A 57,671-nucleotide genomic window follows, 5' to 3' on the forward strand; every position below is an offset into this window, starting at 1 on the left:
TTGTGGAGGCCTTAGCAGGTGTGATAGTTGTGGATTCGGATGCGGTGGTGGATTCAGCAGCTGCGGATGTGGTGGTCGTGGTTGTAGTAGTTGTGGTTGCGGCGGCTGGGGAGGCGGCGGTTGTGGCTGGGGTGTTGAACTCGGATTTGGTTTCATCTTCGGAATTACATTAGCTGCATTATTTTTCATTTAACATAGTAAAGAGTTGGCTACCTTTAGCCAACTCTTTTTCTTTATTTTTCACATATAAAAATACGATGCCCTAAAATGTGTTGGTACATAAGCCGTATATTTTCATGCTGTACCCACGCCTCATATAACTCATTCGGAATATGTGAGGATACATTCCATTCTGGCTCTTCTACATAGCCAGAGATCGTTTCTGCAATCGTGCCACCGCCAGCAATTGTAATTCTTTTAAAATTTGCTTTCTGAAATAATTGTACCCACTCATTCTCCGTTAATAATTCTTTCATACCATATAATTGGGCGATTTTTTCTTCCTCACCCTTATCAATGTGCCTATCAATAATCATTTCAATGACAACAAGCTTACCGTCCTGCTGTAATACACGATAACACTCCGAGATAACCCTTTCTTTGTCTGTAAAAGCGATGATTGATTCTCCAAGTACGAACTCAAATGAGTTATTCAAACACGGTAAATGCTCCACATTTCCTTCAATTAATTGTATAGCTAACCCTTCAAACAACCATCTATCTTTTGCCTTTTGAATCATAATTTCATTCTTTTCAACCGTTGTTACTTTATAACCAAATTCCCTTGTCATATATGCCGCTGTTTTCCCCGTACCGCAACCTATCTCAAGGACATTCGCTCCATATTTAAAAGGCAGTTGTGCTAACAATTGTTTTGTTAACGTAAAGCCACCAGGATGAGCGCTTCCTATTCCGTAATAAGCTAGGAAATCGATGTATGTGTTTCGCTTCATGGGATTCTCCCTTTTTTATTTTATATATTCGAGCAAGGAAGAAAAGTGCATAGAAAAAAGGGCGTATTGTACGCCCCTCATCTTACTTATCCTCTGTAATATATGCCCATTTATAGCTGTAGTCTCCACCAACTGGATGGTGAACAATACCTTTTACTTTAGGTCTTTGAACGATAGCATCACCACGTTGATATAATGGTGCAATTGCTGCATCTTCCAATAACATTTTCTCCGCTTTCAGTAAGCTATCCCAACGCTCTTTCGTTTTCGTTAATAGCTCACCTTTACCTTTTTGTACAATCTCATCATATTTAGGATTTGAATATCCTGTTTGGTTATGAGGGCCATTTGTAACAAACATATCAATGAATGTCATTGGATCTAAGTAGTCAGGCCCCCAACCAGCGTAAGATAAATCATAATCTAGATCTGATTCTAATTTTAACTTTTGTTTAAATGGCTGGTTTTTCAAATTCACCGTTAAACCTGGTAGGTTTTTCTCAAGTTCTCCTTTTAAGAATTCTCCTACTTTTTTCGCACCATCACCATCATAGTTTAATAGTTCTACTGTAATTGCATCTTTTCCAAGCTCTTTTTTCGCTTTTTCCCAATGCTCTTTTGCTTTTTTCACATCTGTTTTTAAAATATCTCCATTTTCTTTACGGAAGTCTTTTCCATCTGGGCTCTTAGCAAATTCTTTTGGCACTAAATAATCTGCAGGTGTAGAACCATCATTTAAAATTACATTCGTTAAGCCTTTTTTATCGTACGCTTTTGCAATCGCTAAACGTAGATCTTTGCTCTTTAACACTGTATCTTGCCCACCACGTTTTTGGTTTAAGCGTAAGAAATATGTTGACGGTGTTTTTTGTGTAAAGAAGTCGGGGTTTGATTTATATTTGTCAACAAATTCAGATGTAAGTCCTGAACGATCGATTTGTCCACTTTCATATAAGTTAACACGTGTACCGCTATCTTTTACTACGTCAAAGTTGATTTCATCTAACTTAACTGTTTTATTATCCCAATATTGTGCATTTTTCTTTAACTTCCAACCTTCTTCATGTTTCCAGTCTGTTAATGTAAACGGTCCGTTGTATAACGTCGTATCTGATTCTAAACCGTACTTTTCTCCTTTTTCTTTTACAAATTTCTCGTTTAATGGATAAAATGTTCCAAATGAAGTTAATTCTACAAAGTAAGGAACTGGATTTTCTAATTCTACTTCTAACGTATAGTCATCTACAGCTTTTACTCCTAACGTATCTAGTTCAGCTTTTCCTTCATTAATCGCTTGTGCATTTTTCAAATCAAACATAATGTATGCATATTCTGCTGCTGTATTTTTATCTACCGCACGTTTCCAAGCAAACACGAAATCCTTCGCTGTTACAGGCTCTCCATTTGACCATTTTGCATTTTTATTTAATGTAAATGTGTATTTTTTACCATCATCACTCTTTTTATATGATTCAGCAACTCCTGGTGTTGCTTTATTATCTTTATCAAGTCGATATAAACCTTCCATTACGTTGTTTAAAGCTAGAAACGATACTTGGTCTGTCGCTTTAGCAGAGTCCATAGATGGAATCTCTTGAGACTCTGTTAAATTAAGCACTTGCTTCGCCGCTAGCTTTCCGCCTTCTTTTTCACCGCTTTTTGGTGTTGTGCTTGCCTTCTCTTTATCTCCTGATCCAGAGCAAGCTGTTAATGCCATACTCATTACTAAAACTGGTGCTACGACCGCTGTCAATTTTTTCATCTTTTTTCTCTTCATTTTTTTGTACCCTCCCCAATTATATGTACGATATTAACATTTAGAAATTCTCTACTAACTTTCGTTATCAGAAAATTCTTATTAATTAATATTCTACTGTTTTTTTAAATTTTGTAAAGTATTTTTGTAAATTTTCTAAATATTTATTTTTTTATTATAGTATCTTGTTGTTTTAACTACTATATGAATTATCCCCCGTCTACTATATGTAAACATCCCTTCTCTTATTCCACTCTATTACTACATTCTATATTTTTCTTATTAGCATGAGGTCTCTTACTATCATTCATCTTTCTTACCACTTACTGACCTCTCTAATTTCCTCAGATAGAACCTTCCTAATTACCTATCCGATTCTCAATAGGCTAAAGAGATTTATTCCCTTATACATACTAAAAAGCATCTCAAAAGCAGCTCAGCCACTTTTGAAATGCTTTCACTTTATTTTTTTCCGCCATCCTCAGTTACATACGCCCACTTAAAGCTATATTCTGGACTGATGTTATGTTTCACAATTCCTTTTACATTCGGTTTCATTACGTACGATCTTCCTGTTTGATATAAAGGAACTAACCCTGCATCTTCTTCAAGGAATAATTTTTCAGCTTTCCCTAACGTTTCCCAACGTTTTTTCGCATCACTCATTAATTCATTACCTGCTTTTCCTACCATTTCATCGTATTTTGGATTTGAATAACTCATTTGGTTGTACGGGCTCTTCGATTCAAACATATCAATAAATGTCATTGGATCCGCATAGTCTGGACTCCAACCTGCATAAGAAATTTCATAATCTTGCGCAGTTTCTAATTTTAATTTTTGTTTGAATGGCTGAATTTTCGTATTAATCGTTACACCTTTTAAATTTTTCTCAATTTGATCTTTTACATAGTCAGCAATCTTTTTCGCAGTTCCATCATCATAACTTAGTAATTCAATTGTCACTTGATCTTTTCCAAGTTCTTTTTTCGCCGCTTCCCAAGCTGCTGCTCCTTTTTTCGGATTATATTTCAGACCATTTTTAAATGTATCTTGATAATCTTTACCATCTGGCCCTGTCGCAAGTCCTTTTGGAACCAATTGATCTGTTGCTTTTGATCCATTATTTAAAATTACATTTGCCAATCCTTTTTTATCAACTGATAATGCAATTGCTTCACGTAGTTTTTTGCTCTTTAAAGGTGTATCTTGTCCGTTACGTTTTTGATTTAAACGTAAGAAGAATGTACTTGATTCCGCATACTCACCATATTCTTCTTTGTTCGATTTATATTTATCTACAAACTCTCCTGATAGTAATGTAAAATCAATTGATCCTGTATCATATAAGTTTACTTTCGTTGCAACCTCTTTTACTACACTATAGTTAATTTCTTCTAATTTCACAGTCTTTTTATCCCAGTACTTATCATTTTTCTTCAGCTGCCAACCTTGTTCATGTTTCCATGAAGACATAACGAATGGACCGTTATACACAGTTGTATCTGCTTCTAAACCGTACTTATCACCTTTTTCTTTTACGAATTTTTCATTTAATGGATAGTATGATGGGAATGCTAATAAATTTAAGAAATACGGTACCGGTTTTTCTAATTCTACTTCTAGCGTGTAATCATCTACCGCCTTCGCTCCTAATTCAGTTACAGGTTTTTCCCCTTTATTAATCGCTTCTGCATTTTTAATATAGTAAGCAATAAATGCATATTCTGCCGCAGTATTCTTATCAAGTAAGCGCTGCCATCCAAAAACGAAATCTTTCGCTGTTACAGGATCACCATTTGACCATTTTGCATCTTTTCGCAGTTTAAACGTATACTTTTTACCATCTTCACTTTTCGTACTAGACTCTGCCGCAGCAGGAATTGGCTTATTATCTTTATCAAGGCGATATAGGCCTTCCATCGTGTTCCCTAAAATTTGCGCACCTAATGTATCAGTAGATTTAGAAGTATCCATCGTCGGAATTTCTTGGTTTTCCGTACGATTTAATACTTGTTTCGCTGCATATTTAATATCTGATTTTTTTTCTTCCCCACTATTTGATGTAGTAGTCGTTTTCTTTTCCCCACCTGACCCAGAACATGCTGTCAATGCAACACTCATCGCTAAAACTGGTACCACAACTGCCGTTAACTTTTTCATCTTTTTTCTCTTCATTTTTGTACCCTCCCTAATTATATGTACATTACCAACCCTTGAGAGACCCCTTAATAAAGATTCGTTTTTCAGAAAATTACAACTAATGTTATTCTACTCTTTTTTTCACATTTGTAAATAGTTTAATTTTAAATATTCTGACTTTTTTATTTTAGTAGGATTTATCCCCCATCTACTATATGTACATACTATACACCTTATTCTCCTCTATTTAACCATACTAAAAATTAGTATTTTAAGTTCACAAAAAAAGCATTTCAAAGTAGCTTAGCTACTTTGAAATGCTTTTTTAACTCTATTATTTTTCAGTTACATATGCCCATTTAAAGCTATATTCCGGACTGATATTATGTTTTACAATACCTTTAATATTTTGTTTTAGAACATATGCATCACCACGTTGGTATAAAGGTACAAGTGCTACATCTTTCTCAAGAAGTAATTTCTCAGCTTTTCCTAGCTCTTCCCAACGTTTCTTCGCGTCACCCATTAATTCAGTGCCAGCTTTTTTAATCATATCATCATACTTAGAATCAGCGAAGCTCATTTGGTTATGAGAATGATTAGACTGGAACATATCTAAGAATGTCATTGGGTCAGCATAGTCAGGTCCCCAACCAGCATATGATAAATCATAATCTTGCTCTGTTTCTAGTTTTAGTTTTTGTTTGAATGGCTGAAGTTTAATATTAACTGTTACACCTTTTAAATTTTTCTCAATTTGGTCTTTTACATATTCCCCTACTTTTTTCGCATTACCAGTATCATAGTTTAATAACTCAATTGTAACTTGGTCTTTACCAAGTTCTTTTTTCGCTTCTTCCCAGGCCGCAGCAGCTTTTTTCGCATCTGGTTTGATACCATTTTTAAATGTTTCTTGGAAGTCTTTTCCGTCTGGTCCAGTCGCTAACCCTTTCGGTACTAAGAAGTCTGCTGGTTTAGATCCGTCATTTAAAATAACGTTTGCTAAGTTTTTCTTATCGATAGAAAGCGCGATTGCTTCACGTAATTTCTGACTCTTTAATGGTGTATCTTGTCCACCACGTTTTTGATTCATACGTAAGAAGAATGTACTTACTTGTGAGTATGTGCCAAACTCCTCTTTGTTATTTCTATATTTGTCAACGAATTCACCTGATAGAAGTGCGAAATCAATTGCACCTGTATCAAATAAGTTAACCCTTGTATTTATTTCTTTTACTACACTATAGTTGATTTCATCTAATTTTACAGTCTTTTTATCCCAATATTGATCATTTTTCTTTAGTTTCCAGCCTTGCTCATGCTTCCAATCAGTAAGAACGAATGGTCCGTTATATACTGTTGTATCAGACTCTAAACCGTATTTATCACCTTTTTCTTTTACGAACTTCTCATTTAATGGATAGTACGATGGGAACGCTACTAAGTTTAAGAAGTATGGTACCGCTTGTTCTAATTCAACTTCTAATGTATAGTCATCTACCGCCTTAACTCCTAGTTCAGTTACTGGTTTTTCACCTTTATTAATCGCCTCTGCATTTTTAATTGGGAATGCGATAAACGCATATTCTGCAGTTGTTTTTGGATCTAATAATCGTTGCCATGCATAAGCAAAGTCTTTTGCTGTTACAGGATCACCATTTGACCATTTTGCATCTTTACGTAGTTTAAATGTATATTTTTTACCATCTTCACTTTTCGTACTAGATTCTGCTGCAGCTGGGATTGGTTTATTATCTTTATCTAATCGATATAACCCTTCCATTGTGTTCCCTAAAATTTGAGAACCTAATGTATCTGTATTTTTTGAAGTATCCATTGTTGGGATCTCATTTGTTTCTGTACGATTTAACACTTGTTTTGCTGCTAATTTTTCCCCTGATTTACTATCTCCACTAGAGCTAGAATTTGTGCTTGTCTTCTTATCTCCACCTGATGTAGAACATGCTGTTAACGCCATGCTCATTGCTAAAACCGGTGCTACAACTGCTGTTAGTTTTTTCATTTGTTTCTTTTTCATTTTGTACCCTCCCTAATTCTTAACGATAGCTATTAAAGAATTTTCTGATAATTCTGTTTTTCTCTATATATTTATCAGACGATTCTTACTAATTCTTATTCTACTAATTTTTTAATTTTTGTAAAGTATTATTATTGAAAATTTTTAAAAAATTATTTTTTTACAGTAATATTCATAAAAATGCCATATTTTGTTCAAACCTTATTTCGCATTCATACACATTCGTTGTTTTAATCACTTTTATCTCTTTTACCACTTGAATACTTGTTAATTATTGCTAATAAATAATGCATATATCTAAAAACATCTTTTCTACAAAAATAAAAAAGTCAGCAAAGCTGACTTTTTACCCGACCATTTTTTCTCTTTTCATTTCCTCTACTACTCTCGTATACTTCTCATCATCAAATTCATTTTCACTTTTCGCAACAACTACAGTTGCAATACCGTTACCAATTAAATTAACGATAGCACGTGCTTCTGACATGAAACGATCTACACCAAGTAATAACGCTAAACCTTCTAATGGGATAACATTCATTGCAGATAGAGTAGATGCTAGTACAATGAATCCCCCGCCGGTTACTGCTGCTGCTCCTTTAGATGTAACTAACAAAATAGCTATTATAGTTAATTGTTGACCTAGTGAAAGATCGACGTGAAAAACTTGAGCTAAAAATATAGTTGCCATTGATAAATAAATCGTTGTTCCATCTAAGTTAAAAGAATAGCCTGTTGGAATGACTAAACCTACTACCGGTTTCGAACACCCAAATCCTTCCATCTTTGTCATCATTCGCGGCAGTACTGATTCTGACGATGATGTCCCGAGAACAATAAGTAATTCTTCTTTAATATACGCTAAATATTTCCACAAACTAAATTTATACAATTTACAAATAAAATTTAAAACAATAAAAACAAATAATGCCATTGTCGCATATACACAAATCATTAATTTACCAAGTGGTATGAGCGTGCTTAAACCATACTTCCCAATTGTAAATGTCATCCCACCGAATGCTCCAACTGGTGCTAATTTCATTACAATTGATAAAATGTTAAAAAATACTTTCGATAATCTTTCAAAAAAGTCAATAACCGGTTGTCCATTTTTTCCTAACATCGTTAACCCTGCTCCGAATAAAATGGAGAAGAACAGAACTTGTAAAATATCACCTTTGGCAAATGCTTCAAACATGTTAGACGGCACGATATGTAAAAAGAAATCCATCCATTTCATTTCTTGCCCACTTTGTACATATTGTGAAACATCTCCGCCTTTTAGTTTTGAGGGATCTAATCCATCTCCTGGACGTACAACATTCGCTACGATGATACCAATAATTAAAGCCGCTGTTGTAACAATTTCAAAATATAATAGTGCCTTCCCACCAACACGGCCTACCTTTTTCATACTTCCCATACTTGCAATACCGAGCACAATTGTTAAAAAAATAATCGGTGCAATAACCATTTTAATCATATTGATGAATGTTTCACCAATTGGCTTCATTTGTTGTCCAACACTCGGCCAAATTGCCCCTACTGCAATACCACAAATAATGGCCACAATAACTTGGAATGTTAAATTCTTTACGATTCTCATTTTTGATACTCCCCTGTTTCTTTCATTTCTCCCATACTATTTCAATAATTGCTAATGATATATTCTATGTAATAGCCCCCCTGTTATTTAACTTGAACTATAACTTTATGTTACACTATTATCTTAAAATTGGAAATAGTATATAATATTTACGAATAAAAGACATACTATTTAACATAATAAAAAAGCAGACATTACATCTGCTTTAATTCTCCTCAATCTGTTTTTCACTTAATCCTAGATGTGTTCTAAGAGTATTACTCAAACTCTGTAGATCTTTTTTATTAGGATTATAATAATATACACGTTGCCCGTTTGGGCCATTAGGTAAGTATAAATCATCACCAGCTAATTGTATTTTTTCAACTGAACCGTTTAAACCGTATTTATAAAAAGATAAAATATCATCCATTACTAAATTTGTTTTAAATTCACCATCAACCGCCTCAACTATTTTTTCTAGCTTCGTAACCGATCCTACACTTTTTAATTTACTTAAAATCGCTTCAATAACAAGTTGTTGGCGCTGTCCTCTCATTGCATCACTATCAATATGGCGCGTTCTTGCTAGTGCAAGTGCTTCTTCCCCATTTAATTTTTGTAATCCTTTTTTCAAATGAATCGCATCAGGTTCATCTTTACTATTTTGCTCCGTAAATTCAACTGGGACATCCACTTCAATACCATCTAACCCATCAACAATTTTAGTAAAGGAACCAAAATTAAATTTCACAAAATAATCAACAGGCACCTGTAACAATTTTTCTACCGCTTCCACAGAAGCTTGCGGTCCTCCATCTTTACCATTTTTAACGAAACCACTTCCATATGCATGGGTTATTTTATCTTTTTTCTTTTCAACTGGAACATATGTATATGTATCACGTGGTATGCTCGTTAATTTCACTGTTTTATCGTCTTTATTAAAAGTCGCTAACAATAATGCATCTGTATGAAATGCACCATTATATTCCTTTTGGCGTTCTTGATTTTCATCAATTCCCATAATTAAAAGTGAAACATGATTTGCAATTGGCTTTACAGATTTCTCACGTAAATTGGATTTTTCACCTCGTGCTAAATTCAAATTAGATTTTTGTACAAGACTAGAAGTTTTCATATATACATAGGCTCCATAGCCAATTCCACCAAATAGTAATACCGCCAATAGTAAACTTATTATCTTTTTCTTTTTATATTTTTGCTTATTTTTCTCTTCTCTTAAAGATGAATGATTCCCCATTTACTCTCCTCCTGTTTCTATTCATCCAATATGTTTTTCATTTTTTCATATTTAGCGCTATCCTTTTGAAACATACTTTCTTTCAATCCCTTATCTATTTGTATCCATTCAGTCGTAACTGAATATTGAATCAAGCCTTCTTGAAAACTAAGAAATTTCAACATAATCCCTGTATTTTTCTCCACAACCATTTCGAATTTCCCTCTTAAATCTTCAGGGGTGCTAACAGGCATCTCTATGTTTATAACTCCTTCAATTTTGTAGCAATCTAATCCAAGATATTTCGTTTCTTTATAATTCCAATCTTTATATCGAATTAATAAATCTGCGAATTCTGATTGAATACTATATTTAGCTAGCCCTACATATTCATCATCATATCTCTTTTTCTCATCTGATTTTCTCACTAACCTTTCCGTAGGATTTAATTTTAATAGTTCATTGTTTCTTTCTTTCGGGTTCCATTTTGTCTCTTTATAGGTATACTTCTCATCATCAAACTCTTTTTTCTTGCCCTCGTTATATATAATTGTTCGTTTTTTGGCTAGTTTATCTTCTTTCGAAGAGATACCTCTTTGTTTCTCCGTATCAATCGCATACTTATATGTTGTAGCAATTCTTGATGAGCTAGAATATTCCTCAAATTGTCCTGAAATATTTTTAAAATAATCAATAGAATCTAGCATTTTTTGATGAATCTTTTCTTTATCTGGATAATGTACATTCGATTTTATTTCTTCTTCATTTTCATAATCAGAAAACGCTTTTTTCTTTACATATTCAAATACTCCACCATTTTGCGCAAAACTTTGTATAGAAAACTCAGACATAGATACCACCGAAAGTATACAAACCGCTGCACTAATTATCATCATATGAATTTTGTAACTCTTCTTTTTTACCTTAAGATTATGTAGCGTGCCATTAATCTTTTCATTTAACTCTGGAGGTACTATAACATTTTCATCTTTTATTCTCTTTTTTAATTTCTCATCAAATAATTTTTCATTATCCATCCTTTACACCCCCTATTCCATCTTTAATCGTTTTTGTAGTTGTTCCCTCGCACGTGATAATCTTGATTTCACTGTTCCTTTCGGTATTTCTAACAGCTTTGCTATACTCTCTTGATTCATGTCTTCATAGTAATAAAGCACCGTAACAGCTCTTAATTCTTCATGTAACGATTGAATCGCATTACACAAATCTATATCTTCATACTGATCACACGCACTCATAATGTAATCATTCTCTTCTGTTACAATTACATTTTTATACGCTCTAATAATATTGTTACACTCATTTATTAGTATTCGAATTAACCAAGTTTGAAAAAATTCTTCTTTTTTTAATTTTTTTATATTTTCATAGGCTTTTAAAATTGTTGTCTGTATCGCATCCTCTATATTTGTCTCATCACGTAACATCGCCTTTGCTATTCGATACATCTTCGCTTTTTCTGTATGTATAAGCGCTATAAAGGCTTCATGATCACCTTTTTTCGCTAAAGAAACATCCGTTTCTTCTTTTACAATCATTTTATATAAAGGGATTACTTTCACAATTGCTCCTCCTGTTTCATCCTCACTTCATCACTTCCAATTTAACTTTACATATATTAGACGTATGAACCTAGAAAAAGGTTCACTTTTTTGAATATTTTTGTAACTGAAAAGATAAATATCCTTTATAAGGATGCAATAAACATACTAGTTTAAATTTACAAATAAAAAAAGCCCACTTTCTCAGTGGACTTTCTACTCTATAACGGTAAATCCCTCTTCCTAAATACTACAATCGCTACGATAAAAATACAAAGCGCTACAGTAGTTAAACCTATACTTACCGGCCATATATTATATGATCCTTCAGCAATTTCTTTCGGACGAAACAGCGTGAATAATGATAGGTTTTTCATCCATTCTAACTTATCACTTAACTTCCCTACCATATCCAATACGAAAAATAAGATAGTTAAACTCGCTGAATAACTTAGTGCTTTTCTTTCGTCATTACATATACAAGAAAAGAAAAATGAATACGCACTAATGACTAAAAATATGAGCCCTCCGACTACATTTATCTTCAAAAATAATTCTTTATTTAAGTTATTATCTTGTAAAAACCATTCTGCACCTACTAACCCAGCTACATACGTAACAGATACAATAATTAGAAGTCCCAATATGAGAACAGCAGCTTGTGTAATCGCAATTTGCACTCTAGATACAGGTGTTGCTAGCAAGTATGCCATTGCTCCTTTATCTACATGACGAGCAATTAAATGTGTCGCAACTGTTACGCAAAAAATTGTTAAAATGATAATAAATAATAGACTATAGTATTCGCCCGCTAGAAAATCCATTACGTTTTGAATCGGACTTTCCATACCAACGATTTTTTTCACGCTATCAGGCATGGCAGCTATTAATTCATTTAGCCCTTTCGCTGATACCATTGACGGGAATATCCAAATTAATAACCACAGATATAAAGCTGCACCAGACGCATAACTCAAAATATTTTTTTGTGTTTCTTTCAAACTTGCTAAAAATAGTTGCTTATTCATGCGTTACCCCTTCTTTCTTATCGTAATAATGCATAAATAAATGTTCTAAATCCATCGCTCTCGTTTGAAGTGCCGTTACATTATAGTTTGAAAGTGTTTGTAAAACAGTTTGATAGTTTCCTTGTACAATGATAGATGCCTCTCTGCCTTTTACCGCTTCAAATTGCAAATTACACTTTGTAAGGGACTCAATCTCTTCTTGTGATGATACTGTTACATCTATCACCTGTCTTCTCATACTTTGTAAATCGTGAATATTTTCAACCGTTACGAGTCGACCATCTTTAATAATAGCTACTCTATCACAAGTTCTCTCAATTTCAGTAAAAATATGTGATGACATTAGGATTGTTTTTCCTCTTTGCTTTTCCTCTAATATTAAATCTATAAATACTTGCTGCATAAGTGGATCAAGTCCAGATGTTGGTTCATCTAAAATTAACACCTCTGGATCGTGCATAAATGCAGCGACTATCCCTACTTTTTGCTTCATTCCTTTAGACATTTTGCGAATCGGTGTTTTCACATCAAATTGCAGACGCTCTATCAGTTCATCTCGTCTTTTCGTATCCTTTAATCCTCGCATTCCTTGCATTAATTTTAAAAACTCTAATCCGTTCATTCCTTCAATAAAAGAAATTTCACCTGGCAAGTAACCAACTTCCCTTTGAATTTTCGCCGCTTCATTCCAACAATCTAATCCAAAAATTGTCGCTTTACCAGTCGTCGGTTTTATAAATCCCATTAAATTACGAATCGTCGTTGATTTCCCGGCACCATTCGGTCCTAAATAACCAAATACTTCTCCCTCTTTTACATCAAATGTAATATGAAACAAACCTTTTCCGTTCGAAAACTGTTTTGTGACATCTTGAACTGAAATCATAATTCCACCTCATTTTTTGAAATATTTAATGTGTGATATTTCAAAATTATTGTACTCCTCATCTTCCATATTCGCAACAACTTTTTGAAATATTTATTAGTCCATATTTCAAAATTATTGTTTTCCATTATTTTTTCTTGTATATTTTAAGTGAGGTGATTGCATTGAACGGCTTTGAAAGAGTAAAAGAAAAGAAAAAGCGTGCCATTAAAGAAGCAGCATTCGTATTATTTTCAGAACGTGGATTTAATGAAGTGAAAATAGAACATATCGCAAAAGAAGCAAACGTTTCTCAAGTTACAATTTATAATCATTTCGGAAGTAAAGATGCGTTATTTAGGGAGCTTATACAAGAATTTATCATATCTGAATTTCAATATTATAAAGAGCTTGCAGAAGAAAAATTACCTTTTCATGATATGATGCAAAAAATGATTGTAAGAAAAATGAATACTGGCGGATTATTTCAACCTGATATGTTACTACAAATGATGCAAAGGGACGAAGAACTCCGTAAGTTTATTTATAGTTATCAAAATGAAAAAATCCTACCCTGGTATTTAGAAATATTAGAACGAGCTCAGCGCAAAAACGAAATTAATCCACACCTTACTAAAGAAATGATGTTACTTTACATTCAAATGTTTACAAAATTAGGTGATGAATTTGGAGCACAACTTCTTGAAGGAGATCGAGAAAAACATATAAAAGATATCGTTACGATGTTCTTCTATGGTCTTTCTGTTCCACAAAAATAAAAAGACACGAATTTCGTGTCTTTTTATTTTATAGAAATGACTCTACCCTTTTCACTACTTTCAATCGCTAATTGAATCAGTTTAATAACATCTAAACCTTCTTTTGCTGTTACAGGTAGTTCCTCACCATTTAATATACTATCTCGTACACCTTTATAATAATTGTCATAACAACCGACTTCTGTTGGAATACGCTCTAAGCTTTCTTCTGTTTCTAAAGTAGCAAAATTCTCTTCATCGTCTACTCCATAACCGTTATCACCTGGCTTCATTCCATTTTTTAATTGCTCTTCCTGCGAATCCATACCGTACTTCACGATAGAACCTTTCTCTCCATGCACTATAAAATGCGGTCCAGCTTTTTTCACATAACTGCTACTACGTAAAATGACACGTTTAACTCCGTAATGAAGTACTATGTGGAAATAATCATCCACCTCTGCACCTGGTCGTTGTTTTATTACATCTGCACTTATCGCATCTGGTTTCCCGAATATTGATAACGCTTGGTCAATTAAATGCGATCCTAAATCATATAATATACCGGAGCCTGGTAGATTTTTTTCTCTCCATCGATCACGTACATGTGGACGGAAACGATCAAAATTCGATTCATATGCGTATACATTCCCTACTCTGTTTTCTCCTAACAATTTCTTAATTGTTAAGAAATCATTATCAAAACGACGATTATGATATACGCTTAACATTACATTATGCTGCTCTGCTAATGAAATAAGCTCTTCGCCTTCTTCAATTGAGACAACAAATGGTTTTTCTACAACAACATGCTTACCTTTTAAAATTGCTTCTTTTACATATGGAAAATGAGTTGTATTAGGTGATGTAATAACAACTAAGTCAACATCAGCTCGCTTCACCAATTCATCAATTGTACTAACAACATTAGCGTTTGGTAATGTGTCTTTTACTACCTCTTCTTTTGAGGATAATACAGCACGAATATCATATTCTTCTATTGTTTGTAATAGTGGGATATGAAATGTCGTACTAGAAAAACCAAATCCTACAATCCCTACACCTATTTTTTTCATGTTGCCCCTCCATTTGTCCCGCTTTAACGGGCAGTAAGATTCCTAACTCAAAATTCAGTGAAGCTAAGGAATTAGGTGAGGAATCAACTGCTTGTTAAAGCCCGATTGGTTCAACTAATAATCAGTGAGGATGAAGAAACTCCCCATTGATTAAAGTTTCACTTTATGAGAACGATTTCATTCAGTTATTATAACAAGATTATTATTATTTACATAATAAATTGCCTAGAAAAAAGCATCTTGCTACTATTCATAGCAAGATGCCCTCTTTATTCTGGTCTTTTCTTCGTCCACGTTTCTACTACTTCACCAGTATCATTAACATCTAGCACAAGGCTACCATTACTATACCGGTCTTTATTTCGATACGCTTTCGGATCAATCTCTTCTACAATGTTTTTCTCTGTCTTCATGTAAACTAATTCATCGTCCCGAACAATTTCAATACCGACAATGCGGTACGGATTACGTTTTAATTCTTTGAAAATAACAAGACCGCGTTTCGCCCTCGTTGACTTTTCAATTTCTGATGCTTTTAGACGTTTTACAGCACCGCGCTGTGTTACGAGAATAAGTTGATCTTTGTCACCATTTAACGGTTTACCAGAAGCGACATAGTCATCTTCTTTTAAATTAATTGCTTTAACACCAGCAGCTCTTACACCGACTGGACTTACTTCATCTTCATGGAAAATAAGTGCATATGCACCGTGTGTAGCAAGAACAATATCACTCGTTCCATCTGTCGCAAATATATCGACAACTTCATCATCTTTTTTCAAGTTTACAGCAACGAATGCCCTTGAATAACGCTGAACTTTATATTGATTTAATTCTGTTTTCTTTATCATACCATTTCGTGTTACAAATACGATAAATCGTTTTTCTTCCTCAAAGTTCGGTACAACCGTCGCCCAAATGATTGTTTCATCCCGGTCGAGTGAAACGATATTAGCAACGTGCTGACCTAAATCTTTCCAACGAATATCTGGCATTTCGTATACTGGCAGATATATATAGTTTCCTTTATTCGTAAATAAGAGGACTGTCTCTGTCGTATTCGTATCGAATCGTTCAAGTAAGATGTCACCCTCTTTCATACCGAAGTCTTTGCCGTTTGAGGCATTATGTGAGCGCCATCCAGTACGTTTCACATATCCTTCTTTCGTTACAGTAACGATGACATCTTCTTGTGGGATCATCACTTCTACATCGATTTTAATTTCCTCGATTTGATCTTCAATAATCGCGCGTCGATCATCACTATATGTTTTCTTAACTCTCTTTAAATCTGTTTTAATTACTTGAAGTAATCTTTTTTCACTTTGTAAAATTGCCTGTAGCTCAATAATTTTCTTATTAAGCTCATCTGCTTCTTCTTGTAACGCCGTAATGTCTGTATTCGTTAAGCGATATAATTGCAAGGAAACAATTGCTTCTGCCTGTGCTTCTGTAAAGCCAAATTTTGCACTTAAATTATCTTTCGCGTTACGTTTATCTTTTGAAGCTCGAATTGTCTCAATTACTTGGTCTAAAATCGATAATGCTTTCTTTAAACCTTCTACAATATGTTGACGATTTTCTGCTTTTCTTAATTCATATTGCGAACGTCTCGTAATAACCTCTTTTTGATGTCCAATATAAGCATCTAAAATTTTCGGTAATGTCATAAGTGTTGGACGACGATTATTGATCGCTACCATATTAAAGTTATATGGAATTTGCAAATCTGTATTTTTATATAAATAATTTAAAATACCTTCGGAGTTTGCTTCTTTCTTTAATTCAACAACAATTCGTAAACCAGTACGATCTGTCTCATCACGCACTTCAGCAATACCATCTAACTTTTTATCTAGACGTAATTCATCCATTTTCTTTACAAGGTTTGCCTTATTCACTTCGTAAGGAATTTCAGTGATTACAATTTGTTGTTTCCCACCGCGCACTGTTTCAACTTCTGCTTTTCCGCGAATAATAATTTTACCTTTACCTGTTTCATACGCCTTTTTAATACCATCAATCCCCTGAATAATACCGCCTGTTGGGAAATCTGGTCCTTTCATAACTGTTAATAAATCGTCAACAGTACTATTTGGCTTATCGATACGCATCATTGTAGCATCAATAACTTCTCCAAGATGATGCGGAGGAATTTCTGTTGCATAACCAGCGGAAATCCCTGTAGATCCGTTCACTAATAAATTCGGGAACGCTGCTGGTAATACAACTGGTTCTTCACTCGTATCATCAAAGTTTGACACGAATTCAACTGTTTCTTTATCAAGATCACGTAATAATTCAGATGCGATTGGTGATAAACGAGCTTCCGTATAACGCATCGCTGCCGCTGGGTCCCCATCAACACTACCGTTATTACCATGCATTTCAACTAAAACATTACGTACTTTCCAAGTTTGGCTTAAGCGTACCATTGCTTCATATACAGAGGAATCTCCATGTGGATGATAATTACCGATAACATTACCTACTGTTTTAGCTGATTTACGAAACGCTTTATCATGTACATTACCTTCTACATACATAGAATATAAAATACGTCTTTGTACTGGCTTTAAGCCATCACGTGCATCTGGAAGTGCACGATCTTGAATAATATATTTACTATAACGTGCAAAGCGATCACCTAACACGTCTTCAAGCGGGAGGTCATGAAACTTCTCTGCTTGCATGTTATTCCACCTCCGTCTCCATAATCATTTCATTTTCTAAAATATTTCCTTCTTCTTGCATACCAAACTGCACATTACGTTCAATCCATTTACGGCGCGGTTCTACTTTATCGCCCATTAATGTTGTAACGCGACGCTCTGCTCTTGCTGCATCATCAATTTTCACGCGAATTAATGTACGCGTTTCAGGATTCATTGTTGTTTCCCATAATTGATCCGCATTCATTTCACCAAGTCCTTTATAACGTTGTAACATATAGCCTTTTCCAACTTTTTTCGTTACACCGTCTAATTCCTCATCTGACCAAGCGTATTCAATTACCTCACTCTTACCTTTTCCTTTACTTACTTTGTATAAAGGAGGAAGTGCGATAAATACTTTACCAGCTTCGATAAGTGGCTTCATATATCTGTAGAAGAACGTTAATAACAATACTTGAATATGAGCCCCATCCGTATCGGCATCGGTCATAATTACAACTTTATCGTAGTTAATATCTTCAACATCAAATTCATTTCCTACACCGCCGCCAATCGCATAAATGATTGTATTAATCTCTTCATTTTTAAAGATATCAGCAAGCTTTGCTTTTTCTGTATTAATTACTTTACCACGTAACGGTAATACGGCCTGGAAACGTCGGTCTCGTCCTTGTTTCGCAGAACCACCGGCAGAGTCACCCTCTACTAGGTACAGTTCATTTTTTTGCGGGTTACGTGATTGTGCAGGTGTTAATTTCCCGCTTAACGTACCTTCTGATTTTTTCTTTTTCTTACCACTACGCGCTTCTTCTCTTGCTTTACGGGCTGCTTCACGGGCTTGTGCTGCTTTAATTGCTTTTCTCACAAGAAGTGTAGCTACATCAGGGTTTTCTTCTAAAAAGTATGCTAAATGCTCAGATACAATGGCATCAATTGAAGAACGCGCTTCACTTGTACCTAGTTTGCCCTTCGTTTGCCCTTCAAACTGAAGCACTTCTTCTGGTACACGTACCGAAACGATAGCCGCTACACCTTCACGAATATCTGTACCTTCTAAGTTTTTATCTTTTTCTTTTAATAGTGCTACTTTACGAGCATACTCGTTAAACACACGCGTCATCGCTGTTTTGAATCCAGCTTCGTGTGTTCCACCATCTTTTGTACGTACGTTATTTACAAACGAAAGAATATTTTCTGAGTAACCATCATTAAACTGGAATGCTAGTTCTGCTTCAATCCCGTTTTGTTCACCAGTGAAATATACAACCGGGTGAATTGAATCTTTTTCTTCGTTTAAATATGAAACGAAAGCTTCGATTCCTGTTTCATAATGAAATATATCTTCTAAATCATTACGTTCGTCTTTTATCGAGATTTTCATTCCTTTTAATAAGAATGCAGATTCACGTAATCTCTCACATAATGTTTCATAATTGTAATTTGTCGTGCTGAAAATCGTTGTATCTGGTTTGAAGTGCATTGTCGTACCAGACTCTTTTGTTTTCCCGATTTTCTCTAACGTTGTTGCAGGAACGCCACCATTTTCAAAACGTTGTTCATAAATGTTACCATCACGCTTAATTGTTACTACTAACCATTCTGACAAAGCGTTTACAACTGATGCCCCAACACCGTGTAAACCACCACTCGTTTTATAGCCACCTTGACCAAACTTACCACCTGCATGAAGTACAGTTAAAATAACTTCAGGTGTAGGTTTCCCAAGTTTATGCATTCCCGTAGGCATTCCTCGCCCTTTATCTATAACGCTAATACTATTATCTTTATGTATTACGACTGAAATTTCGTCGCCAAATCCCGCTAACGCTTCGTCAACGGAGTTATCTACTATTTCATATACTAAATGATGCAATCCACGGCTATCCGTACTCCCGATATACATACCCGGGCGTTTTCGAACGGCTTCAAGTCCTTCTAACACTTGAATCGCATCTTCATTATATTGGAACTGATGCTTCGCCAAACTCCTTGCCCCTTTCCTAATCCAAAATCAGAACATATGTTTCTATTATAGAATAACGCCTCGACTATAGTTTTGGCAAGTTATCTTATCTCTTTTATATACCATCTTCAATAGAAAAATCCTTGTTTTCTCACAAGGATTCCTCTAGGCTACTATTTCAGAAAAATAATCGTTTGTCAACGAGAAATGGATATGTATTCCAAGATTACACATTCCAAACCTTTATTATGATCCAAATGATCAAGATCCAAAATGGGATTACAAATAACAATCCCCAAAAACAGCCTTTAAAAAATCTCATGATGAACACCTCGTTCATCGGCCCTACTTATCTATAATGAGGGCTGAATCAATCTTTCTACTTTTAAATCTATACTATTTTGTCATCGCATGTTCTACTTTAATACAACGATCCATTATTACAGTATAGTCTTTTTCTTTTAAAAGTTTATATGTATCCTCATCTTGTACTCCTAATTGTGCCCAAAAAACATCTGCATCAATCTCTACAAATTCTTTTGCAACATCCATTAAAAACTCTGAGCGACGAAATACATTTACAATGTCAACGTGTTCCTTAATATCCTTTAGTGAAGAAACTGCCTTTTCTCCGAGCACCTCATCTACTGTTGGATTAACTGGAATAATGCGGTATCCAGCATCTTGCATTGCTTTTGAAACCATATACGATGTACGTTCTGGCTTATCTGATAATCCAACAACCGCAATTGTTTTGCTTTTCTTTAACACTTCACCAATTTCCGTACGAGTTGGGTTTTCAATTGTCATAATTAATCCCTCCTATTCCTTTAGTATAGCCGATAAAGAAAGTCTCTTTCAATATGAAAGAGACTTTCTTTTATTTCGATTATTGATTCTTTGTAGCTGAATTATCTGCTAAAGTAGCCGATTTCGTCATTTTTTGACCGTTACGGTAGAATGTAACTTCTACTTTCTCGCCTACTTTTTTCTTTTCATATAAATATTTGCGGAATTGAAGAGCATTCTCTACTTTTTGATTATCTAATGCTACTACAATATCATATTGCTCTAAACCAGCTTTTTCAGCTGGTGATATTGGGTAAATTTTACCTAATACAACGCCGTTTGTTACGTCTTTCGGTACTTTCAATTGATTGACTGCATAAGCTTGCACATCTTCTAGTGAAACAACACCTACTCCAAGAGCTGGACGTTTTACTACTCCATCTTTTTCAAGAGATTCAATAACTGGTTTTGCGATGTTAATTGGAATAGCAAATCCAATTCCTTCAACTTCTTGTTGTGCAATTTTACTTGAATTAATCCCAATTATTTCACCATTTTGGTTAAATAATGCACCACCACTATTACCTGGATTAATCGCTGCATCCGTTTGAATAACTTGTGCTTGCCAATCTGGTCGTTTATCCCCATCAATATCAACCGGAATTTCGCGTTCTTTACTACTGATTATACCTTCCGTTACACTTCCATCAAATCCAAGTGGATTACCGATTGCAATTGCTTTTTCACCCGCACGAAGTTTACTTGAATCACCTAAAGTGGCAACTTTATTTACATTAGATCCATCAATTTCAACAACTGCTAAGTCTAACCAAGGGTCCTTACCAACTAATTTCGCATCAACTTGCTTTCCGTCGCTCAGCTTCACAGCAAGTTTATTTGCTCCATCTACTACGTGGTTGTTTGTTACAATATATGCTTTATTCCCTGCTTTTTTATAAATAACACCTGATCCTGAACCGGCTTGTTGTTCTTGACCTGTCGGTTGCATTGCAAATGGATCAACACTTTGTTGCATATTAATAACACCTACAACAACATCTTTCGCCCCTTCAATCATACCAGGTAAATCAGTTTCATTTTTCGCTTTATTTACAACAGGAACTACAGTACCTTCTACTTTTGAATCCGAACTAAATGATGATACTGGCGCTCCATTATTTTGAGCCCATGGCATATATGGTGCTGCAAAACTAATCGAAACCGCTCCGACTACAGCTCCCACTAAACCTGTGAAGAAATAGCCTTTTTTACTACCTGATTTTCTCACTTCTCTCGTTTCACTATGCTCTTCATTTAAATTTGGTCCGTCGTAATATCCCATGTTTTATTTCCCCTCTCTGGTGAATTCGTATTTTCAGTATAGTCACGTTTTGTGTCCTTCTTGTGAACTCATCGTGAAATCCAATTAAAAAAATACACTTATCTAACATTGTAGACAAAAAAAGTATTTTTTGTACATTTTACCTTCAAAAGAGAGTATAAAATTACCATTTCCCTAGGCTAAATTACACAAATCGTTCTAGATTATTCTTCAAATTTATAACCAACTCGAATAACAGTACCGATATGCTTCGCTTTATCTCCTAGCTTATTTCGAAGTTTTTTAATATGGGTATCAACCGTTCGGTCATCACCGTAATAGTCATATCCCCATAACTGGTCTAATAAATGTTGACGTGATAACACAATTCCTTTGTTCTCCATTAAATACACAAGAAGTTCAAATTCTTTATGTGTCAATATAATTTCTTCTCCATCTACTAAAACAGTTCTAGATAGACGATTCACTTCTATTCCAGCTAAAGACATAGCATTTTCTTCCGCTACTCCTACCGCACCATCCGCACGTTTCAATAACGTCTTTGCGCGAGCTACTAATACTTTCGGGCTAAATGGTTTCGTTACATACTCGTCTGCACCTAATTCGAAACCTAGCAATGTATCATCCTCATCCGAACGTGCTGTCAACATAATAATTGGTACTGCTGATTCTTTTCTAATTCTTCTACAAACAGACCATCCATCTATTTCCGGTAACATAATATCTAACATAATTAAATCAATTTCATGCTCTGCAAATAACTCTAACGCTTTTTTTCCATCTTCTGCTTCGATTACTTCAAAGCCTTCATTACGAAAATAATCACTAACAATTTCACGTAATCTTCTTTCATCTTCAACAAGCAATACTGTTTTATTCATATAATCTATCCCGCCTTTTTACTCTTTCAATCGAATAATACGTTGATTGGAGCTTCCGCGAAATGGAAGTGTTAAATCTTTTTCCTCAATTTCAAACCTTCCATCGACTAAAACATCCCCATAATGTAACAACTCTATCATATCATTATTTTGAGAACTCTGTATCTCTTCTAACGTATAACCTGTATACATCCATAGGTTTTTTTTCAAATCTTTCACGATTTTTGCTACCATTTTCACTTCAGCAGCTTGAAAAAATGGATCTCCACCTGAAAATGTTACATCAGTTAATGGATTACTTGCAATCTCTTTCACAATTTCTTCTACTGTCATTTCCGTTCCGTTGCAAATATTCCACGATTTCGGATTGTGGCAACCAACGCAACGATGCGGACAGCCCGCAAAAAACACGACTGTCCGCAACCCTTCTCCATCTACTACACTATCATGAATAATATTCATCACTTTCATTTATGTTTCACCCGATCTATCTCTTCACTACGTTTCGCACTATTCCACTTCGACATATCTCCTACAAGATAGCCTGTTATACGGCGAATTCTTTCTATATTAGCCTCATCTTCATTCCCGCAACTTGGACATTCATTCCCAATAACCCCGTGATAACTACAGCACTTACAACGGTCAACAGGATGATTAATTGAACCGTATCCAACGCCATGTTCTGCCATGGCTTGTACAATTTGTTTTAATGCCTTTTTGTTATGCATTGCTGCTCCGTCTAGTTCAATATACGTAATGTGTCCTCCATTACAGAGAGCATGGAACGGGCCTTCTAAACGGATTTTATTTATCGCTTGAATGTTATAATAAACTGGAATATGGAATGAATTCGTATAGTAATTATGGTTCGTTATACCGCTAATCACGCCAAATTCTTCTCTATCTTTTTTCACAAACTTCCCTGATAATCCTTCTGCTGGAGTTGCAATTACTGAGAAATTCAGTTGATGTTCTTCTGTCGCTTTATCCATTCTATCTCTCATAAAGGAAATAATTTCATACCCAAGTTTCCATGATTCTTCATCTTCCCCATGATGCTTTCCTGTTAAAGCTACTAAACATTCCGCAAGACCGATAAAACCAATACTTAACGTCCCTTGTTTTAAAATCGAGGCTACGGAGTCTTCAGGCTGCAACGTTTCTCCACCACGCCATACACCTTGTGAATATAAAAACTGAAAATCTCTTGCTCGCTTCGTACATTGATACGCATATCTTTCTAATAGCTGCTTAATTCCTAAATCTAAATAATAGTTTAGCGCTTCAAAAAACGCTTCTTTTGAACCACTAATTAACGCTAATTTCACTAAATTAATAGACGTAAATGATAAATTCCCTCTACCAATCGCTGTTTCTTCTCCATGTATATTAGACATAACACGGGTACGACATCCCATGTAACATACTTCACTTTCTGGTCTTCCATCATAATGCACTGCATTAAACGGAGCATCTAAAAATGAAAAGTTAGGGAATAATCGCTCTGCGGTTGTCTCTAATGCTAATTCAAATAAATCGTAGTTCGGATCACTTTCTTCAAAATTCACACCTTTTTTCATCTTGAAAATTTGAATCGGAAAAATCGGTGTCTCTCCTTTACCAAGTCCAGCTTGTGTCGCTTTTAATAGTTGTTTAATTAACATTCTTCCTTCTTTTGATGTATCTGTTCCATAATTAATAGAAATAAACGGTACTTGTCCTCCGCCCCTACTATGCATACTATTCGAATTATGAACGAAAGCCTCACACGCTTGATACGTATCATTTTCCGTTTCTTTCCATGCAAATTCTTCTATTTGTTCTTTCGTAAGCGGATATGATTGTAATCGTTTTTTATGTCTCTCAATTGTTTTTCGTACATAAGGTGCTAAATCAATATCAAAGAGTGCAAACGATTGACCACCATGCTGCATATTTTGATTCGCTTGAAAAATAATAGACGAAAGAGCCAATGCACTTTTAATGTCTTGCGGTTGTCTCATATGTCCATGTCCAGTATGAAAACCATTAGCAAGCATTTGCGCTAACGGAATTTGTGAACAAGTCGTCGTTCCTGTTGCATAAAAATCTAAATCATGTGGATATAATATATTTTCATTTATCGCTTTTTTCACTTGATCTGACAATAAATTCTCAACAGCATAATATTTTGCACTCTCAGATGCGAACGTTCCCATTACGCCCATTGGAGAGCGGCCGTCTACATTTGCATTTTCTTGCATCAAATCTTGTTCATTGCCGTGGACTATTGTCTCAAACACTTTCATTAATTCTTCTTCTCCACGTGTATTATTTTGTAACATTTATAACCCTCCACCAATATGTTGTTATCTTTTGATTAAAATGTTACTACATATAGTCTTACTGTTTCTGTGAGAAATGTAACATTACTGTGAAATTTTTTTCACGAAATAATGAATTTTTCATTTACAAAAAAGAAATGTGCTCTTTACAAATGTATGGTACAATATACGGGAAAAACTCTTTTTACCCTTTATCAACACATTTGAATAAAGGAGACTGAACTTATGGTTACTACATATCTTTTATTTATCGTTGCCTACTTACTTGGCTCGATTCCATTTGCACTAGTTGTTGGAAAAATCGGCTACGGAATCGATATTCGTGAGCACGGGAGCGGTAATCTAGGCGGAACAAACACATTCCGCACATTAGGGAAAAAAGCAGGTTTTACCGTTACAATTGCTGACATTTTAAAAGGGACATTAGCAACAAGTCTACCAATGATTTTCGGATTAGATATTCATCCACTATGGTTCGGGTTAGCGGCTGTTCTTGGACATGTCTATCCAGTCTTCGCGAAATTCCGCGGTGGTAAAGCAGTTGCAACTTCTGCTGGGGTGCTATTATGCTATTCACCAGTTGTTTTTGCAATATTGGCTGTTGTATTTTTCACCCTTTTATTTACAACAAGATACGTATCACTTTCTTCTATGGTAACAGCAGTTGTTGCTGTTATTGCATCCATTGTTAGCGGGGATAAAATCTTCATTATTGCGATGTGTTTATTAGCAGGTATGGTTATTTATAAACACCGTGCAAATATCGGACGAATTATAAATAAAACTGAACCAAAAGCAAACTTTTCAAAAAAGCAAAAATAAGATCGTAACCCACATAACGCAAAAAGAAAACGTGAAGCATATTAATAGCGTCTTTTTGCGTTATTTTTTATACTAAAGAAAAAGCAACATAATTTGGAGGAACTATACATGAATCTTTCCGTAACAAAAGAAGCAGCACAATGGTATAAAACTGAATTAAACTTACAATCAAATGAAACACTACGCTTTTTCGTACAATACGGTGGTTGCAGTACTGTGCAAAAAGGACTTTCTTTAGGTATTCGTAAAGATGATCCTGCACATCCTGCTGTTCAAATTCAAGAAGAAGGTATTAATTTCTTTATTGAAGGCGATGATGAATGGTTCTTCGATGGACATAATTTATCTGTTACACTTAACGAAGGTGACGACTTCCCACAATTTAATTATGAAAAATAAAAAAACGTGGCTTCTGCCACGCTTTTTTATTTTTTCTTAATTTCCTCATATTTCGCATACCACTCAGGATATAACTTTTTAAATGATACAGGGCGGAACCCTTCTTTTTTCGCACAAATATTCGTTGTGCTTGCAGTAATACACAGTTCACCATCCCCATTATATATTTCATATCCATATACAACGCGAAGTGGGCTCACAGTATCTACCCATGTTTTTACGATTGCTTTTTCTCCGTAACGCATCGCTTTACGGTATGAAATTTGTAAATCTAACACAGGAGAAATAATTCCTTCTTTCTCCATTTCAACATATGAAAAACCTAAATCTTGTATAAGTTTCGTGCGACCTAGCTCAAGCCACACTAAGTAGTTTGAATGGTAAACAACACCCATTTGATCTGTTTCTGCATAACGGATTTCAACTTCATGTTCTGCTACAAACATATGTATTCGCCGTTGCCATAAACTTATAAAAATCTATAAATTTTGTTTATTTCCCTGTTCTACGTGTCCGATTTCACAGAAGCTACTTTCGTTTGATGTAACACTCCGAGGGCGTAAATTCGGATACAACGAATCCTACATATTAGCCGTAACTTTTTTAGATGTTAACTGGCTAATTCATACCGTGACAAATTGATAGCCGCATTTAAATCCCTATCCATTTCGTGACCACAAGTGCATTTGTATACACGGTCAGAAAGTTTTAGTTCTTTGTTAATGCTTCCACAACTGGAACACATTTTTGAAGAAGGATACCATGTATCAGCTTCTACAAATTCAATACCATATTTTTCACACTTGTATTGAATTTGTCTTTTGAACTCATATAAACACTGCTTCGCAATCGCTTTAGCTAGATATCTATTCTTCATCAGACCTTTCATATGCAACGTCTCCATCACAATGCGAAATGGCTTGGTTTTCACAATTTCGCTCGTGGATTGATGAAGATGATTCTTTCTGATATTTGATAACCGTCTATGTAGTTGTCGTATCTCTTTCTCGATTTTTATAATGTTGCTTGTTTTGACAAAACGGTTTCCCTCCTTATTCATTTCATATTTACGAGAAACTTGACGTTGCAACCTACGAAGGCGTTTCTCTACCTGTCTTACCATTTTTGTTTTGTTGATATTGTTCTTCCTCTGCCCATCAGAACAATATGCTAATTCTTTGATTCCAATATCTATTCCTAACGAAACAGCCGTTAACTTCTCTTTTGTAAACTCCTGTTCAATACCGACAGACAAATACCAATACTTACCGTCAAAGCTAACGCGTGGATTAGAGTACTTAACCCCTACAGGTAACTTTTCGGATGTTTTTACCCAACCAACTTTCTCAATCAAAACTTGTTTTTCTTTTACTTTTAACTTGACATTATCATTGTAAAAAGAGAGTTTTGCTTTCCTTCTGCTTTTGAATCGTGGTTTATCAGCCAGTCCCTTGAAAAATCGCTTATATGCTTCACAAGCATCTTTAATCGCTTGTTTGGCTATATTATTTGAAACATCGTACAACCAAGCATATTCTTCAGTCTGCTTTAATACAGTTAATTCTTTCCGTAAAAAAACGTCTGATATGAACTTTCCGCCATTCTTGTAATTCTCTTCTTGCTTCGCCAGTGTCCAATTATAAGCCCATCTTGCCGTACCAACAGATTTCCAAAGTTGCAATTCTTGTCCTTTATTCGGCTTGATTCTCACTTTCTTCGCAAGCATCATTTTCCAGCAACCCCTTAACCATCTTCTTAGCTTATTTTCCCTTGAAGATGGCAACTAGTTTGTTCTATCCTACCTGCCTTTTTTTGCAAAATCACCAATTGAATATACTTTCATATTTTTCATCCCATGAAACTACTTTACTCCGGCGACAATTTTTCATCTACAAATATTTTATCACTAATTATATATTTTTGTAGATATACACTAACTGTTTCTTCCCTTCTTTCACTTCTGCTACCTTGCATACATTTAATCATAATACAGTGACATCAAAAATAAAATAAAAATAGTGAATCTTTTCCCGAAAGGAGCCAGCATATGATTCAAATTGTAACGGTTCGTAGTGGTGATAGCGTATATAGCTTGGCATCAAAATATGGATCAACACCTGACGAAATAGTAAAAGACAATGGATTAAATCCAGCTGAAACGCTCGTTGTTGGTCAGGCACTTATCGTTAATACGAAAGGGAATAATTATTATGTACAGCCTGGTGACAGCCTATATCGAATTTCTCAAACATATAATGTCCCCCTCGCTAGTTTAGCTAAAGTTAATAATTTATCTTTAAAATCTATTCTCCATGTCGGACAACAATTATATGTACCAAAAGGTACAAAACGGGCTGTAGAATCCATTGCTTATTTACAGCCTTCAACTATACCGATTAAAGAGAGTTTAGTTAATGCTACACGTGCCATCAATCCATTTTTAACATACTTAGCTTATTTTAGTTTTGAGGCAAAAAGAGATGGCACATTAAAAGAACCTACTGAAACAGCTAAAATCGCTAATATTGCAACGCAAGGTAAAACAATCCCTATGCTCGTTATTACAAATATTGAAAATGGTAATTTCAGTGCCGATCTAACATCGGTTATTTTACGCGACGCAACGATTCAAAACAAATTTATTACAAACATTTTGCAAACAGCTGAGAAATATGGCATGCGAGACATTCATTTCGATTTCGAGAGTGTAGCACCTGAAGACCGCGAAGCGTATAATCGTTTTTTACGAAATGTAAAAACACGCTTACCTAGCGGGTACACATTGAGCACAACTCTCGTACCGAAAACAAGTTCAAATCAAAAGGGAAAATTTTTCGAAGCTCACGATTATAAAGCGCAAGGGCAAATTGTTGATTTCGTCGTCATTATGACATATGACTGGGGATGGCAGGGCGGGCCACCGATGGCGATTTCTCCTATCGGTCCGGTGAAAGAAGTACTTCAATATGCAAAATCTCAAATGCCTCCCCAAAAAATTATGATGGGGCAAAATTTATACGGGTTTGATTGGAAGCTTCCATTTAAACAAGGAAATCCACCCGCAAAAGCAATTAGCTCTGTCGCAGCTGTTGCACTAGCTCGTAAATATAATGTCCCTATTCGTTATGATTTCACAGCCCAAGCTCCTCATTTTAATTATTTTGATGAAAACGGCGTGCAACACGAAGTTTGGTTTGAAGATTCACGGTCTGTTCAAAGTAAATTCAATTTAATGAAAGAACAAGGTATAGGTGGTATTAGTTACTGGAAAATCGGTTTACCATTCCCACAAAATTGGCGTTTACTTGTTGAAAACTTTACGATTACGAAAAAGGGCTGACAAAAGTCAGCCCTTTTTGTACATTTTGTTAAGATTCATCTTTGATTTCACTTTTTAATGAGTCAATACTTTCTAAACGTCTTTGATTTTTTGCTTCAATAGCAGCACGATCTTTTTCATTAGAAAGTTCCGCTGTTTCTTTTGCTTCATTAAAGTTATCAACTGTATTTTGCACCATTTCTTGTAACTTTTCAGCGTTGTCACTTCGATTATCTGGATTTGGCATGTACTTCCCTCCTAATATTGTATATACACACCATCTTAAATTACCTATCTTTCCTCAAATTTATACATAAAAAAGGAGAATGTAATATTCTCCTTTTCTTTAACCATTATCAACAATCGGTTGTTTACCTGTTTGATCTTGCATTTGCTTTCCTTTATTTCCACCAGCTTTTTTTGATTGTGTTCCAATATGATTCGGTGCAAAGTCTTTTGAATTTTTTTTCGGATTACCCATTACTATCGCCTCCTTAACACTAGTATCGTACTAGTGTTAAGAATTATTCAGCTTGCTTAAAAAGTTTCATTTCATAACGTTTTTCAATGCGCTCTTCAATGCGATCAATTGCCTCACGATCGCTTAATAATTGTTGTTTATTTTCATTTACAAGTTCTTCAAACGATTTACGGCGACTTCTTCTCATGTTGTTCACCCTCTCTCCTTCGCTTTCTTATTACATAGTATGAGCAAACAAAAAACTCTTTAATCAGATTTGCAAGAAAATTTTATGTTTTAGTACTCCTAAAAAAACTCCGTGTACAATATATTGCACACGGAGTTTTTCATACCATAATATTTAAATACTCTTTCAACTTTTCATCTGCATTCATTTCATTTTCTTTATAATCATGAAGCGCCTGTAATACAAAATCATACTGTTCTAAAATATAACTTTCTAATCTCATAACATCCTCTAAGCTATTAAGCATAATTCTCGTATTACCAACTTCACTTTTTAACGCTGGTTCACATTTTAAGCTTGTACATATTTCTTTCACATCTTCTTCTAATATCTCTGTTAATACATATTTCTTTCGCCCTTTTACCTTTACTCTCATAACTGGATAAAAAGCTTTTATATCTAAATAACTTCCTACGTTCATACAACGTAGCCATTCTACATTCCGTTTATTACATGCAAGTATTTCTTTCACCGCTTCATATACCGCAGTTTCATCAAGCATAGCCTTATTTACTTTTCGTTTCCCTTCTTCTTCAATAGCTACACACTTTTGATAAACAGCAGCACACGTAATGCAATCGTCAAATGCATTATGAGAGCTTAAACGAATTCCAAGCATTCGTTTTAACGTTTCAAGTTTATGATTAGGCGCATGCTTCATGTATTTCTTCGCTAAAAATACAGTATCAATTACTTTATTTTTAGGTTCAGGCAACCCAAGCATATTTACATTACTTTTCAAAAAGCGCATATCAAAAGAAGCATTATGGGCCACAATAACATTTGTATGTAAAAATGCTAAAAATAAAGGTAACACTTCTTCAATCGTCGGTGCATCTGAAACGCGATAATTAGTAATACCTGTTAAACTCGTTATTCGGTCCGGAATTGGCCGCTCTGGATTCACGTATGAAACAAATTGATCTACTAATTCATGATTACGATATTTCACTGCTGCAACTTGAATAATTTTATCATTATAAGGGTTAAATCCTGTTGTTTCAAAATCAATTACAACATAATCTAACGGTAAGGATACATTCCCCACTCCATACACTCCTTTATCTCTAAACGGTTATATTTCTTACATCATATCATGAAGTGATTACTACTTGAAAAAGAAAAGGCAGAAATGGGAACTCTCCACCTCTACCTTTTCACCATTATTTTAATTTAGCAACTCTTTTCTCCATCTCTTTTTGTGTCATCGGCCCAATAAACTTATCTTGAATGACACCTTTTGTATCTATAAAATACGAAGTTGGAATCGTAATTACTTTATACGCTGTTGTCACATCAATGTTCTTGTCCAATAAAACAGGAAAAGTAATTCCTTTTTCTTTAATAAAATTGCTTACCTTCTCTTCCCCCCCACCTTTTTCTGAAGGCGTATAATTGACCGCTAAAATTTCTACGTTCTCTTTATGTTCTTTATAGAAAGCCTCCATATCAGGCATTTCTTGTTGGCAAGGTCCACACCACGTTGCCCAAAAGTTTAAAATCACTTTCTTTCCTTTTAAATCTGATAGCTTTACATTCGTTCCATCTAACTTCGTTAATTCGAAGTCTGGCGCACTCTTCCCTATTTCAATACCATTCCTTGCGATAATCTCTTTCATCGCAGCTTCACTTTTTTCTTGCTTCACTTTTACCGCCTGCTCTTTATTACCAAACTGTTCATAAGCTGCATATCCCGCTAAACAAAGTAACACTACAATAATCGTAAGCTTCCGCCACATTTTATATCACCCTAACGTATTATCTTCTTTTAACACATTCATCAAAATACTATATACCTTATTTTAGCTTATACGGACAAGCTTGGAAATATTCAGAGTCGAAATAATTAGAATATTCTCATTTGAAGTGTAATCTTTTCCTTTTTATCATATAATTAGAAAAACAGATGAAGTGTTGTTTATCTTCTTATGGGCCCATTCACCTTTTTACTTTCGTAGTTATATAAACTTCAACAAAAGGGGGATTTTTTATGAATTCATTCGAAAAAATAACATTATATATTCTTAGTTTTCTTTTATACCCAATCGGTATTATTACATGGATCATTTCACTCTTTAGTAACGATCTTGAAAAAAAGAAAGTAGGGCGTATTTGTCTTTACATCTCTCTAATCTCATTCGTCCTTTTCTTAATCCTTGGAATTGCAACTTTCCTTATGACTGCTACTTTTAACGTAGATCTAAATCATTCAGAATCTATCCAATATCAAATAAATGATGTTGAATAAAGATAAGGGCACTGCTCTTATCTTTATTCACATCTCTTTCAAAATGAATGACTATTTATTAATTTTTCAGGACTTCCACATGCAACAATACTTCCTTCTCTCATTATGACAACACGATCCGCTAGTATCACTTTCTCTACATCATGTGTTGCCACAATTCTCGTTACATCTATTCCCAGTCCTTCAATCATATTCCAAACAGTTTCTTGATTACTCGGATCTAACCCCGCAGTCGGTTCATCTAAAATAATAAGATTCGGATTTGAACCAATTGCTCGTAATAATGCAAGACGTTTTCTTTCGCCTCCTGAAAACTCTTCACCGCTTTTATGTAGCACAGTTTGACTCCCTTCAGGTAACCCTCTAATAATCGGCGTTACATTTATAAGTTCACTATTTTTTTCTAACTGATTTTCTAAACACTCTTCCCCGAAATACATATTCTCTGTTACCGTCGTTCGGAAAAAACGTGGTTCTTGCCAAACTGTAGTCATACGAGCTTCATTACCATAATAAGCAATGCTACCGTTAGATGGTTTATACAAGCCCGTTATTAACTTTAAAAGCGTTGTTTTTCCTGCACCGCTTTCTCCCGCAATAATAACGAGTTCACCAGGACGAATTTGCAAATCAATATTATGAATTCTGCATTTCTCTTCGTCATTCTCCTGAAATGAAACATTTGTTATCCTGATACCCATCGCTCTTTCTACATTGTTATCTGCTGCTCGTTTATTTAAAAAGCAAAAAGTTCTATTTGCCGAAGCGACTGCAACTTGTGTCATTATTAATAAATCGCCCACATAACGGACAGGGAAAAAGAGCATCTCAATTGTCGCTAACACTGCAATGAGTGAACCAACTTCTATTTCTCCCCTCATTATTTTTTGTGCACCTATAATGAGAACAAGGATATATGCTCCTGTTTCAATCACCGTTCCAACTACTCCAATACAATGTTGCATCATCGTCTTCTTTACTTCCGATTTATACGATTGTGCCGTTACTCTTTTAAATAAGCGAATTGCCCATTTTTCTTTTTGTAAACTCCGCAAATCTTGTATCCCCTTTACAAACTGTGACACCATCTCTACAACACTTGAGTGATTTTTTTGAGCAACGCTTGCAATATCTCTTACCTTTTCTCCCATCAGTATTGGAACAATTGTACTTAAAAATAAAAACGGAGTTACCCACAATATAAACTGTATATCTATATGTTGTAGTGCTATGAAAGCTCCAATAAATTGGGCAATAGCATGTATATATTCTATTAATATAGAGCCATATAATCTGACCCAGTTCGGAATATCAGACACGACCAAAGTTTCTAACTCTCCTTGCTTAATCTTCTCACTCTCTTCAAACGGTAATGAGAAATAGTGACGCAATAATTCTATACGTTTCGTTTGTAATATACGTTGACTCGCTTTTGAACTTATATAATCAAATAAAAGATTGTTCGCCCACATTAAAAAGCGACTACCCGCAAACAAAGCTATATATAAATACGCACCTTTTAGCTCTCTTTGAATAAGATTGTCTACAATTAATCCCATGAAAATTGGGCGTGATAAGTTTAAAATGGCAGCAATTATCCCACTACATACAGCTGCTATTACTAATATTTTCTCTTGTCGTAACGGCAACAATATTCTTTTATACTCTGTCATGACGTTTCCTCCATTTTTATAGTAAAAAGAAAGGGATGAAACCAAATGGTTTCATCCCTTTCCATAAAATAAGGAAGCTAACTATTGTTAGCTTCCTTATTGTTCATTTCAATTATTTAGTTCGACACTTTTGATTCTTCAATTTTCTCACGAAGAACCATTTGCAGAATACCACCGTGACGGTAGTAATCAATTTCAACTTCACTATCGAAACGAGCTACTACTTCAAATTGTTTTTCGTTGCCATCTAAATCAGTTGCAACTACTTTTACAAGATCACGTGGTCTAACTGATTTGTCGATTTGAATTTCAAATGACTCGTTACCAACAAGACCTAACGTTTCAGCACTTTCGCCATCTTTAAATTGAAGTGGTAATACACCCATTAACACTAAGTTACTGCGGTGAATACGTTCGAAGCTTTCTGCGATTACTGCTTTAATACCTAATAAGTTAGTACCTTTCGCAGCCCAGTCACGAGAACTTCCCATACCATAATCTTTACCAGCAACAACTAGAAGACCTGTGCCATCTTCTTTATATTTCATAGCAGCATCATAGATTGATGTTACTTCACCAGTCGGCCAGTATGTTGTATATCCGCCTTCTGTTCCTGGTGCAATTTGGTTTTTAATACGGATGTTCGCGAATGTACCACGCATCATAACTTCATGGTTACCACGACGAGAACCGTAAGAGTTAAAGTCAACTGGTTGTACGCCGTTTTCTAATAAGTAACGTCCAGCTGGTGTGTGCTTACCGATTGAACCTGCTGGTGAAATGTGGTCTGTCGTTACAGAGTCACCAAATTTACCAACTACACGTAAGCCTGATAACGTTTCAACTTCACCTGGTTCTTTAGATAAACCTTCAAAGAATGGTGGGTTTTGAATGTATGTTGAATCATTATCCCAAGTATATAAAGCTTCGTTTGAAGTTTGGATTTCATTCCAACGCTCATTGCTGTTAAATACTTGTGCATATTCTTTCTTGAACAGTTCAGATGTAACAACGCTTTGAACTACATCTTCAATTTCTTTAGCTGATGGCCAAATATCGTTGAAGTAAACAGCATTGCCATTTGCATCTTTACCGATTTCATCATTTTTCAGGTCAATATCAACAGTACCTGCAAGTGCATATGCCACAACAAGTGGTGGTGATGCTAAGTAGTTTGCTTTTACAAGTGGATGAATACGACCTTCAAAGTTACGGTTACCAGATAAAACAGATGTTACTAGTAAGTCGTTTGCTGCGATTGCTTCTTCTAATTCTGGCGCTAATGGACCAGAGTTACCGATACAAGTCGTACAGCCGTAACCAACTGTTTGGAAACCTAATTGATCTAAATATGTTGTTAAACCAGACTTATCTAAGTACTCTGTAACAACTTTAGATCCTGGTGCTAATGATGTTTTTACATACTCAGGTACTACAAGTCCTTTTTCAATTGCTTTCTTCGCAACTAGACCTGCTCCAATTAATACGTATGGGTTTGATGTATTTGTACAGCTTGTAATTGCTGCGATTGCAATTGCACCTGTTTTCATCGTTACTTCTTTATCTTCTAATGTAACCTTCACTTCTTTATCGAACTCTTGCTCATTAAATCCAAGTCCTTGTGTTCCAACTGGTGCTACAACAGCTTTGTGGAACGCATCTTTCATATCTGAAAGTGGAATTAAATCTTGTGGGCGTTTCGGTCCAGAAAGGTTAGATTCAATTGTATTTAAATCAATTTCAACAAGATCAGTATAGATTGGATCTTTACTGTCTGCTGTATAGAATAAACCGTTCGCTTTACAGTATTCTTCAACAACGCGAATTTGTTCTTCATCTCTACCTGTTAAACGTAAGTATTCTAATGAAATATCATCGATTGGGAAGAATCCACAAGTTGCGCCGTATTCTGGTGCCATATTTGAAATTGTTGCACGGTCAGCTAAAGGCATGCTCTTTAGTCCATTACCGAAGAACTCAACAAATTTACCAACTACACCTTTTTGACGTAATACTTGTGTTACTTTTAATGCAACGTCTGTCGCTGTAGTACCACTTGGAAGTGTACCAGTTAATTTCACACCGATTACTTCAGGTACTGGGAAGTATGAAGGCTGTCCAAGCATTCCTGCTTCTGCTTCAATACCACCAACGCCCCATCCAAGAACGCCGATACCGTTAATCATTGTTGTATGTGAGTCTGTTCCAACTAATGAATCTGGGTATGCAACTAAGTCACCTTCAGCATTTTTCACAGCATGAACAACTGGTGCTAAATATTCAAGGTTTACTTGGTGTACAATACCTGTAGCTGGTGGAACCGCACGGTAGTTATCAAATGATTTTTGTGCCCAGCTTAAAAATTTATAACGTTCTTCATTACGTTTAAACTCTAAGTCCATGTTGAATGCAAGCGCGTCTGCCGTACCCGCTCTATCAACCTGTACAGAGTGGTCAATTACAAGGTCTACAGTAATTTCAGGATTAATTTTGTCAGGATCTCCGCCCATGTCTGCCATTGCTTTACGAAGCGAAGCCAAATCAACAACAGCTGGAACACCAGTGAAATCTTGTAAAATTACACGAGATGGTTTAAATGGAACATCGATATCTTGAACATCTTTCGTTCCCCATTTCGCTAAATTTGTAACATGCTCTTCTGTGATTACACGTCCGTCTACTTGACGAAGTACTGATTCAAGTAAAACTTTCACGGAATATGGTAATTGAGATACGTTGCCAACCCCTGCATTTTCAAGCGCTTTCAAATCATAATAATGATACGTTTTTCCATCTACTTCAAAAGTTGCACGTGATTGAAATGGATTATGTTTGACCATTATGTTTCCCCCCTGTTAAACGTGACTAAGTTGTCTGAATATAAAATGTAGACAAACTTTTCAATACCTTACGATAATATCTTATTACAACTTTCTAAATAAGTAAATAATAAGAAACTTATAGATTATCATAAGTTTTCTTTATGTTTCTAAATTTGAATAGCTTTCATACTCCTTATGAATACTATTATCATAAAGTAAAGTGCTCTATCAGCGGTTTACTTACAGTTCATACATACTATGAACTGCTCATCATTCAACATACAAAAAATGTTATAGAGGTGAAATAAAATGGGTAAAAGAAAAGCAAATCATACTATTTCAGGAATGAATGCTGCATCTGCACAAGGACAAGGAACTGGTTACAATGAAGAATTTGCAAACGAGCCTTTAACTCCAGCAGAGCGACAAAATAATAAGAAACGTAAAAAGAACCAGTAAAGAAAAATCCCAAAAGGTCTATTTTCCTTTTGGGATTTTTTCTAATGTTTATAACGTAGTAATTCCGAAACCGTTACAAATCGATAGCCCTGCTTTTTCAGCTCAGGTAAAATTTTTGCTAGTGCCGCTACCGTTTGACTACGATCATTTCCTCCATCATGTAACAATACAATATCGCCACTTTTAGCATTTTTCACTACATGATTTACAATGGATTCAACCCCTGGATTTGCCCAATCACGTGGATCTTGATGCCACGACCATAGAACAGTTTGATAACCAGCTTCTTTCGCTGTTTTAAATACAGCGTCGTTAATATATCCGCCAGGAGGACGGAATAACAAAGGTTCTTTCACCCATTTTTCAAAAAATTTCTTTCCATCTAAAATATCATTTTCTAATTTTTCATCTGATGAATTACTCGCATACAAATGATTCATCGTATGATTTCCAATTTCATGTCCCTCTTTTAACACTTGTTTCACTAAATATGGATTGCGCTGAACTCGAAATCCAATCATAAAAAATGTCGCTTCAGCCTTATATTGACGTAATAAATCTAAAACTTGTGGTGTATACGTTGGATCTGGTCCATCATCAAATGTAATTGCAATAATTTTTTCATTATTAGGTACTTCCCATGTTACATAACCAGTTGGTTCTAACTCTTTTCTAAGCAACATTTTCGCTTCCACTTTTTCCACTTGAAATATATGTACTGCACATAGCAAAGAAAAAACTAATAGAAAAATTTTCTGTTTTAGCATAACGTTTACTAAAGCAGCAAGGTTGTCGAATAAACAACAACCTCATTTACTTTTCTAATCGATCTACATTTCGCATTATATTTTGGAGATTATTTTCATATTGCTCAAGTTGTGGACGTTGTGTTTCTGAAGCTACCTCTAGTGCATTTTGAATTTGTTCATACGCTTCCTGAACCTCTTGGCGTAATTCTTTTAAATCATGACCGTAGTTTGGATCATTTTTTACAATGTTGTTAAATGCATTTTCTGCTTGTGTAACACCTTGCTGAGCTGCTTGAAACGCTTGTTGTTTATCTTTATGATATGGCATTATATAATCCCCTTTCCATAATAGTTAGTCCCATTTATCTTTACCTTTTTTTCTAAAAACATTCTCGTATAAATTTGCAAACTTCTCTCATTCTAAAGAGGAAGAGGAGGTGTCACATACAATGGGAAAAAACAATCGTGAAGCGAAAGAAAAAAAAGGACAACCTGAACCATTAAGCGGATCTCATAAAGTAAAAAACCGTAACCATTCACGCCAAAAACATCATGCGCATCATGATATGTAAAACAAAAAGTGCACACTAGCTATCTTTTCCACATACAATGTTTATATTTTTCCATTTATTCTTCACCCCTAATTCATTCATGCATAACATAGTATGAATTGAGATTTTACGGAGGGTGTCTTACATGGGCAAGAAAAAGAAGGATTGTCTTTTTCATGTTGATGGTTTCGAAGAATGGATGGATCAATTTTGTTCTGACTCTTGTAGTAACTTTAGTTTCCCAAATCAAATTCATATTGATCTTTGCGAAACGGAACAAGAATACATTTTGGAAACAGATGTACCAAATGTAACTGAACAAAATGTAGTCATTAAAAAGATGAAGACAGGCCTAACCATTTGCATACTTCATAATAATATTTCTTTACAGCGGATCATTCCTTTACCCGATAATATTATTTATAAGAAGATGCTAGCCTGCTTAGAAAATGGATATTTAGCCATTCATATTTCCAAAAATGAAGTTGCTGATAAGCATGAAAAGAAAGTTCTTTTTTCAAATTAAGAGTTAATATAATACACACTAAGCCCCAGTTGGTTACTGGGGCTTATGTTATTTCGCATGCATTTCTATATTAGAATTTCTATCATATCTTTTTTTCGATAAACCTTTTGTAACTAAAAGCACAGGAAATGCCACAGTTGAAAATATAGCTAGTGCTGAAAATACTGCAAACCCATTTTGGTACCCGTAGTAATCGAGAAGTACTCCTCCAAACCACGGACCTATTACTGCTCCAATTCCCGAGAAACCCATCGCACCGAAGTATGTTCCTTTTAGATGCGCAACAGCAATATCATCAATAAATACATCCGTCATCGAAAACATTAAGACTTCTCCAATTGTAAAAATAATTGTACAAACGGCAGCACCTAGCATAGATTCTACTATTCCAAAGCCAAATAATCCCCCGCTCACAAATAAAGTCCCAACCATAATGGATGTTAACGGTGTATACTTTTTGCACATTTGAATAACAGGGTATTGGATAATCACTACAACAATTGCATTTAAAGCGAGCATATATGAGAATAGCTTCACCCCATCCTCAAATATATGTGCATTTGCAAAATATTGAGATACTGTCGTCGTTAAATGTGAAAAACCGCAATTACTCAAAATAATACCGACTAAAGCAACTAAAAATACTATATCTTTTCGCAATATACGCATTGCATTTAACATTGTAACAGGTTTTTCTGTACTCACTTTCTTTTTTTCCATTGGATACTTCTTAAATTGGAACGCTAATATAGCTGTATATAGAATATATACCCCAGCTGCTACTAAAAAAGGAATTGTTGATTTTGCACTTCCAATCTGTAATCCAACAATTGGTCCAATAGCAACTCCAACATTTATTGCACCGTATCGTAAGTTATAGACGAGTAACCGATACTCAGGCTTTGTTAAATCTGATAATAATGCTCTTGATGTTGGCTCAAAAAACGACCTACATAATCCATTTAAAGCGTTTAATAAAAAGAAACTTAAAACATGATCCGCAAGTGAAAAACCTATAAACACAAAAATCCAAACGATCATGGACCAGAGCATAATTGTTTTCCGGCCAAATCGATCTGATAAATTCCCTCCGATAAAACTAGCAAAAACACCAACAAGTGCACTCGTTCCGATAATAGCACCAGTCATTCCAGCTGATACACCTTTAACAGTCGTTAAATAAATCGCTAAAAAAGGGATACTCATTGAAGTTGCAAACCTAGCAAACAATGTCCCTAAAATAATACTCATTCCAAGCGGATGAATATGCTGTAGCTTCCCCTTCATCGTTAAACCTACTCTCTCTATTTTCACAAAAAAAAGAAAGCAAAGGATCTGCTTTCTTTTCCTTTTTCTATACTTGAGCTGTTGATACCCGAGTTGTTCTCGTTATGTCCATATCAATTCCATATGTGAACTGTAATTCTTTACACACATCTTTAATTAAGATTGCGACATTATACTTTTCATTAAATTGTAAAACTATGTTTTCTACTTCTTCATATGTATACTTATATTCCCCTGTAATGACACTTTTTAGATCAAAGCATTCGTTAATACAAAGTTGTACAAGTAGCTGGTCATATTTCTCTATTACATCTTCTTTCTTCCAAAGTAACTCTTTTACATATAACCGATCAAACTTCACACTTTCTCGATTACAATCCGTTAAAATCCGGGTCATTTCATTTAATTCTCGATATAATTCAGAAATATTTCTGCTTAAACTAAGCAGTTTATCTACGCCGTTTTCATATAACATATTCATTCCACCCCCGCATTTTCTTTTTCTTATTATAGCAAGAAAATTCTAAAAATAGTTTCTTTCTTCTGAAATATTAGGAAACTAATTTCAATTGCTTTACAATGAAACTAGTTAATGCGAGAGGAGAAAGAAAATTGGAGCACAAATTATATTACACTGACGCTTATAAGCAAGACTTTACTACTAAAATTATAAAGCAAGATTATGATAAAGACGGTAACTTATACGTTGTTTTGAATGAAACAGCATTTTATCCGACAGGTGGCGGACAACCATATGATACTGGTACATTAAATGATATCAATGTAATCAATGTAGAAGAGATAAACGGAGAAATTCGTCACTACATTGCAGAACAATTACATACAGAAGACGTAGAAGGTAAAATCAATTGGGAGCGCCGTTTTGATCATATGCAACAACATGCAGCTCAGCACATTTTATCTGCTGCTTTTTGGGACCATTTTAACATGCCTACAATTGGATTCCATCTTGGTAAAGAAACAGTAACAATTGATTTAGAAACAGAAAATCTTCATGCAGAAACGGTTGAAAAAGCAATACAAATTGCAAACAAAATTGTTTTTGAAAACCATCCAATCCGCATCCAGTGGATGAACTTAGAAGAAGCGAAAAGGTTGCCCCTTCGTAAAGAACCGACTATGACAGAAAATATACGCGTTGTTATGATCGAAAACTTTGACTACAACGGCTGTGGTGGAACGCATCCGAAACGAACTGGTGAAGTTGGTCCTATTCAAGTACTAGGATGGGAGCGCAATAAAGGTGGTATACGCTTAACGTTTATCGCTGGTTGGCGTACACTTAAATTAATGGAACAACAGCAACAAATTATGAAAAATGTTTCTAAACAATTAAACAGTAGCGAAACTGATATTCCAGCAAAAGTGGCGCAACTGCTTACTTCTCAAAAAGAAAACGAAAAAACAATACAAACAATGAATGAAAAATTATTATTTGCAGAGGCAAATGAACTACTTCAACACCCTACGGAAATACATGCCGGCATACTTATTTCTAAAGTATTTACAAATCGTTCTATGCAAGAAATCGCAAAGCTTTCCGCTATTATTACAGAACAACAAGAGCATGCAATTACGTATTTCGTCATCGAAAATGATGACAAACTACAATGTATTCTCGCTTGCGGAAAATCAGTATCGCTCGATATGAATGCTCTTTTAAAAGATGCTCTTCCTACAATCGAAGGAAAAGGTGGCGGAAATAAAAAGAGTGCCCGCGGTGGCGGGAAAGCAATTATGAGTGGAGATGAATTTTTAAATCAGCTTGTTTCTTCTTTACAGTCAGCAGTTTAAAACATGTTATGAAGGATAGCGAAAGGCTATCCTTCCCCTATATTTACAGACCTATATTTTGTTTCAAACCTTGATAACTCCCTGCATTTACAAAACCTTCACTTATAAGATTGATAAAAGTTTCCGAAAAACCATAATGACTTAAATCTTTAATCGGCACCATTTGCACATCATGAATTGGATTATGATCAAACTCGTTAGAAGGTAGCATAATTTCACCTTCAATCCTTTTAAGCAAAAACGTTATATGTAATAAAGACGGGCGAGTATCTGGTTTATCACAAACATAGAGTAGCTTCTGAATGTTAACTTCTAACCCTGTCTCTTCTCTCATTTCTCGAATCATTGCTTCCTCTAACGTTTCGCCATTCTCCACTCTTCCTCCAGGTAAAGACCAATTCCTATTAGCAACTTTTTGCTTTACTAGCAATAATTTTTCACCTTCAATTAAAATTCCCGTAACACGAACTTGCATTACATTTTCCATATGTAATCTCCTCTTCCCATTATATTTACAAATTAACCCTTCCATAAAAAGAACATACGTTTTATAATTAAAGAAAATTATGGAAGAAAGTAGTTGTTACATTCATGCGTCCACCTTTAACAAAGTCTATACAACTTGAAGATTTCCAAAACTATTATTGGTTAAAAGCAGAACTCCAAACATTTTGTCGTGAGAATAGGTTGCCAGCTAGTGGCTCTAAGATCGAGATAACCGAGCGTATCTCACATTATTTAACTACTGGTAAAATATTAAAAAACAGCTCTGTTCAAAAGGTGAGTAAAGCTTCCCTATCCTATAAAGACCTTTCTCTTCAAACGATTATTACTAACAATCACCGCTGTAGCGAAGAGGTTCGTGCTTTTTTCAAAGAAAAAATCGGAGCAAACTTCCGCTTTACAGTAGCTCTTCAAAAGTTTTTTAAAGACAATGTTGGAAAAACATATGAAGACGCGGTAGCTTTTTGGCATGAAGAAAACAAACGAAAAAAAGACCCTGCATACAAAACAACTATCGGTGCACAATTTGAATACAATCGCTTTACTCGTGACTTTTTCGAAGATCCAAATAATAAAGGGAAAGCAAAAGCTGATGCGATTGCTGCTTGGAACGAAATGAAAGCGAAACCTGGTAGTAATGTTTATGTTCCTCAAAAAGTAGAAAACTAGTTCCTACTTATCAAGACCAAATTTGTAAAAAACGTTTTAAAATGCCTCCCCAAACATATTATATATGTCTAATATGTTTGGGGATTTCTATCATTAAACCGGAAAAGAATGATTTGTGCCCAATTTAATATATATAAATGTAATTTATTTAATTGAAGTATGATTTTAATTAGAATCACTTCAAAAGGTGTACCTTTTGGGAATGTGAAAAGGAACAGAAAATGGATGATGAAATTCTTAAGTATAAAGAGTTGTGAGACCAAGGAATTATTACTGAAGAAAAGTTTCAAGCAAAGAAAAAACAATTATTAGGTATATAGAAAGCGCTCAGTTGAGCGTTTTTTTATAATCAGGTGATTTAATTTCATATGTATTTCTGTAAAAACTTTTTCCTTACTTAAAAACGGACACCCTAAGGTGCCCTTCTGTGAATTGAACCAGTTTAATTCTGATTTAGTCTTATTTTTAATTCGTTTTGATATTTATCAATTAAACCAAGTTCATTCATGAACTTAATAAATTCACCATTTAATTCAGGGGACATATTTTTAATGATTTCATGTGTCGCGGAAGTACATAAAGCTCTCGCCATACCTGCAAAATGACTTGAGTTTTCCGTACCCCTTATTGGTTTAAAAGAAAAAGGCTTATTAATTATATCATCATTATTTAATCCGTTTAAAGATTCGTAACCATGAGCTTCTAAAGATAAAATTTCATAGTATTTATATATTTGTTCGTCATTTAACCTACTCACCAGCATTTTAATAGATGTTGGCCCTTTAAACAACGAATACCATTTTGGTTCGTACGTGTTATTGAATTTTTTATTTTGTATTTCTTTAGTAAATTTCCATTGATTAAGGATTTTATTAAAAATTGGTGATTTCAAAAGCTGATCTATCTTAACGATTTTATTTTTAAATTCTTCTTCTGGCATCGAAACATGTTTAGGGGGATTTTCAAGCATATTATTGTATACTATCTTTTGATTTATTATATACCCTACATAATAACTGATTGCTCTATCTTTAATAAATCTTTTATGCTGAGTAATGTATTTTAAGGAAAGATAAGTTTCAAGTGCAGAACGTATCATAACTATTGAAGGGCTTTTTAATTGATGGTCAGCTAAAACGAAATTCCCGTCAATTTGTTCGATTAGTTTTCTATAAATACTTAAAATTATTTTTTGTTCAACTGTTAAATTTTTGCGTTCTTCTAATTTTTTCATTAAATCTAAACTAAAATCTATACTTTTACTTAAATTGATTAATTGTTTATCCATGTCTCCTTAATCCTCGCTTAACATTGTTATTTTTTTTGCCTATTTTAGTGTATTTTAGATTAGCTATAATGTAGCCCATTTAAATGTGAAAAATTTATAGAAATTACATTCCATCCATTTATGTCCATTTTAGCATATTCTGTTGAAAGTAAATAAGAAAAAACCGCCTAAGGTGCCTTCCTCCGACTTGAACCATCGTTTCCGTGCCCAGCCGACCTAAAAAGTAAAACTAAGTTCATGTTTTTTTATAATTAGTAAAATAGACAGTTAAATATTACCCGTTGTATCAGTACATACACATGATACAACGGGTTTTTATGGGTCTAACATTTTCTTAGTTTTGTAAAACTCGTTTTCACTAAATGAGCATTAAATATGTTTTAAAATTTGTACCTTCTGATATGGTATAAAAATAATTTTATGGCAATTGAATTTATTTCTTTTTTCATATTAATATTTTTACAAAGAAAAATTTGCACATTGTTGACAGGAAAGGTCTTGTTTTTTATCGGTTATCCCGTTCATTGAATTAATGGATAATTAAGGGCTATAAATTTATCTTGGTTAAATGCGCATTAATCCTACCTTAAATATAGTTTCATAATTTATAAAAAAGTTGTAAACTAATGGAAAGCGTGAAATTAATATGGATATACAAATATGCATATTAGTGAAGAGTTTTAATAAATGAAGAAGAGGGGATTTTTCAATTGGTAAAAACAGCAAATAGTGCATACGATAATTTTATTAAAAATTCTGTGGACTTGGATAGCGAACAAACTGGAATTGCTAGAAATAGTAGAGATTGGTTGTATGGAAATTTGAAAAATTTCCCTAAAGTTATTGAAAATTTTCCAAAGCTTTATGCAGGGAAAGAAATTATTGGTTTTGGATCTTTTAGAAGAAGAACAAAAATACGTCCACTTGATGATATCGATCTTATGCTAGTTTTTACAGGTGAAGGAACGACGTATACGGAATACGCAGATAAAATAGTATTAAACGTCCCGGGGGATGCAGATAAGTTAAGGAAGTTAGTTAATGATGATGGTACACTAAATTCAATTAGAGTAATAGAAAAGATTAAAAGCAGTTTATCAATAATTCCACAATACAAAAAAGCAGAAATTCATAGAAGACAAGAAGCGACAACTTTAGAGCTCTCAACTTATGATTGGGTTTTTGATATTGTACCAGCTTTTATTACTTCAGAGAATGCTTATGGAAAAAGTTATTATATTATACCAGATGGTAGTGGAAACTGGAAAAAAACTGATCCCAGAATTGATAATGAAAGAGCGACTGAAACGAACCAAAAATATGATGGGAATGTATTAGGTCTTATTCGAGTTATAAAGTACTGGAACACTAACTGTTCTAAAAAAATATCTTCTTACTTAATGGAAAATATTGTTTTGGATTATTTTCAAAATAAATTTTATTGGAACGGCATGAAACAAGAGCTAAGAGGATTTTTCGAATACTTAAAAACCTCTATATACAATAGTCATTATGATCCCAAAGGGATACAAGGAGATCTAAATACATTAGATTATACTACTAAGCTTTCCATTAGTAACCAAGCTAGTGGATGCTTTGAAAACATAGATTTGGCTATACGGCATGAGAGTTTAGGACAACATAAAGAAGCTATAGAGTGTTGGAAAAAAGTTTTTGGTGATGAGTTCCCATCACATGAGGATTAGGACGGTGTAAGGGTGTTAGAGAAGCAAAACAGTGAAGAAAATATAGAGCTCTTGAGAGCAATGAGATATTGCTATAACAAGTCAAAAATATTTTATGCGGTAAGAATATGTATTAGTATACTTATTCCAATACTCTCAATAAGTATTTATTTATTTAATCGTGGGAGCACTGGAACATCTAATGCTGGTGTCTGGTTCTCAGTAATAGGTTCCATATGGTTGTTAATTGCTTATCAAATCGAGAAGCTAGAAGGTGGCTATATCGAAAAAGGAGCTAAGATACAAGAAAAATTTGATATTAACCTATTTAATATAAGGTGGAACAATGTGCTTGTAGGTAATCAAATTTCTCCTGAGGACATTAGGGATTTTTCATCTAAATTTAAAGGAGATGAAGAAAAACTAAAAAACTGGTATGGAGGATTATCTTCAAAACACTTCTATGTTAATGTAATTTTAGCTCAACGAAGTAATTTGATGTGGGCAATTTCATTGAAACGTAATTTTTCAATTTTATTATTTACAGTTTCCGGGTTATATCTATTTTTAACTATTGTATTTGGATTTTTTGTAAATATGTCAATGCAAGAATATATCATAAAAATATTATTACCTTCGATGTCTATATTAATTTATGGTTTTAAAACGTCTGATGAATTGAAGAAGCAATCCAACAAATTAGAGGCATTAGGCAATAGTATTATTAGCAAATTTGATACAGGGAATTTATCGGAGATTAATGCAAGTGCTTGTAGAGAATATCAAGATGCAATTTTTATTTATAATAGAATAAGGTCAATATTAATACCCGAATGGTTATATTGGTTAAGACAACAGAAAGATGATGAAAAAATGATTCAAATAAATATAAGATTAACTAAAAGGTCCAACCAGCTCTAAATTTTTTAGATATGTATTTTTAAAAGTGGTTTTTACCAGTGAATTACGTTCTTAATCATTTTATTTTTGAGTCTTCTGGAATAGGTAAGGTTTTATTTTCGAGGCGGACATATCATTATTGCAAAAAGAACTTGTAGAAATCTTTACAAGTTCTTTTTTAAATTATCTAAAAAAGTTAAAATAAACTATCTCATAATTTGAATCGGAGCAAACACTCTAACCACGGATTGATTTTATTATATATCAAATCTTAACATATGAATTTTTACATTTGGAAAAGTATAACAAACAAATGTATCAAATCCCTAAAAACTTTATTACTCCTAACTTTATTCAAATTCTTTATTAATTTCTACAAAAATTATTCTATCCTCACATATGTCTATATACATCCGCATAAGCCATCTTCAATTGCTCACGCAATTGTTTTTTCTCTTCTTCTAATCTCTTAATCTTTCGTTTCAAGGAAGCAATGATCGCATCTTTATTGTTTTCATTTCTCTCCCGCTTCATCTGTTTTGGAGTGCGATCTTGAGCTTGTTGTTGACGTAATGATTCAATTCGATTACGGAGTTCCTGGTTGTTATATAGTGTAGCCTTGGCCACACCAGCCTCGCTTGCTACACTGTTAAAATTGATGTTTTGATTAGCTCGCAAGAGCCTTCGAATAGCGTCATCAACTTTTTGAGTGGTGCCTGCCTTTCTTGATGCATGGATTGCTTTCAGTTGTTCTCTACGATTATAATTAGTCATTTTTCCACACCTGACTTTCTTTTCATCCTTTCTTGCCTTCCGAAAATAACATTACCCTCACGGATATTTATTAAAATGTCATGATAACGTTGTAGATTTCTCTCTTGTTTTTCCACCACATCGTCCCTACCGTGCTGTTTTGCAACTTCAATGGATTTAGATGTTGTTTTTACATGAAGCATATATTTTTGTATATCATATTCTGAGAAACCGATTGCCAAGTCCTTACACGGACTTCCACTATTACATGTAAGACAAGGAGGTGCTTCCATATGAGGGCAACTCCCTTTCAATCGAGCGTGACACGTCCCATACGGATTGTCCATAGCATTCAACTTATGATTCTGCCAAAGAGTATGCAAAATATCCTTTGGAATATCTTCACCCGCTTTCACTTCTTGCACCTCTCCATTTAAATCAAAACTAAACACACCTTGGCTGATAACTGATTCAAATGCTTTTCGCTTTGTATCGTCCAACAGCTTGGCATATTGCAAGGTCATTTCAGGCGACGCATGTGCTAAAAGCTCCTGTACAGTTAGAATATCTGCGCCACCATTTAACATTTTGATAGCGTAGGTATGACGGAATTGGTGAGCTTTGAAGTGAAATATCTTTCCAGTTTCATCTACAATTTTCTTCTTGTGAGCCAGAATATTCAAAAATTTATTGAAAGATTGTTGTTCATAAGGTTTTCCTTTTCGAGCACCCAGATAATGAACAAAAATATAACCCTCAGGGTTATTCTCTTGGTTACTGTTCTCTTTAGAACGTTGAATGAGAACAGCCAAGATGCCCGCTAATTCTTCATCAATTGGAATTCGATGTCCTTGTACATAGGTTTTTTCGATATCTGTTACAATGGAGTATTTTCCATTCAATCGTTCCAAACAATTAGATGTGAGTCCCAACACATCTGAAATCCGTAATCCAGTTTTATAAGCCACCCATACAACAGGGATAACCTCCCTATGTAAATCGTTTATATGTGTAAAGAGTTGTTCTAATACAAAGTCAGGAATATAATTAATTTGATCAAAAGATTTCTTTTTACGTTTCGGTTTATCTTCTGGAAAAAGTAACAATCTTACATGGGTTTCAGGAGCAATATCGTATTCATATCGTTGGATGTCTTCCAAAAACTTTCCTAAATAGTTCAGTGTCCCTGATATATAGTTTTCAGCGTTAGAATTTTTCCGATTTAAATTATTTCTAGCGTATTCATTTAAGCATTGAATGTACTGTTCCATATGTGAACGTTTTAATCCTTTTAAATTTGTCCATGAAGGTTCTAAAGAGAGTATAAGAGATATGAATCTTGGTAAATGTGATAGATATATTTGCGCTGTCCCCCACGCAAGACTCTTATTAATTAAGCGGTGTTTGATATACCGTTTAATAGATTGGCGTATATTCACTTGTTCAAATTTATTGAAATCAATAAAGTACCCAGCCCTACTTTTGTTATAGGGAATTCCATACTTGTTATGTAACTCCCGCACATCCCATCTATCTTTCTCCCATTCTTCACGGATGTCTGTCATCTTAAATAAATTGGAATAAATCGTTCGTAAAAAAACTGCTAAGGATGTTTTATGAGTGTAAACACCATACGTTACAACCAATTTCTTTTGTTGTGTTGGAAGACCATGCTTTTCTAACCAGAAGCACCACTCCCGTTCAGCTTGCTCAATATCTAAGTTAAGAAGTGAATGGAGATTAGGGTATTTCTCGTTGAGAAATGAAGTTAATTTTTGTAGATACGTTGCATATCCAGCAAATAAGCTACCTATTCTCCATTCTTCCTTAAATAATTTGTGAAACCACACATATTTTAGTTCTAAGTTAACAGTAGCACTATTAAATTGAAATCGCACATGCTGTCTTCCACTATGTTCCTTCACCAACTTTTGAAATTGAGGGATTGTTTCCAAAAAACTAGTATGCCAAATATCATGGATCAAAAAATAGGGATTTTTTACATATTGAGTGGTAATGGATCCATCTTTTTCTATAAGATTTAATGGATAACTGGACAGCTCTTGTTGCAACCGCTCGTGAAAGTCAAATTGCTCGTCCTCCATTTGATAAATTTGTTTCATTTTCTCCCACCGTTCTATTGTTGAATTCGAAATACATCCTGCGCTTTTTCCCAATCCTTACGGATATCTTCCTCAGATGGATGAAGATACAGACTCATGGTTGTTTGGATATGGGAATGCCCTAAACGCTCTTGCACCTGTTTGATATCCTTTGTCTCTTGATAGTACATTGTCGCATGTGTATGACGAAATAGGTGAGGATGTATGTTAAGCCCTGTTTTTTTTCGTAATCGTTTAAATAAAGATTCTACATCCCCATATGTCATCGGTTTTCCCATGTTCTTACCACGTAGTTTGACGAACACAAATTGGGCTTCAACATCCAATTCGTCAATAATTTCGTACAAGTAGTCGTCATATAGATCCATAAGGTTTTGTGACACAAAGATTTCCCGTGCACCTGTTTTCAGTTTTGCACCATTCTTCAATTCTCCACGATCCCTCAAACGAATACGATGTCCTTTTTTATGATTAAACTTGAAATCCTCCAAAAATAAAGAAAGAACTTCTCCAATCCTTAATCCTGTCTCAAACAAAAGTTGAATTAGGAAAGTGTCCCGTATATTCGTTGTTGCCGTTAAAACTTGTTGCACCTGTTCTTTCGTGAGTGTTTTCACTCTCTTACGAGGTTCCTTTAACTTCAATACATTCTGTATAGATGGTTTATCCTTATTAATGTGATGAAGGAAACTCTTGTACCGCTTTCCCCCACCTATAAACCCTTGACGCATCAATTTCCCATACATATCATGGGGCAATTCTTCGTTTCTATACAAATAATCATAGAAATTTATGATGGCAGTGACCGTAAGGTTTACTGTCTTTTCTGTTCTCTTTGCCCTCACAGGTCGAAGGGAAATTGTCTTGCTGCTCTCATACGGGCTCCGCAGCCATCCCACAAATTCTACCAAATCCTCTAATTTTATATCCTTATAATCTTTTTCTGTTTCTTGTAAGTACAGAAAATAATGTTTTAATGCATAGCAGTACGTCTTTTGTGTATTATTACTTTTCCCTGTAACATCCAAATACTTAAGATACTTCAATACAGCAATTACAGGAATGCCTTCATTATCTATTAACATGTATCTCTTTCTCTCTTCTATAATTACCTCTTGTACACGAATAAACATCCACTCCTCAAACCATTTTGACAATTGGGCTATAGACTTCACTACGCCTCCTGTTGTGGTTTTCCTCCTAACTAATAAGAGTAAAATTTCGTTAGTTACATTATATACATAATAGACAATCTTTTTTACGTCTGATTATTCAATCTATTATGTATGAAAAAAATAGGATATTTGTTCTATATTGAACATACTATCCTATTACCATTTTAGTATAGTTAATACCTCGCTAGTCTTCTACTTTCTCAAATAATAGCGCAATCCCTATCCCGCCTCCAATTCCTAATGTAGCAATTCCATATTTCATAGACTCTCTTTGTGCCTGATAAAACAAACGTGTTACAAGCATAGCACCAGATGCGCCGTACGGATGACCGAGCGCAATTGCTCCACCATTTACATTTACTTTTTCGTACGGAATTTGTAACTCTTTTGCGCAAGCAACAACTTTTGAGGCGAATGCTTCATTTATTTCAAAATAATCGATGTCCTCTACTTTTACATTCATTTCGTTTAATAATTTGTTCACCGCAAATATCGGACCAGTCCCTGGAAGCTTGGGATCCACTCCCACTACAGCACTACGAACGAAACGAAGGACAGGTTTATAACCTAACTTTCGAGCTTGTCCCTCTTCCATTACAAGAACAGCACATGCCCCATCATTTACACCACATGAATTACCTGCCGTCACTGTTCCATTTTGTAAAAATGCGGGCTTTGTTCTTTTAATGATTCGTTCATAATTCATTTCTGGCTTTATAGATTCATCTAATAATCCATTAAAAGAAAATATTTCATCATGTATATATCCTTTTTCTAACGCTTGCAGTGTCCGCTTATAACTAAGACAAGCATACTCGTCTTGCATTTCTCTCGTTATATTATAACGCTCCGCAACATATTCAGCCGCTACTCCCATGTCAGGATCACCAATTGTTTCAGGTGAAAATCGTGCTCTTTTTTGAAAAGGTGACGTACTTGTACTCTCTACTCCCCCGGCGATATAACACTTACCTGCCCCGCCTTGAATGAGATGACACGCAGTTCGAATTGCTTCTAAACCAGCACCACATTGCCGATCAATCGTTACACCAGGAATATGATAGCCAAGTCCCGCCTCTAAAGCAGATAGTCTCGCAACATTCCCTCCTGGCCCAACAACATTACCTAATATGACATCATCTATTTCCCTCTCAATCCCTTTACTTAAAAACGTAAGAAGCGGCGTTGTTAATTGCTGAACTTCATACTCTTTTAACATCCCATTCTTCTTACCAATAGGTGTTCTTTTCGCCTCTACAATGACTGCTCTATTCATATATTTTCTCCCGGTTTTCAATCATACTTTTTGCTTCCATACGAGCGATTTTCCCACTATTTGTATAAGGTATTCCATCTACAAAATGCCATTCTTTCGGTATTTTAAAAGAGGATAATCTCTGTAAGCAAAAACTCTTTAATTGTTGTTTCGTAGCACTTCCTTTTACGATCGCGACGGGCTTTTCACCCCAGTAACTATCTTTCACACCAATTACAACTATTTCATCGACAGCTGGGTGTTCATGTAATACACTTTCTATTTCTTCTGGATAAATATTGATTCCTCCAAATAAAATCATATTCTTCTCTCTACCAACAATATATATAAAGCCTTCTTCATCTTCATAGCCTACATCTCGCACTGTCATCCAACCTTCTGCATTCAACTCCCGTGTTAAAACCCCATCTATTATGTATCCCATAAAAAACTGATCACTTTTCACATAAACAGTTCCTATTTCACCTTTTTGTACTTCTTCGCCTGCTCCATTACATATTCGAACTTGCACATTATGACAAGGTTTTCCTACTGAATTTGGCCTTCTTTCGCTTTCTGCATCGACTAGTGCTGTTACAAAACTTAACTCTGATGCACCATAAAATTCATATCTTTTCGCATAAGGAAATATATTCTTTATTTTTTCTTTCGCTTCAGCTTCCCATTTCGCTCCTGATGAAATAATTTTCATTTTATTTTCTATTAATCTATTTTCTTTATATAAAGATTCAAGCATTGTCGGAACTGTATACATAACCGATATATTTTCAGTTTCTAACTTATCTAATACTTGATTCGGAATGAACTTTCTCATAATGTGCACTGTGTGTCCTACATATAATGCACTTATTGCCCCGTATAAGAAAAGAGAATGAACGAGCGTCCCAGCTATTAAAATTGAATCCTCCCTTTTCATATGAAAGTCATGTACATTACAATCAAAACTATGAACCCACGATTGCTGTGCACGTAAAAATGCTTTTGCTGTTCCTGTTGATCCTGATGTAAATCCCATATAAAAAGGAGCATGTTGTACACTTTCTACAGTGGAATATGTAGGAAGATATTTCTCTATCATTCTTTTCCACTCATCAATTTCAATTACTCTTCCTTCTTCATCCAATAGATCATTCACCTTATATCGTTCTGTCACAATCATATCCGGATTACTAATTTCAATTCTTTCTCTGAGCTCATCTTGTTTCCACTTTATATCTAACGGAACACAAACCCACCCGGCCATAGCGGCACCAGAAAATAGTTGTAAAAACTCTATACGATTTTCTAATAGGATTGCTATCGTTTTATTCTTCGATTTTTTTTCATTTAACCAGCTTGCTACTTTACAAACTGATTCAAACCACTCTTTATATGTTAAAACTCTATCATTTTCCTTTATCGCTATTTTATTTGGTTGTAAAGAGGCATGCTTTTTATATTCTTTTGTAATCCCCATATGAGACGTCCTTTCTTTACAATAATAATAAAAAGAAACACGCAATTAACGTGTTTCTTCCCTTTATCATCCCGCATTTGTATATTTTCCATTCTTTAAAGCGGGCGTAATAATATGTTTCAATGAACGATGTAATTTTGTTACGAGAACTGCCGCAATAATTGCTTTTATACAATCCCCTGGTAAAAACACAGCACTCACTTTCATTGTCTCCCATACAGAAACATCCATTAAGAACGCTTGTACAGTAATACCAAATACATAAACTACGAAAATACCACCAATTATATTAATACATAATACTTTTATAATAGAAACTTCACGTAAACGCTCAATTAAATAACCAATAACAAACGCCCCAATGATGTAACCAAGTAAATATCCTGCACTTGGTCCAACAAATACACCAAGGCCACCGCGTCCACCAGCAAGCAATGGTGCTCCAACTCCTACAATAAGTAAGAAAATAAGCTGACTTAACGCACCTAGACGTGATCCTAACAACCCACCCGCAAGCATAACACCGAGTGATTGCAATGTAATTGGAACTGGTGTAATAGAAAGAGCAATCGGAGGTATTAACCCTAACACTCCCATAATAGAACTAAATAAAGCGACAAAAACTAAGTTTTTTGTATTCATATTTGCTTCTCCTATTTGTAAACTTAAAATTTATTTTAGATAACATATTACAAAAATTATATTATCTTTCCACCCCTCTTTTGTCAACCATTAATGTATTAGAGTTTACAAATAGAAGTTCACTTATTTCTCTCTATGCAAATGCTCCAGTTCTTTCCGAAGCGCCTGTTTTAAAAACTTCCCAACAGATGTTTTCGGTATTTCTTCCATAAAGACAATATCGTCTGGCAACCACCACTTCGCAAACTGTGGTTTTAAAAACTCATATATTTCTTCTTTTGTAACCGTACTATTTTTCTTTTGAACAACGCAGGCAATTGGTCGCTCTTGCCACTGAGGGTGAGGAACTGCAACGACAGCCGCTTCAAATATAGCATCATGTGCCATTAAAGCATTTTCAAGATCGACCGAAGAAATCCATTCTCCCCCGCTTTTAATAACATCCTTCGTACGGTCAACAATTTTCACGCAACCTTCCTCATCCACTGTGACAACATCACCAGTATATAACCATCCATCGCGAAAACCTTCGACAGTACGATCATCGTTATAATAGCTTTCAGCGATCCAAGGTGCTCGTAAACATAGTTCTCCCATCTCCGTACCGTCCCACTTCACTTCACCATTTGTACCGACTACTTTCATCTCTACACCAGGGACAAGATACCCTTGTTTGGAGCGAATTTCTAGTTGCTCTTCATACGATAATTCCGTTTCATAACTTTTTAAACGTGCAAGTGTTACGAGTGGACTCGTTTCAGTCATACCATATGCATGTATGAACGGAACATTATGTTTCTGTTCAAATGCTTTAATAACACTTTTCGGCGCCGCTGCACCTCCGCATAGTATTCTCGTCATACTAGATAAATCGTAACTATTATTTTCTAACTCTTGTAATACACCAAGCCAAATTGTCGGCACACCGGCAGCTAACGTCACTTTTTCAGATTGGATCATTTCTAATAAAATTTTTGGCGTAAACATCGGTCCTGGAAGAACTTGTTTTGACCCAAACCAAGTAGCAGCGAAAGGAAGTCCCCAAGCGTTCACATGGAACATCGGTACAATCGCCATTGCAGCATCACTTTCCGATAAAGCAGCTGTATCCGCTAAACCGAGTGCCATGCAATGCAGTACAGTACTACGATGCGTATATACAACACCTTTTGGATTTCCTGTAGTCGCTGACGTATAACACATACCAGCAGGTGTATTTTCATCAATATCTTTTACAAATTGGAAAGTTGGATCGCCTTCTTCTAATAGCTTTTCATAATGATATACAGGCTTCAGCGTAGTATTTGGGAGTTCATCTTTATCAGTCATAATAATGTAAGCTTGTACAGTTGATAATTGTGATTGAATATTTTCAACGAGTGGTACGAGATCTTCATCAATAAGTAAAATTCGATCTTCTGCATGCTGAATAATGTATGAAATATGTTGAGGAGATAAACGAATATTAATTGTGTGTAAAACGGAAGCAATACCAGGAATAGCAAAATACGCTTCCACATGCCGATGATGGTTCCATGCTAACGTTCCTACACGTTCACCTTCTTTAATTCCAAGCTTTTTCAACGCACTGGAAAGTCTTCTCGTTCTTTCCCCTAACTGCTTATACGTTAACGTTGTAACTGTATCATGTGTCCGTGAAACAATTTCTTTCTTCGAAAACAGTTTCTCTGCTCTTTCCATCATAGAACTAATTGTTAGCGGTACATTCATCATCATATTGGTTATGTCCCCCTTTAAAACGTTTTCATTTTTCGTTTATTATAGCAGACTTCTACAAATGATTACGACATTTTTCTGTATTTTCTGAATTATTTCTTTGGAAATAATTCAGAACGATAAAAAACATGTTTTGAATACATTGATTCGAAACATGTTTTTTATTTTTTATAAACTATCTACCTTTTTCCTTACTTTCTTTTTCAGTTTAAAAATAAAACGATTACTGTATTCCTTATTTTCTACTAAAATCCGATACGTCTCTAACACTCCTAACACACGTACAAAAAGATAAACTCCGATAGCAATAAGTACAACACAGTACGGATAATACTGCACTAATTCTCCTGAAGTGATATGCTTTTCCTCAAACAAAAACGGTATTGCGCCTGCGGCAATAAAACAAAATCCAACAATCACCACTGCGGCATACTTCTTCTTAATAATCGCATATCTGTTGGTCAATTCTTTTAGAAAGTTTTGATCAAATAGTAGTTCTTCCTTTTTCAATACATTGTATCGACTCTCTTCTATCGTTACAGGTGCCATCATTGCTCCGATCCCAAGCACTGCAATGATAATGACAAGAAATGTAGACATTGTTGCATTTTCTTTAAATAATAAGTACGGTATTGTAGATAAAATAAGCAAGCTAAATCCTAATGCAATATATTTAGAAATTTTTTGTCCATACACTATATACCCTTCTGCCATTTCCTTACTTACATAATAACCATTTTCCTTTTCGTTACTTTGCTCAGCAGTTTCTTTTAATAAATAGTCAAGTGATACTTCAAATACATTTCCAATCATTATTAACTTTTCAGTTTCAGGAAAACCTTGACCGTTTTCCCATTTACTAACCGCTTGCCTTGTTGTGTTTAATTTCTCGGCTAATGCTTCTTGAGAAAGACCCTTTTCTTTTCTTAATTTAAAAAGCTTCTCACCAAATCCCATATGTGTGTCCCCCTTCGTTTTCTTAACTAAATTGTATGTAAACATTGCTCTTACCTCTATCTTCCTGCGGTTGCACTTTGTCAACTTACGGTTGCGATTGTGTTATATAGCGGTTTTGTATACGATTTAGCTATTTTCCTTCT

The 57,671-nt window shown here is 34.8% G+C and carries 54 protein-coding genes (1 of these 54 cut by a window edge); 13 read left to right on the plus strand and 41 right to left on the minus strand.

What is annotated here, in order from left to right; all coding sequences use genetic code 11:
* Nucleotides 1-193: the end of a hypothetical protein gene (locus BLT20_RS17210; protein WP_000555000.1), read on the plus strand. It extends 203 nt beyond the left edge of the window; only the last 193 of its 396 coding nucleotides appear in the window; the start codon falls outside the window, past its left edge; it ends in the stop codon at nucleotides 191-193.
* A 40-nt stretch (nucleotides 194-233) separates the two neighbouring features.
* Here the strand turns inward: BLT20_RS17210 and BLT20_RS17215 are convergent, their stop codons facing one another.
* The 10 genes from BLT20_RS17215 to BLT20_RS17260 form a co-directional block, all read right to left on the minus strand.
* Nucleotides 234-953, minus strand: coding sequence for a class I SAM-dependent methyltransferase (locus tag BLT20_RS17215; protein ID WP_000828243.1), 720 nt, complete (start codon nucleotides 951-953; stop codon nucleotides 234-236).
* A gap of 82 nt (nucleotides 954-1,035) precedes the next feature.
* Nucleotides 1,036-2,730: a peptide ABC transporter substrate-binding protein gene (locus tag BLT20_RS17220; protein WP_000823445.1), complete on the minus strand. Its 1,695-nt coding sequence runs from the start codon at nucleotides 2,728-2,730 to the stop codon at nucleotides 1,036-1,038.
* 441 nt (nucleotides 2,731-3,171) lie between these two features.
* Nucleotides 3,172-4,887, minus strand: coding sequence for a peptide ABC transporter substrate-binding protein (locus BLT20_RS17225; RefSeq protein WP_000823471.1), 1,716 nt, complete (start codon nucleotides 4,885-4,887; stop codon nucleotides 3,172-3,174).
* A gap of 298 nt (nucleotides 4,888-5,185) precedes the next feature.
* Nucleotides 5,186-6,889 carry a peptide ABC transporter substrate-binding protein gene (locus tag BLT20_RS17230; RefSeq protein WP_000730163.1) on the minus strand — a complete coding sequence of 568 codons (1,704 nt, stop codon included), beginning with the start codon at nucleotides 6,887-6,889 and terminating at the stop codon, nucleotides 5,186-5,188.
* 346 nt (nucleotides 6,890-7,235) lie between these two features.
* The gene (locus BLT20_RS17235; RefSeq protein ID WP_001223631.1) at nucleotides 7,236-8,498 is read right to left on the minus strand and encodes a dicarboxylate/amino acid:cation symporter; all 1,263 of its coding nucleotides are present in this window, start codon (nucleotides 8,496-8,498) and stop codon (nucleotides 7,236-7,238) included.
* 205 nt (nucleotides 8,499-8,703) lie between these two features.
* A complete protein-coding gene (locus tag BLT20_RS17240) occupies nucleotides 8,704-9,741 on the minus strand; it encodes an LCP family protein (protein WP_000526728.1) in 1,038 nt (345 codons plus the stop codon).
* A 17-nt stretch (nucleotides 9,742-9,758) separates the two neighbouring features.
* Nucleotides 9,759-10,757, minus strand: coding sequence for a hypothetical protein (locus BLT20_RS17245; RefSeq protein WP_000368241.1), 999 nt, complete (start codon nucleotides 10,755-10,757; stop codon nucleotides 9,759-9,761).
* Nucleotides 10,758-10,769: 12 nt separating this feature from the next.
* Entirely contained in the window at nucleotides 10,770-11,303 is a 534-nt protein-coding gene (locus BLT20_RS17250) for an RNA polymerase sigma factor (protein WP_000864730.1), read from the minus strand.
* A 200-nt stretch (nucleotides 11,304-11,503) separates the two neighbouring features.
* The gene (locus tag BLT20_RS17255) at nucleotides 11,504-12,310 is read right to left on the minus strand and encodes an ABC transporter permease subunit (RefSeq protein WP_001041419.1); all 807 of its coding nucleotides are present in this window, start codon (nucleotides 12,308-12,310) and stop codon (nucleotides 11,504-11,506) included.
* On the minus strand, nucleotides 12,303-13,196 hold the full coding sequence (locus BLT20_RS17260; RefSeq protein WP_000626577.1) for an ABC transporter ATP-binding protein: 894 nt from the start codon (nucleotides 13,194-13,196) through the stop codon (nucleotides 12,303-12,305). Before BLT20_RS17260 ends, BLT20_RS17255 begins: the two co-directional genes overlap by 8 nt.
* A gap of 155 nt (nucleotides 13,197-13,351) precedes the next feature.
* Here BLT20_RS17260 and BLT20_RS17265 point away from each other — a divergent pair, with 155 nt between their 5' ends.
* The gene (locus BLT20_RS17265) at nucleotides 13,352-13,954 is read left to right on the plus strand and encodes a TetR/AcrR family transcriptional regulator (protein ID WP_002024578.1); all 603 of its coding nucleotides are present in this window, start codon (nucleotides 13,352-13,354) and stop codon (nucleotides 13,952-13,954) included.
* Between the two features lie 23 nt (nucleotides 13,955-13,977).
* Here the strand turns inward: BLT20_RS17265 and BLT20_RS17270 are convergent, their stop codons facing one another.
* From BLT20_RS17270 to BLT20_RS17310, 8 genes are all read right to left on the minus strand, one after another.
* On the minus strand, nucleotides 13,978-15,009 hold the full coding sequence (locus BLT20_RS17270) for an oxidoreductase (protein WP_000719746.1): 1,032 nt from the start codon (nucleotides 15,007-15,009) through the stop codon (nucleotides 13,978-13,980).
* 269 nt (nucleotides 15,010-15,278) lie between these two features.
* The gene (gene parC, locus BLT20_RS17275; protein WP_001147470.1) at nucleotides 15,279-17,702 is read right to left on the minus strand and encodes a DNA topoisomerase IV subunit A; all 2,424 of its coding nucleotides are present in this window, start codon (nucleotides 17,700-17,702) and stop codon (nucleotides 15,279-15,281) included.
* 1 nt (nucleotide 17,703) lies between these two features.
* On the minus strand, nucleotides 17,704-19,668 hold the full coding sequence (parE, locus tag BLT20_RS17280; RefSeq protein ID WP_001062194.1) for a DNA topoisomerase IV subunit B: 1,965 nt from the start codon (nucleotides 19,666-19,668) through the stop codon (nucleotides 17,704-17,706).
* Between the two features lie 375 nt (nucleotides 19,669-20,043).
* Nucleotides 20,044-20,457 carry a CoA-binding protein gene (locus BLT20_RS17290; RefSeq protein ID WP_000151390.1) on the minus strand — a complete coding sequence of 138 codons (414 nt, stop codon included), beginning with the start codon at nucleotides 20,455-20,457 and terminating at the stop codon, nucleotides 20,044-20,046.
* A 79-nt stretch (nucleotides 20,458-20,536) separates the two neighbouring features.
* Complete coding sequence (locus tag BLT20_RS17295; protein ID WP_000542645.1) at nucleotides 20,537-21,778, minus strand: S1C family serine protease; 1,242 nt, start codon at nucleotides 21,776-21,778, stop codon at nucleotides 20,537-20,539.
* A 203-nt stretch (nucleotides 21,779-21,981) separates the two neighbouring features.
* Nucleotides 21,982-22,659 (minus strand): response regulator transcription factor, encoded by a 678-nt coding sequence (locus BLT20_RS17300; RefSeq protein ID WP_001044679.1) that lies wholly within the window; start codon nucleotides 22,657-22,659, stop codon nucleotides 21,982-21,984.
* Nucleotides 22,660-22,677: 18 nt separating this feature from the next.
* Nucleotides 22,678-23,130, minus strand: a complete 453-nt coding sequence (gene nrdG, locus BLT20_RS17305; protein WP_000867081.1) for an anaerobic ribonucleoside-triphosphate reductase activating protein — start codon at nucleotides 23,128-23,130, stop codon at nucleotides 22,678-22,680.
* Nucleotides 23,127-24,986 (minus strand): anaerobic ribonucleoside triphosphate reductase, encoded by a 1,860-nt coding sequence (locus BLT20_RS17310; RefSeq protein ID WP_000940071.1) that lies wholly within the window; start codon nucleotides 24,984-24,986, stop codon nucleotides 23,127-23,129. Before BLT20_RS17310 ends, nrdG begins: the two co-directional genes overlap by 4 nt.
* Before the next feature lie 225 nt (nucleotides 24,987-25,211).
* Here BLT20_RS17310 and plsY point away from each other — a divergent pair, with 225 nt between their 5' ends.
* Both plsY and BLT20_RS17320 read left to right on the plus strand, forming a co-directional pair.
* Complete coding sequence (gene plsY, locus BLT20_RS17315) at nucleotides 25,212-25,808, plus strand: glycerol-3-phosphate 1-O-acyltransferase PlsY (protein ID WP_000258976.1); 597 nt, start codon at nucleotides 25,212-25,214, stop codon at nucleotides 25,806-25,808.
* Between the two features lie 108 nt (nucleotides 25,809-25,916).
* Complete coding sequence (locus tag BLT20_RS17320) at nucleotides 25,917-26,207, plus strand: HesB/YadR/YfhF family protein (RefSeq protein WP_001054455.1); 291 nt, start codon at nucleotides 25,917-25,919, stop codon at nucleotides 26,205-26,207.
* Nucleotides 26,208-26,233: 26 nt separating this feature from the next.
* Here BLT20_RS17320 and BLT20_RS17325 read toward each other — a convergent pair whose 3' ends face one another.
* Complete coding sequence (locus BLT20_RS17325; protein WP_000495812.1) at nucleotides 26,234-26,653, minus strand: acyl-CoA thioesterase; 420 nt, start codon at nucleotides 26,651-26,653, stop codon at nucleotides 26,234-26,236.
* A 164-nt stretch (nucleotides 26,654-26,817) separates the two neighbouring features.
* Entirely contained in the window at nucleotides 26,818-27,936 is a 1,119-nt protein-coding gene (locus BLT20_RS17330; RefSeq protein ID WP_000978856.1) for an RNA-guided endonuclease InsQ/TnpB family protein, read from the minus strand.
* 318 nt (nucleotides 27,937-28,254) lie between these two features.
* On the opposite strand from BLT20_RS17330, the gene BLT20_RS17335 reads away from it, so the two are divergent.
* Entirely contained in the window at nucleotides 28,255-29,547 is a 1,293-nt protein-coding gene (locus BLT20_RS17335) for a glycoside hydrolase family 18 protein (RefSeq protein ID WP_000614855.1), read from the plus strand.
* A gap of 28 nt (nucleotides 29,548-29,575) precedes the next feature.
* On the opposite strand, the gene tlp is transcribed toward BLT20_RS17335, so the two are convergent.
* The 5 genes from tlp to BLT20_RS17360 form a co-directional block, all read right to left on the minus strand.
* A complete protein-coding gene (gene tlp / locus BLT20_RS17340) occupies nucleotides 29,576-29,773 on the minus strand; it encodes a small acid-soluble spore protein Tlp (RefSeq protein ID WP_001133511.1) in 198 nt (65 codons plus the stop codon).
* A gap of 99 nt (nucleotides 29,774-29,872) precedes the next feature.
* Entirely contained in the window at nucleotides 29,873-30,007 is a 135-nt protein-coding gene (gene sspN / locus BLT20_RS17345; RefSeq protein ID WP_000527987.1) for an acid-soluble spore protein SspN, read from the minus strand.
* A gap of 43 nt (nucleotides 30,008-30,050) precedes the next feature.
* Nucleotides 30,051-30,194, minus strand: a complete 144-nt coding sequence (locus BLT20_RS17350) for an FbpB family small basic protein (RefSeq protein ID WP_001254703.1) — start codon at nucleotides 30,192-30,194, stop codon at nucleotides 30,051-30,053.
* Nucleotides 30,195-30,333: 139 nt separating this feature from the next.
* A complete protein-coding gene (locus BLT20_RS17355; RefSeq protein WP_000528764.1) occupies nucleotides 30,334-31,281 on the minus strand; it encodes a 3'-5' exonuclease in 948 nt (315 codons plus the stop codon).
* A gap of 115 nt (nucleotides 31,282-31,396) precedes the next feature.
* Entirely contained in the window at nucleotides 31,397-31,972 is a 576-nt protein-coding gene (locus BLT20_RS17360) for a redoxin domain-containing protein (RefSeq protein WP_000269085.1), read from the minus strand.
* A 251-nt stretch (nucleotides 31,973-32,223) separates the two neighbouring features.
* Here BLT20_RS17360 and BLT20_RS17365 point away from each other — a divergent pair, with 251 nt between their 5' ends.
* Nucleotides 32,224-32,481 (plus strand): hypothetical protein, encoded by a 258-nt coding sequence (locus tag BLT20_RS17365; protein WP_001083874.1) that lies wholly within the window; start codon nucleotides 32,224-32,226, stop codon nucleotides 32,479-32,481.
* Between the two features lie 38 nt (nucleotides 32,482-32,519).
* On the opposite strand, the gene BLT20_RS17370 is transcribed toward BLT20_RS17365, so the two are convergent.
* The gene (locus tag BLT20_RS17370) at nucleotides 32,520-34,154 is read right to left on the minus strand and encodes an ABC transporter ATP-binding protein (protein ID WP_000141520.1); all 1,635 of its coding nucleotides are present in this window, start codon (nucleotides 34,152-34,154) and stop codon (nucleotides 32,520-32,522) included.
* Nucleotides 34,155-34,270: 116 nt separating this feature from the next.
* Nucleotides 34,271-36,994, minus strand: a complete 2,724-nt coding sequence (acnA, locus tag BLT20_RS17375; protein WP_000238564.1) for an aconitate hydratase AcnA — start codon at nucleotides 36,992-36,994, stop codon at nucleotides 34,271-34,273.
* Between the two features lie 291 nt (nucleotides 36,995-37,285).
* On the opposite strand from acnA, the gene sspO reads away from it, so the two are divergent.
* On the plus strand, nucleotides 37,286-37,435 hold the full coding sequence (sspO, locus tag BLT20_RS17380; protein ID WP_000518057.1) for an acid-soluble spore protein SspO: 150 nt from the start codon (nucleotides 37,286-37,288) through the stop codon (nucleotides 37,433-37,435).
* A 41-nt stretch (nucleotides 37,436-37,476) separates the two neighbouring features.
* Here sspO and pdaB read toward each other — a convergent pair whose 3' ends face one another.
* Nucleotides 37,477-38,202, minus strand: a complete 726-nt coding sequence (pdaB, locus tag BLT20_RS17385; RefSeq protein ID WP_061665781.1) for a polysaccharide deacetylase family sporulation protein PdaB — start codon at nucleotides 38,200-38,202, stop codon at nucleotides 37,477-37,479.
* 46 nt (nucleotides 38,203-38,248) lie between these two features.
* Entirely contained in the window at nucleotides 38,249-38,512 is a 264-nt protein-coding gene (locus BLT20_RS17390) for a hypothetical protein (RefSeq protein ID WP_001146296.1), read from the minus strand.
* 121 nt (nucleotides 38,513-38,633) lie between these two features.
* Between BLT20_RS17390 and BLT20_RS17395 the strand changes: the two genes are divergently transcribed.
* Nucleotides 38,634-38,756 (plus strand): small acid-soluble spore protein P, encoded by a 123-nt coding sequence (locus tag BLT20_RS17395; protein WP_000517649.1) that lies wholly within the window; start codon nucleotides 38,634-38,636, stop codon nucleotides 38,754-38,756.
* A gap of 124 nt (nucleotides 38,757-38,880) precedes the next feature.
* Complete coding sequence (locus tag BLT20_RS17400; protein ID WP_000516748.1) at nucleotides 38,881-39,261, plus strand: Hsp20/alpha crystallin family protein; 381 nt, start codon at nucleotides 38,881-38,883, stop codon at nucleotides 39,259-39,261.
* Nucleotides 39,262-39,309: 48 nt separating this feature from the next.
* Here BLT20_RS17400 and BLT20_RS17405 read toward each other — a convergent pair whose 3' ends face one another.
* Nucleotides 39,310-40,548: an MDR family MFS transporter gene (locus BLT20_RS17405; RefSeq protein ID WP_000676812.1), complete on the minus strand. Its 1,239-nt coding sequence runs from the start codon at nucleotides 40,546-40,548 to the stop codon at nucleotides 39,310-39,312.
* 67 nt (nucleotides 40,549-40,615) lie between these two features.
* A complete protein-coding gene (locus BLT20_RS17410) occupies nucleotides 40,616-41,023 on the minus strand; it encodes a hypothetical protein (RefSeq protein ID WP_000965149.1) in 408 nt (135 codons plus the stop codon).
* A gap of 137 nt (nucleotides 41,024-41,160) precedes the next feature.
* On the opposite strand from BLT20_RS17410, the gene BLT20_RS17415 reads away from it, so the two are divergent.
* Nucleotides 41,161-42,363, plus strand: a complete 1,203-nt coding sequence (locus tag BLT20_RS17415; RefSeq protein ID WP_000400372.1) for a serine-tRNA(Ala) deacylase AlaX — start codon at nucleotides 41,161-41,163, stop codon at nucleotides 42,361-42,363.
* Between the two features lie 43 nt (nucleotides 42,364-42,406).
* Here BLT20_RS17415 and BLT20_RS17420 read toward each other — a convergent pair whose 3' ends face one another.
* Nucleotides 42,407-42,850 (minus strand): NUDIX hydrolase, encoded by a 444-nt coding sequence (locus BLT20_RS17420; protein ID WP_000432584.1) that lies wholly within the window; start codon nucleotides 42,848-42,850, stop codon nucleotides 42,407-42,409.
* 104 nt (nucleotides 42,851-42,954) lie between these two features.
* Between BLT20_RS17420 and BLT20_RS17425 the strand changes: the two genes are divergently transcribed.
* Nucleotides 42,955-43,536 carry a DUF6434 domain-containing protein gene (locus tag BLT20_RS17425; protein ID WP_001247726.1) on the plus strand — a complete coding sequence of 194 codons (582 nt, stop codon included), beginning with the start codon at nucleotides 42,955-42,957 and terminating at the stop codon, nucleotides 43,534-43,536.
* A 442-nt stretch (nucleotides 43,537-43,978) separates the two neighbouring features.
* Here the strand turns inward: BLT20_RS17425 and BLT20_RS17430 are convergent, their stop codons facing one another.
* Nucleotides 43,979-44,824, minus strand: coding sequence for a DUF5677 domain-containing protein (locus BLT20_RS17430; protein ID WP_073339671.1), 846 nt, complete (start codon nucleotides 44,822-44,824; stop codon nucleotides 43,979-43,981).
* Between the two features lie 710 nt (nucleotides 44,825-45,534).
* Between BLT20_RS17430 and BLT20_RS17435 the strand changes: the two genes are divergently transcribed.
* Both BLT20_RS17435 and BLT20_RS17440 read left to right on the plus strand, forming a co-directional pair.
* Nucleotides 45,535-46,530, plus strand: a complete 996-nt coding sequence (locus BLT20_RS17435; protein ID WP_073339673.1) for a nucleotidyltransferase family protein — start codon at nucleotides 45,535-45,537, stop codon at nucleotides 46,528-46,530.
* Between the two features lie 12 nt (nucleotides 46,531-46,542).
* Nucleotides 46,543-47,430, plus strand: a complete 888-nt coding sequence (locus BLT20_RS17440; protein WP_073339676.1) for an S-4TM family putative pore-forming effector — start codon at nucleotides 46,543-46,545, stop codon at nucleotides 47,428-47,430.
* Between the two features lie 372 nt (nucleotides 47,431-47,802).
* Here the strand turns inward: BLT20_RS17440 and BLT20_RS17445 are convergent, their stop codons facing one another.
* The 8 genes from BLT20_RS17445 to BLT20_RS17480 all read right to left on the minus strand — a co-directional run bounded on the left by BLT20_RS17445 (nucleotide 47,803) and on the right by BLT20_RS17480 (nucleotide 57,528).
* Entirely contained in the window at nucleotides 47,803-48,183 is a 381-nt protein-coding gene (locus tag BLT20_RS17445; protein ID WP_073339679.1) for a DUF6262 family protein, read from the minus strand.
* Nucleotides 48,180-50,285, minus strand: a complete 2,106-nt coding sequence (locus BLT20_RS17450) for a tyrosine-type recombinase/integrase (protein ID WP_073339682.1) — start codon at nucleotides 50,283-50,285, stop codon at nucleotides 48,180-48,182. The genes BLT20_RS17445 and BLT20_RS17450 overlap by 4 nt, the downstream gene beginning before the upstream one ends.
* A gap of 14 nt (nucleotides 50,286-50,299) precedes the next feature.
* Entirely contained in the window at nucleotides 50,300-51,412 is a 1,113-nt protein-coding gene (locus tag BLT20_RS17455) for a tyrosine-type recombinase/integrase (protein ID WP_073339707.1), read from the minus strand.
* Between the two features lie 232 nt (nucleotides 51,413-51,644).
* Nucleotides 51,645-52,736: an acetyl-CoA C-acyltransferase gene (locus BLT20_RS17460; protein ID WP_001078003.1), complete on the minus strand. Its 1,092-nt coding sequence runs from the start codon at nucleotides 52,734-52,736 to the stop codon at nucleotides 51,645-51,647.
* Entirely contained in the window at nucleotides 52,729-54,192 is a 1,464-nt protein-coding gene (locus tag BLT20_RS17465) for an acyl-CoA synthetase (protein ID WP_000513155.1), read from the minus strand. Before BLT20_RS17465 ends, BLT20_RS17460 begins: the two co-directional genes overlap by 8 nt.
* Before the next feature lie 66 nt (nucleotides 54,193-54,258).
* Nucleotides 54,259-54,834, minus strand: a complete 576-nt coding sequence (locus BLT20_RS17470) for a biotin transporter BioY (RefSeq protein ID WP_001093334.1) — start codon at nucleotides 54,832-54,834, stop codon at nucleotides 54,259-54,261.
* 123 nt (nucleotides 54,835-54,957) lie between these two features.
* The gene (locus BLT20_RS17475) at nucleotides 54,958-56,571 is read right to left on the minus strand and encodes a long-chain fatty acid--CoA ligase (RefSeq protein ID WP_000980206.1); all 1,614 of its coding nucleotides are present in this window, start codon (nucleotides 56,569-56,571) and stop codon (nucleotides 54,958-54,960) included.
* 168 nt (nucleotides 56,572-56,739) lie between these two features.
* Entirely contained in the window at nucleotides 56,740-57,528 is a 789-nt protein-coding gene (locus BLT20_RS17480) for a helix-turn-helix domain-containing protein (protein ID WP_000505606.1), read from the minus strand.
* Nucleotides 57,529-57,671 lie beyond the last annotated feature (143 nt).

Source organism: Bacillus sp. cl96 (assembly GCF_900100505.1).
GTDB classification, from domain to species: domain Bacteria; phylum Bacillota; class Bacilli; order Bacillales; family Bacillaceae_G; genus Bacillus_A; species Bacillus_A cereus.

Coding starts and splice junctions, on each gene's coding strand:
- BLT20_RS17215 (WP_000828243.1), bottom strand. CDS start 953: ATGAAGCGAAACACATACATCGATTTCCTAGCTTATTACGGAATAGGA.
- BLT20_RS17220 (WP_000823445.1), bottom strand. CDS start 2,730: ATGAAGAGAAAAAAGATGAAAAAATTGACAGCGGTCGTAGCACCAGTT.
- BLT20_RS17225 (WP_000823471.1), bottom strand. CDS start 4,887: ATGAAGAGAAAAAAGATGAAAAAGTTAACGGCAGTTGTGGTACCAGTT.
- BLT20_RS17230 (WP_000730163.1), bottom strand. CDS start 6,889: ATGAAAAAGAAACAAATGAAAAAACTAACAGCAGTTGTAGCACCGGTT.
- BLT20_RS17235 (WP_001223631.1), bottom strand. CDS start 8,498: ATGAGAATCGTAAAGAATTTAACATTCCAAGTTATTGTGGCCATTATT.
- BLT20_RS17240 (WP_000526728.1), bottom strand. CDS start 9,741: ATGGGGAATCATTCATCTTTAAGAGAAGAGAAAAATAAGCAAAAATAT.
- BLT20_RS17245 (WP_000368241.1), bottom strand. CDS start 10,757: ATGGATAATGAAAAATTATTTGATGAGAAATTAAAAAAGAGAATAAAA.
- BLT20_RS17255 (WP_001041419.1), bottom strand. CDS start 12,310: ATGAATAAGCAACTATTTTTAGCAAGTTTGAAAGAAACACAAAAAAAT.
- BLT20_RS17260 (WP_000626577.1), bottom strand. CDS start 13,196: ATGATTTCAGTTCAAGATGTCACAAAACAGTTTTCGAACGGAAAAGGT.
- BLT20_RS17270 (WP_000719746.1), bottom strand. CDS start 15,009: ATGAAAAAAATAGGTGTAGGGATTGTAGGATTTGGTTTTTCTAGTACG.
- parC (WP_001147470.1), bottom strand. CDS start 17,702: ATGCAAGCAGAGAAGTTTCATGACCTCCCGCTTGAAGACGTGTTAGGT.
- BLT20_RS17290 (WP_000151390.1), bottom strand. CDS start 20,457: ATGACAATTGAAAACCCAACTCGTACGGAAATTGGTGAAGTGTTAAAG.
- BLT20_RS17295 (WP_000542645.1), bottom strand. CDS start 21,778: ATGGGATATTACGACGGACCAAATTTAAATGAAGAGCATAGTGAAACG.
- BLT20_RS17300 (WP_001044679.1), bottom strand. CDS start 22,659: ATGAATAAAACAGTATTGCTTGTTGAAGATGAAAGAAGATTACGTGAA.
- nrdG (WP_000867081.1), bottom strand. CDS start 23,130: ATGAAAGTGATGAATATTATTCATGATAGTGTAGTAGATGGAGAAGGG.
- BLT20_RS17310 (WP_000940071.1), bottom strand. CDS start 24,986: ATGTTACAAAATAATACACGTGGAGAAGAAGAATTAATGAAAGTGTTT.
- plsY (WP_000258976.1), top strand. CDS start 25,212: ATGGTTACTACATATCTTTTATTTATCGTTGCCTACTTACTTGGCTCG.
- BLT20_RS17320 (WP_001054455.1), top strand. CDS start 25,917: ATGAATCTTTCCGTAACAAAAGAAGCAGCACAATGGTATAAAACTGAA.
- BLT20_RS17325 (WP_000495812.1), bottom strand. CDS start 26,653: ATGTTTGTAGCAGAACATGAAGTTGAAATCCGTTATGCAGAAACAGAT.
- BLT20_RS17330 (WP_000978856.1), bottom strand. CDS start 27,936: ATGATGCTTGCGAAGAAAGTGAGAATCAAGCCGAATAAAGGACAAGAA.
- BLT20_RS17335 (WP_000614855.1), top strand. CDS start 28,255: ATGATTCAAATTGTAACGGTTCGTAGTGGTGATAGCGTATATAGCTTG.
- tlp (WP_001133511.1), bottom strand. CDS start 29,773: ATGCCAAATCCAGATAATCGAAGTGACAACGCTGAAAAGTTACAAGAA.
- sspN (WP_000527987.1), bottom strand. CDS start 30,007: ATGGGTAATCCGAAAAAAAATTCAAAAGACTTTGCACCGAATCATATT.
- BLT20_RS17350 (WP_001254703.1), bottom strand. CDS start 30,194: ATGAGAAGAAGTCGCCGTAAATCGTTTGAAGAACTTGTAAATGAAAAT.
- BLT20_RS17360 (WP_000269085.1), bottom strand. CDS start 31,972: ATGTGGCGGAAGCTTACGATTATTGTAGTGTTACTTTGTTTAGCGGGA.
- BLT20_RS17365 (WP_001083874.1), top strand. CDS start 32,224: ATGAATTCATTCGAAAAAATAACATTATATATTCTTAGTTTTCTTTTA.
- BLT20_RS17370 (WP_000141520.1), bottom strand. CDS start 34,154: ATGACAGAGTATAAAAGAATATTGTTGCCGTTACGACAAGAGAAAATA.
- acnA (WP_000238564.1), bottom strand. CDS start 36,994: ATGGTCAAACATAATCCATTTCAATCACGTGCAACTTTTGAAGTAGAT.
- sspO (WP_000518057.1), top strand. CDS start 37,286: ATGGGTAAAAGAAAAGCAAATCATACTATTTCAGGAATGAATGCTGCA.
- pdaB (WP_061665781.1), bottom strand. CDS start 38,202: ATGCTAAAACAGAAAATTTTTCTATTAGTTTTTTCTTTGCTATGTGCA.
- BLT20_RS17390 (WP_001146296.1), bottom strand. CDS start 38,512: ATGCCATATCATAAAGATAAACAACAAGCGTTTCAAGCAGCTCAGCAA.
- BLT20_RS17395 (WP_000517649.1), top strand. CDS start 38,634: ATGGGAAAAAACAATCGTGAAGCGAAAGAAAAAAAAGGACAACCTGAA.
- BLT20_RS17400 (WP_000516748.1), top strand. CDS start 38,881: ATGGGCAAGAAAAAGAAGGATTGTCTTTTTCATGTTGATGGTTTCGAA.
- BLT20_RS17405 (WP_000676812.1), bottom strand. CDS start 40,548: ATGAAGGGGAAGCTACAGCATATTCATCCGCTTGGAATGAGTATTATT.
- BLT20_RS17410 (WP_000965149.1), bottom strand. CDS start 41,023: ATGTTATATGAAAACGGCGTAGATAAACTGCTTAGTTTAAGCAGAAAT.
- BLT20_RS17420 (WP_000432584.1), bottom strand. CDS start 42,850: ATGGAAAATGTAATGCAAGTTCGTGTTACGGGAATTTTAATTGAAGGT.
- BLT20_RS17425 (WP_001247726.1), top strand. CDS start 42,955: ATGCGTCCACCTTTAACAAAGTCTATACAACTTGAAGATTTCCAAAAC.
- BLT20_RS17430 (WP_073339671.1), bottom strand. CDS start 44,824: ATGGATAAACAATTAATCAATTTAAGTAAAAGTATAGATTTTAGTTTA.
- BLT20_RS17445 (WP_073339679.1), bottom strand. CDS start 48,183: ATGACTAATTATAATCGTAGAGAACAACTGAAAGCAATCCATGCATCA.
- BLT20_RS17450 (WP_073339682.1), bottom strand. CDS start 50,285: ATGAAACAAATTTATCAAATGGAGGACGAGCAATTTGACTTTCACGAG.
- BLT20_RS17460 (WP_001078003.1), bottom strand. CDS start 52,736: ATGAATAGAGCAGTCATTGTAGAGGCGAAAAGAACACCTATTGGTAAG.
- BLT20_RS17465 (WP_000513155.1), bottom strand. CDS start 54,192: ATGGGGATTACAAAAGAATATAAAAAGCATGCCTCTTTACAACCAAAT.
- BLT20_RS17470 (WP_001093334.1), bottom strand. CDS start 54,834: ATGAATACAAAAAACTTAGTTTTTGTCGCTTTATTTAGTTCTATTATG.
- BLT20_RS17475 (WP_000980206.1), bottom strand. CDS start 56,571: ATGATGATGAATGTACCGCTAACAATTAGTTCTATGATGGAAAGAGCA.
- BLT20_RS17480 (WP_000505606.1), bottom strand. CDS start 57,528: ATGGGATTTGGTGAGAAGCTTTTTAAATTAAGAAAAGAAAAGGGTCTT.